A 56,676-nucleotide genomic window follows, 5' to 3' on the forward strand; every position below is an offset into this window, starting at 1 on the left:
TCACGGCATAAGCCGTAAAGCCATTGCGCAGGGAAGGCCGGGTGTTCTCCGCTGCCCTGTATGCTCGTGTGCAGCCTTTTTAGTGCAAACCGCACACGGGACCGCGGGTGCAGCGCGCACCCGGTCTTCCCTGCGCCCTCTGTATTTAGGGCGGGAAGTTTCTAGCAAAGCTCGGGCGCAATGCGTCGCGAGATCGCGAAGCTGTATCCACGTCGTCCCGGCGAAGGCCGGGACCCATAGCCACCGAAGTCAGCGATTGAAAGAAAGTCGTCGAACATCGTTTTTCAAAACAAGCGCCGCGGCGTATGGGTCCCGGCCTTCGCCGGGACGACGAACCAGTTAGCGATCCGATGTGCGCAGCGCGGGCGGTGACCGTAAATCCACGTGGTGGCGCCGTCGTTTCCCTGTCGCATCGCGCTGCTATCCGCAAGGGCAGGGGCGCGTCATCGATTCGCGTGGGGCTATCAGTCGCGTCGGTTGTCATCGCCCTGTCACAGGGATCTGTTAGGTGCACGGCATGGGTAGTGACTCCTCGAGTGAAGAGAGCCCGGAGCGGCGCTTTCGCACTTTGTTTATCTCCGACGTCCATCTCGGAGCCCGCGGCTCGCAAGCCGACCGGTTGCTGGACTTCCTCAAAAGCCACGACGCCGACACCATCTATCTGGTCGGCGATATCGTCGACGGCTGGGCCCTGAAGTCCAACTGGTACTGGCCGCAATCGCATAACGACTTCGTGCAGAAAATGCTGCGCAAGGCGCGCAAGGGCGCCAAGGTCGTTTACGTGCCCGGCAATCACGACGAGTTCCTGCGCAACTATTACGGCACCCATTTCGGCGGCATCGACGTGGTGGAAAACACCATTCATGAGGGCGTCGACGGCAAGCGCTATCTCGTCATCCACGGCGACATCTTCGATCTCGTGGTGCAGAACGCGCGCTGGCTCGCCCATCTCGGCGACAAGGCCTATGATTTCGCCATTCAGATGAATCGCCTGGTCAACTTCTTCCGGCGCATGTTCGGCGTTCCCTATTGGTCGCTGTCGCAATGGGCGAAGCTGAAGGTCAAGAACGCGGTGAATTATATCGGCGCGTTCGAAAAGACCTTGGCCGGCGAAGCGCGGCGTCATGGCGCCGATGGCGTGATCTGCGGCCATATCCACTACGCCACGATCCGCGACGAGCACGGCATCCGCTACATGAACTGCGGCGACTGGGTCGAAAGCTGCACCGCGCTGGTCGAGCACGAGGACGGCCGGTTCGAAATCATCACCTGGGCCGATCCGCAGCGCCGGCTGGCGCCGGTTCCCCGCGTCGCGGCGCGCGCGGCATGACACATATCCTGGTCGCGACCGATGCGTGGCATCCCCAGGTCAACGGGGTGGTACGGACGCTGGCCATGATGGCGGAAGGCGCCAAAGGCTTCGGCGTCGACGTCAGCTTCCTGACGCCGCAATCGTTTCGCACCTTTGCGATGCCGAGCTATCCGGATTTGCAACTCGCGCTGCCTTACCCGGCGAAGATCGCGGCGTTGATCGAAGCGACCAAGCCCGACAGCATACACATCGCGACCGAAGGCCCGATCGGCCTTCTGGTTCGCCGCTATTGCCGCAAGCACGGACTGCCGTTCACCACCAGCTTCCACACGCGCTTTCCGGAATACGTCTCGGCGCGCTCGCCGATCCCGGAAAAATGGGTCTGGCGCGCGCTGCGCTGGTTTCACCGGCCGAGCCAGGCGGTGATGGCGGCGACGCCGGCGCTTGCAGCTGAATTGCGCCAGCGCGGATTTCGCAATGTGGTGCTGTGGTCGCGCGGCGTCGACACGTCGCTGTTTCATCCGCGCACCGCCGACCTCTGTCTGCCGCAGCCGGTGTTCCTCAGTGTCGGCCGCGTCGCGGTCGAAAAGAATCTCGAGGCGTTCCTCGATCTCGATCTGCCCGGCACCAAGCTTATTGTCGGCGATGGCCCGGCCCGTGTGGCGCTGGAGCGGAAATATCCGGACGCGGTGTTCCTGGGCGCCCGGCACGGCGAGGAACTGGCGGAGATTTATGCGGCCGCCGACATCTTCGTGTTCCCCAGCAAGACCGACACCTTCGGCCTGGTGCTGCTGGAAGCGCTCGCCAGCGGCGTGCCGGTTGCCGCTTTTCCGGTCACCGGTCCCCGCGACGTGATCGGTGCGGCGCCGGTCGGCGTCCTCTCCGACGATTTGCGCGCCGCCTGCCTCGACGCGCTGCAGATATCGCCGCAGGCCTGTGTGGAGTTCGCCGCCGCCCACACCTGGCAGGCCTCGGCGCGGGTTTTTGTCGACCATGCGCTCAATGTCCGGGCCCCAGGCTCCGAAGGCGAGGTGGTCGAGTTTGTGGAAGACCCGCATTTCGCCGCCTGACTTCACCGGATTGCGTCTTGCCGGCCTGTCCACGGACGCGATACAAAGTCGTCATGACGGATCAAGCCTCGATGGCACCGATTGGTGCCGCAGATATCGATGCGGCGGCGCGGGTGGTTGCGCCCTTTGCGGTGCGAACGCCGCTGTTGTCGTTCCCGGTTCTCAACGAGCGCGTCGGAACCAAGGTCTTTCTCAAGCCGGAAATGCTGCAGCGGACCGGTTCTTTCAAGTTCCGCGGCGCCTTCAACAAGCTCGCCTCGATCCCGCAGGCCGAACGCGGCGGCGGTGTGGTCGCGTTCTCGTCCGGCAATCACGCCCAGGGCGTGGCGGCGGCGGCGCAGATCCTCAACATGCAGGCAACCATCGTGATGCCCAAGGACTCGCCGCTGACCAAGCGCGAGCGCACCAAGGGCTATGGCGCCGAAGTCGTGCTCTATGACCGCGACAAGGAAGATCGCGAGGCGATCTCTCAAGATATCGCGCGCAAGCGCGGCGCCACGCTGGTGCGCCCCTATGACGATCCTTTCGTGATCGCCGGGCAGGGTACTGCGGGCCGCGAGATATCAGAGGATATGGCCGCGCTCGGCCTGACGCCCGATATCGTGGTGGCGCCGGCTTCCGGCGGCGGACTGATTGCGGGCGTTGCGACGGCCATCAAGGCGCGCTTTCCGCAATCGACGCTCATCGTCGCCGAACCCGAGGGCTATGACGATCACGGTCTCTCGCTGCGCGCCGGCCATCGCGAAGCCCATCATGCGGCCGATCGCACCATCTGCGACGCGCTGATGGCCGCGATCCCCGGCGTGATGACGTTCTCGATCAACAGCAAGCTGCTGGCCCAGGGCGTGGTTGCCTCCGACGCGGAAGTCGGGGCGGCGGTGGCCTATGCCTACCGGGAACTGAAGCTGGTGGTCGAACCCGGCGGCGCCGTCGGCCTCGCCGCGTTGCTGGCCGGCCGGATCGATGTGCGCGGCAAGAACGTCGTCATCGTTCTCTCCGGCGGCAATGTTGACGCCGACCTGTTCGCCAAGCTGGTCGCCTGAATGGGTGCGACCGGACGCCGCAGGCCGCGAGGGCTCAGCCCGACCTGATAGCGAGAACTAGCCTAATCCCGTGATTCCCGAGCGCTTGCGCCTTAGTCCAACTGGTGGCCGGCCGGAGTCCAACCATTGCTGTGGTAGTGTTGCACCGCAGGTACATGCGAGTTCCCCAAATGTAGGTACGTTGTTCCCGCTAAGGAACAGCTGAACGAACGTTGTGGAGCTTGGAATGAATATCCGGAAGTGCGGTCTGTGGATCTCGGCGACGGCGCTCGGCGCGATGATCCCGTTTGCAACCGCCCTGGCGGCCGACATGCCGGTGAAGGCCGCGCCGATCGTGGCTGCGGCTTATGACTGGTCCGGCGTCTATCTCGGTGTGCACGCCGGTTACGGCGGCGGCATGAAGGATTGGGATGCGCGCAACGCCGATTTCGTCGCCCGCGGTTTCCTCGCCGGCGGTCAGGTCGGCATCAACCAGCAGATTTCAAGCTTCGTGTTCGGCCTCGAACTCGACGGTTCGTGGGCTGATATCAGTGGTTCGCAGTTTGTCAGCGTCGGCAGCGCCGCGCTTGGCATCGTCAGTTCACAAACCGCCAGATCGAAGATCGACGGTCTCGTGACCATTGCAGGCCGAGCCGGCCTTGCGGCCGATCGCTGGTTCGTTTTTGCCAAGGGTGGCATCACCGTGGCACACGAGCGTCATTCGATCGATGCCTCCGCGACTGGTTTTGGCGCCACCGGATCGGGTGCGGCCAGCGGCAACGAGCTTCGTTATGCGCCGATGGTCGGCTTCGGCGCCGAGTATGCGCTGGGCGGCAATTGGTCGGTCAAGGGCGAGTACAACTACATCCATCTGGACACGACGACGACCACGTTGAGGGGCACCGCGACACAGGCCGGGATCACCGCGCCGTTCAGAGCCGACGCTCAGATCGAAGAAGCGATCCATGTCGTCAAGGTCGGCGTCAATTATCGCTTCGGCGGCATTGCGAAAGACCCGTCCTATGCGCCGGTGCCTGCCGCGCCGGGCACCAACTGGTCGGGCGCCTATATCGGTGCGCAGGCGGGCTATGGTTTCGGCCGCAAGCAATGGCCGGACCTCGGGCAGGCCGTCGCTGTGACCAACCTGCCGCAGTATGATATGACGGGTTGGCTGGCCGGCGGCACCGTCGGCGTCAATGCCCAGGCCGGGCGCTTCGTGTTCGGCGTCGAAGGCGAGATCCTGGGAACAGACATCAAGGGAAGCCAGGCGATTGCGCTTGCCGCTCCTGGTGTCACCCAGACCCTCAACTATGACAGCAAGATCGACTGGCTCGCGTTCGCAACCGCCCGTGCCGGCTTCGTCGTCGGCGATCGCCTGATGTTCTACGGCAAGGGCGGCCTTGCGATCGGGCAGGAGAAGCACAATTTCAGCTTCGCCACGGTTGCCGTCCCGGGTCCGGGCGGTATCGGGGCTAATGTATCCGCGAAGTCCGTGCATACCGGCGTGGTGGTGGGCGCCGGTGGTGAATACGCGCTCGGCAACAACTGGTCGATCAAGGCGGAATACGACTACATCAAGATGTTCGCGCAACAGGTCACGGCCACGGGCACCGTGAATTTCAACATCCCGGGCGTGCTTGTCGGTACCGGCGGCGCGGCCTTCCAGGGCAGCAAGCTGACCCAGGATCTGCACCTCGTCAAAATCGGCGTGAACTATCACTTCAGCCCGATGCCGACCGTGGTCGCCGCGCGCTACTGATCGGCGCCGCGGAAAAACTCATACGAAAAGGCCCCGGCATCGACCGGGGCCTTGTTGCATCATTGCCCTATCAGCGCCTGAATCCGCCGCCGCCAAACGAGCGGCCACCGCCAAACGAACCGCCGCCACCGAATGAGCGGCCACCACCGAACGAATGCCGCGAGTGAGCAAACGAGCTACGCGAATGGTTCGCGGCGAAGCGATGGCTGGAGTGGCTGTGGCTGTGCATGCCGCCGCCCATCCTGCGCGGTCCGCGATCGTGGAATCGGCTTTTGCCCTGCATGTGATTGGCATGGGCGTGGGCGTTCATCCCTGAGGAAGTGTTCGTGAACTTGCCCGGCCTGTGGCCGTTCATCGAGGCGGATGCATTCATGCCCTTTGCCGATGAGGCCAGGGATGGCGCCCGATGGCCGTGCGAAAAGCCATGTCCATGGTGGCCGGCATGCTTCGACAGGCGGTTGAACTGCATCAGCGGAACGTGTCTCGGCTGCGCTTGCAGCCTCAATGCTGTGCGCGCATACGGACTATCGGGGAAGCGGTCGCGGAACGACCTGTAGCCGCCAGATGTGTTCGCGAGCACCGCCTTGTGCCACGCATATGACTGCCGCCAGTTGCCGAGTAGCACGCGGACGCGATCGGACAGCGGGTCGGACGGATACAGCTGAATGAATTCCTCATAATGTTCGGGCGAACCTTCCGACAGGACGTAATCATAGGCCTGACGCACCGAACGCGAAGGCAGGTTCGACGCCATCTGAACCACCGGGCCGCGATCGGGCGCGCGGGTTGCAGCAACCGCCGTGTCGCCGAAGAAATAGAAGTCGTTGGTCAGCGACGAGCTTTCCCACGGCGTCTGCCGGCCGCCGGTGGCGTTGTTCACTTCGAGACGAACGCGCTTGAATAATTGCTCGATCGGCAGATTGGGCTGGCGCGCGATGTTCAGGAAGGCGGACGTATAGGGGCTGTGATTGCCATCGCCATCATGGGCTACCATGCCCGGCGCCGTCGAATATCCGACGATCGAGCCGGCCGGCGCATCGACCATCGCAAGGCCGCGCCCGGAATCGTCGACGTCGGGAAAGGGATTGTTGCGGCAGGCGTCGAGCACGACGATCCGCATCCGGCTCGATATGGTTTCCAGCGTTCCCATCAGATCGACCAGACGCAGTGAATTGCTGTCGAGATCCGACAGCTTGGAAATTCTCGCGTCGATCGGCAGCAGGTAATTTTCGCCCTCGAGCTGCACGCCGTGCCCGGCATAATAGACCATGGCGACGGCATTGGGTCCGCGATTGGAAACCCGGTCAACAAAATCCTCCACCGCCTTGATCATGTCGCTGCGCGTCAGATCGGTCGCCGTCGTGACTTCAAAGCCCGCCGTGTTGAGGAGCTGCGCTACCGATCGCGCATCGTTGCTCGGATTGGCGAGCCGCGGCGCGATCTGGTAGTTCGCGTTGCCGATCACGAGGGCGACCCGCTGCTCGGCGGGCAGCGATCGAACGCCGTCGCTGATGGCAGCGTTCACCGCCTCTGCAAAAGCGGTGCTGGTGTGCGCCAAGCTCAGCAGGCTGCCCAACAGACCGGCGCAAAGCGCCAATGATTTGAACCCTGGCATGGGTGTCCTCCATCCAATCTCAAGGCGAGATGTCCGGCGGAAAGGCTAGATTGAGGTGGGGGTGCTGTACGTGACCTTGGTCACTTAGTTCCGTTACGCAACGTGAACCAGATTTCAGGGGAAGCTGCGAACAACCTCGATCGTACCGACGATCGCGGCGTTGAAGTCGTTCAGATACTCAGCCGGAATCCAGTATTCCAGGTGAGCTTGTCCACCAGCGTCCTTAATATCGTAGCGATCGATGAAGCTTCGCCTCACCTTGAAGCGCGTCACAAATCCGGAACCGCTCGCTGGAACATTCCAGTCGCGCGCAATTTTCACAGCGTATTCCTCAGTGAGGACAGGATAGAAAATTGGCTGTTCGGGTAGCCGCGGAGGGAAGGCCCGCATGCCGGTCTGCCGGACCAGTTCGAGCTCTCGCGGGCCGACTGGTCGCCAAAGGGTCAGTGTCTCATCGTTGCCGGACATGTGACCTACGAAAAGAACGCGATCTTCTCGGCCTGGCTCATGCGCCGGATCGGGGCCAGCGGATCGTTGGCCGCGACAGGTCTGCGTACGATGCCGCTTGCGATGATCGACGAGCCGAGCGAGACTTCCAGCGCCGGTTCCGGCATGGCTGCGGCGGGCTGAGGCGGTGGTTGAACCGGTGGCGCGACCGGTGCGGACATCATTGGCTCGGGCAATGCAGCGACGATTTCGGGCGGGGCCGGAAGCGGCTCGACAATCTGAGCCTCCTCAACAATCGGGTCAGCAAGCCGGGTTTCCTCAACCATCGGCATTGCGACGTGGGCTTGTTCGATCTCCGGTTCGACGAACTCATCGTCGTCGATGGGATCGGGCGCGCCCATCTCCATCGCGATCATGTCGAGGACCGCCTCGTCATGAGCGTCGGCAGCTTCGGCGGTGAGTTCAATCCCGGCCGTCTCGGCGGTTTCGACTTCCTCCAGCGCGGCCTCGGCCTGGGAGACCACGGCTTCGGCGACCACAGCTTCGGCGACCATAACTTCAGCGACGACGGCTTCGGCGGCCGGAGCTACGGCGAGGGTCGAAACGGAACTGGTTGCAGCCTGGGCTTCCGATGCGGGCGCCTCCTCGATGACCTCGGCGACAGGCGGGGACTCATCCTGCGCTACCGGGGCGGGTGCGGCGACATACGCCTCGGCAATTGGTGTCTCAGCAGTCGGCGCCTCGGCAACCGGGGCGGGCGTCTCTTCATCGCTGAATTCTGCGATCCGTCCGGCAAGCGAAGCGAACGCGGCCTCTAATGCGGCCTTGGCCTCGTCGGAGGAGATTTGCTCGGCGCCCTTCTCGATGACCTGAACCTGCGAATCGATCAGGTCGCAGATTCGGCTGTCATTGCCGATTTCCCGCAAGCGCCAGGCGATCTCCCGAATCACCCGCGCGCCCTTGCGCACCGGCGCCAGCTTCTCGTTCAGCGCCAGTCCGTCGATCGCCCCCATCGCCGAGGTCTGCGCCGCCTCCAACGCCCCGCGAATCGCAATCAAAGCCTCAACTAATTTGGCCTCGGCGAGGCTATTGTCTGCGACGGCGTCCGCCGCCGCTCGCTGTGCGTTGGCAGCTTCGCGCTGTGCGTTCGCAGCCTCCCGCTGGATCGCAAGGCTCTCTTCCTTCTGCGCGGCAAGGCTTTGCTCGATCCGCGCCACCGCATCGAGCACCATGCTGGTGTCGGCGTTGCGGTTGCGTTTGGCATATTCGCCGAGAAACCAGCGGCCGCGCGAAGTCTCCATGAAAGCTTCGCTGATCGCAGCATAGTCTTCCTCGCCCGGCAGCGCGGCGCGTGCTGAGATCGGCGAAAGGGCGAATGCTTCGTCGGCCATGCTAAACTCTTCGCGCAAATCACCGCGCGTTGCGATAACGAAACAACACGATATCGGGCGAATCGCAATTGAATTGATGCCAAGCGAATCACAAATCCCCATCGCATCTCAAGGCGCATCGAAGCGATTCGCGGCGCGGCTGGCGCTGTTCTACGGCGCGACGTTCGGGACGATGGGCACCCATCTGCCGTTTTTCACGCTGTGGCTGAAGTCGGTTGGCATCGATGCCTCCTGGATCGGAATCATTTCCGCGGTTCCTGCGGTGACGCGCTTTACCGTGCTGCCGTTCGTGACGGGTGCCGCCGGGAGGCGCTATTCGCTGCGCGCGGTCCTGATCGTCACCGCGACCGCCACCGCGCTCGGCTTTGCGGTGATCGGCACGCAATATCTGCCGCTCGCAGTGTTGCTCGCTTATGCCGTGACCTGCTGCCTGTGGACGCCGATGGTGCCGCTGACGGACGCCTACGCGCTGGGTGGGGTGGCGCGCTATGGCCTGAATTACGGACCGCTAAGGCTGTGGGGCTCGGCGGCCTTCGTGGTGGGCGCGTTGATCTGCGGTCTGCTGGTCGACTTCATTGCGGCTAGCCAGCTGATCTGGGTCATTGCGGCGATGGCGGCGCTCGGCGCGGTCGCGAGCCTGGGGCTGCAGCCGCTGGACCGGCCAAAACCTCCAGCGACCGCGGTGCTTGGCGCGAGCGCCTTGCTGCGAGATCCCGGTTTCCTCGCCATCATTGTCGCGGCCGCCCTTATCCAGGGCAGCCACGCCGCCTATTACGCCTTTGCTTCCATCACCTGGCAGGCGTCCGGCCTGGACGGGCTGACCATCGCCGGCCTGTGGGTGCTGGGCGTGCTCGCCGAGATCGTGGTGTTCGCGCTCTCGCCGCGTTTCACGCTGGCACCTGCGCTGCTGGTGGTGATCGGCGCGCTCAGCGCGGTGGCGCGCTGGCTGATCACCGCGCAGGAGCCCTCGGTCGTGGTGTTGTCCCTGGTGCAGCTCGCGCATGGCCTGACCTATGGACTGACGCAGGTCGGCATCATGGGTCTGCTGGTGCGTCACGTGCCCGGCCATGTGATGGCGCGCGGGCAGGGCTATCTTGCGGCCTGCGGCGGCATCGTCAGCGGCACGGCGTCGGTGGTGTCTGGATTGGTCTATGCGGGCTATGGGCAGCGGGTCTATTACGTGATGGCGGCGATGGCGCTGCTGGCTGCGATCGTGATGTGGCTGGCGCGGCACCGCCTCGCGCGTCAGCCCCAGAGCGCGGCTTCCGGCGGATAGACCAGACTGCCTTCGTAGCGCAGCCCGTCCTCGCGGTCGTGCGCCAGCAACAGCGGGCCGTCGAGGTCGACGAAGCGCGCGTGCTGCGCCAGCAGCATTGCGGGGGCCATCGCGAGCGAGGTGGCAACCATGCAGCCGATCAAGATTTCGAAGCCGAGTGCGTGCGCGGCATCCGCCATATCAAGCGCTTCTGTCAGTCCGCCTGTCTTGTCGAGCTTGATGTTGACGGCGTCATAGCGTTCGCGAAGGCCGCTGAGCGAGGCGCGGTCATGCACGCTTTCGTCGGCGCACACCACGATCGGCCGCTTGATGCGCGCCAGCGCGGCGTCATTGGCGGCGGCAAGCGGTTGCTCGACCAGCGTCACGCCGAGTTCCGCGCAGGCGTGAAGGTTCCGTTCGAGATTGTCCGAGGTCCAGGCTTCGTTGGCGTCCACGATCAACTCGGATTCGGGGGCGGCCTTGCGGACGGCAGCGATCCGCCTTTCGTCACCGTCGCCGCCGAGCTTGATCTTGAGCAGCGGGCGGCGCGCGGCTTTGGCGGTCGCTGCCGCCATCGCCTGCGGCGTTCCCAGCGAAATCGTGAAGGCGGTGGTGCAGGCTCGCGGCGCCGGCCGGCCGAGCAGGGTCCAGACCCGCTGACCCCTGCTTTTGGCCTCGAGGTCCAACAGCGCGCAATCCAGCGCGTTACGGGCGGCGCCTGCTGGCATCGCGGCCTGCAGGGCCGTTCGGTCCAATCCCCTGGACAGCGGTTCCTGCATCGCCTGAAGGGCAGCCAGGGTCGCTTCCGCCGTTTCGCCATAGCGGGGATAGGGAACGCACTCGCCGCGCCCGGTATGGCCGCCATGGCTGACTTCGGCCACGACGGTAACCGCTTCCGTCTTGGCTCCTCGGCTGATGGTGAACGAGCCGGCGATCGGCCAGCGTTCAATGCGGGCAACAAGCTGTCGGGCAAATTCTTGGGATCGGCTGGAAGTCATTTTAAAATCTGGCAATTTCTGAACCGCGCGCTTGCTCGCCGCAACCAACTATGGCTGGTTAGGGACAGATTCTACAAGGCAATGCGGCGTGCCGGACCATACCTTTTGCATCATTAGCGGGCGGGCCAGGGGGCGGGCATCGTGAGCGCAGACCCGACACTGGAGCGGATAGCCCAGGGCAACGGGCTTGCGCTGTGCGCTGCCGGTTCGTGGACGGCCCGCTTTGCCCCGGTGCTCGAGAAAATGGTGGCCGACGCCGAGAAGCTTCGCGGCAGCCGCCCGAACATCTTCATCGACGTCTCGCAGGTGTCGAAACTCGATACGTTCGGCGCCTGGCTGATCGAACGGCTGCGCCGTAGCCTGACCGAGGGTGGCATCGAGGCCAAGATCGCGGGCCTGTCGGCGAATTATTCGAGTCTCGTCGACGAGGTGCGCCGGGTCAAAGCCGAGCCTGTCGTCCAGGCCCGTTCGGTGACGATCACGGGCATGCTGGAGCAGATCGGGCGCAGCGTGGCCGGCGTCGGCGGCACCTTGGTTGGATTGATCGAGATGCTCGGCGCGGTGCTGGCAGCGGCCGGCCGTGTCCTGATTCGTCCCCGCGGTTTCCGCCTGACCTCCACCGTGCATCATCTGGAGCAGGTGTGCTGGCGCGCGGTGCCGATCGTGGTGCTGATCACGTTCCTGATCGGTTGCATCATCGCGCAACAGGGCATTTTCCACTTCCGTCAGTTCGGTGCCGATATTTTCGTGGTCGACATGCTCGGCGTGCTGGTGCTGCGCGAGATCGGCGTGCTGCTGGTGGCGATCATGGTGGCAGGCCGTTCGGGCTCGGCCTACACCGCCGAACTCGGCTCGATGAAAATGCGCGAGGAGATCGACGCGCTGCGCACCATGGGTTTCGATCCGATCGAGGTCCTGATCCTGCCGCGCATGCTGGCGCTGGTAATGGCGTTGCCGATTTTGGCTTTCCTCGGCGCGATGGCAGCACTCTATGGCGGCGGCCTCGTGGCGTATCTCTATGGCGGCGTCGAACCAGAAGCCTTCCTGCTGCGGCTGCGCGACGCCATCTCGATCAATCATTTCATCGTCGGGCTCATCAAGGCGCCGGTCATGGCCGCGGTGATCGGCATCGTGGCCTGTGTCGAGGGGCTTGCGGTGCAGGGCAGCGCCGAATCGCTCGGACAACACACCACGTCGTCGGTGGTGAAGGGAATTTTCCTGGTCATCGTCATGGATGGCGTGTTCGCCATCTTCTTCGCATCGATCGGAATGTGACCATGGTGGGCGAGATTTCCGACGCCATCATCCGGGTCCGCGACATCACCGTCCAGTTCGGCAAGACGCGGATTCTCGACGGGCTCAATCTCGACGTGAAGCGCGGCGAGATCCTGGGCTTTGTCGGCCCGTCGGGCGCGGGCAAATCCGTGCTGACGCGCACCATCATCGGCCTCGTGCCCAAGGTCGCCGGCCGCATCGAAGTGTTCGGCGTCGATCTCGACAAGGCCTCTACGGCCGAGCGGCGCGGCGTGGAACGGCGCTGGGGCGTGCTGTTCCAGCAAGGAGCGCTGTTTTCCTCGCTTACCGTGCGGCAGAACATCCAGTTCCCGGTGCGCGAATATCTCAACCTCTCGCAGCGCCTGCTCGACGAGGTCATGGTGGCCAAGCTCGGCATGGTGGGCCTCAAGCCCGAAGTCGCGGACAGGTTTCCGTCCGAGCTTTCCGGCGGCATGATCAAGCGCGTGGCGCTGGCGCGCGCGCTCGCGCTCGATCCGGAACTGGTGTTCCTGGACGAGCCGACCTCGGGCCTCGACCCGATCGGCGCCGGCGATTTCGACGAGCTGGTCCGCACCCTGCAGCGTACTTTGGGGCTGACCGTTTTCATGGTAACCCACGACCTCGACAGCCTTTACACGGCTTGCGACCGTATCGCCGTTTTAGGGAACGGTAAGATCATTGCAGCAGGATCAATTGCCGACATGCAGGCCTCGCAGCATCCATGGCTGCAGCAATATTTTCACGGCAAGCGCGCCCGCGCTGTGATGGGCTAGAGCGTTTTCGAGCGAAGCGGGTACCGGTTCGCGTGAAGAAAACGCGTCAAAAGGATAAAGTCGGGCGCCTGGTTCTGATCAGAACCGAGCGTCTAGTACCGGAGTAATTCGAGTTATGGAAACGCGGGCGAATTACGTCCTGATCGGTGCCTTCACCCTGGCGGTGATCGCGGCGGCGTTCGGCTTTGTGCTCTGGTTCCAGAGTCTGCACACCACCAAGGCGCGCAGCCCACTGCGGGTGATTTTCGAAGGCCCGGCGACCGGCTTGCGTAATGGCGGCAGCGTCAATTTTAACGGTATTCGGGTAGGCGAGGTTGTCCGCGTGAAGCTGGACAACCCGCGTCGCGTCGTCGCACTGGCGATGGTCGAGAACAACGCGCCGATCCGCAAAGACACCCTGGTCGGCCTCGAATTCCAGGGACTGACCGGCGTGGCTGCGATCTCGCTCAAGGGCGGCGAGGAGGGGGCGCCTCCCGTGCCGCTGGACGAGGACGGCGTTCCGGTTTTGACCGCCGATCCGGCCGCGTTGCAGGACGTCACGGAGTCGATCCGCGCCACGTTGCAAAACGTCAACCGGATCGTCGCCGACAACCAGGAGTCAGTGAAGAACTCGCTGCGGAACCTCGAGACCTTTACGGGAGCGCTCGCGCGCAACTCCGAGAAGATCGACAACGTCATGCTCAAGGTCGACGGCGTCATGCTCAAGGCCGACAATCTCATGCTCGGCCTCAACACCATCGCGGGCGGTGCCAACGGCGGCGAGTTGAACCTGATGGTGAAGTCGATCCGCGAACTGGCTGACGATCTCGACAAGCGCACGGGCGCGCTGATTTCCGACGGCCGCCGTACGCTCGCCGATATCAGCCGTGCGGTGAACAATTTCGACCGCAATCCGAGCCGGGTGATCTTCGGCGGTGGCAACAACGCCGCGCCGGCAGAGCCCGCGGCAGCACCGCCGCCGGCCAGGCCCGCCGCGCCCAGACCGCCTGCCGCGGCGGCAGCACCGAGTGGACAGAAGCGACAGTAATTGGCGAATGGGAAATGGCGAGTAGCGAGTAGATCGCTACGAGAGCCGTCATTGCGAGCGAAGCGAAGCAATCCATGTCGCCCAGCGTGCACAGTTGGATTGCTTCGTCGTAGGCACCGTGTGTCAATTGGTGCCCTGGACTGTAAGCCCATGGCGGCGACCGGCGGATTACGCGTCGCCCCACGTCCGGATTTTTTCCAGGAAGGCTTCGAAGGTCGGTGCCACTTCGTAAGGTTTTACAGGTTCGGCTCCCGTCAGGTCACAGTAAACAATGCCCCCCGAAAACTGTCCGGGGATACCCAAGCAAAAAATGTTGCCACCGGAATCGCAAGCGATAGGCAAGAGACGATGGTCCGGAAGGCGTTCGCGCGCAAATTTGATGTTCCAGGACAGGTTGCTCGTTTCAACACCTCGCCCGATTCCAAAAAATATCTGAATGTCCGTCGGGCTACCCGGTAGACGGTCGATATCTATCGTGTCCGGCACGGGTCGACCGCCGTTATTTTTCAACAAGAAGTCCTTGTAAGAAGCAGGCAGCTTGCCACCGATTGCAGCCTCTACTTCGGCGATACGGCTGGTGTCGATTTGAGGGCCCGGATTGTCAATCGTGATCATAGCTCATGGCCCAAGTTTGAAGCCGCCAGCGTGCCTCTTGCCGACCGAAAGATAAATTACGAACCAAAAAATGAAAACGGAGGCCACGAGGCCTCCGTTTCTTATTCTCGCGTCTGAGCCCGAACCCTATCCCAGCCGTCCCGCCGCATGCGCGAGCAGGGTGTAGACGAGGCCGGTCTCCGAGGTCAGGTGGCCGCGCAGCGCCTGCGGACCGCGATCCTCCCGCGCAACTTCGTCGAGCAAGCGTTCGAACTCGGCGATGTAGCGGTCGACCGTCTGCTTGAAGGCACGGTCGGCGCGGTACTTGCGGGCGACCTCATCGAACGCCTTCTGGCCGGCGGGCGTATAGAGCCGCTTGGTGAAGGCCTTGCTCTCGCCGCGCTGATAGCGATCCCACATCTCGGCCGCGAGATTGCGATCCATCAGCCGGCCGATGTCGAGCGACAGCGATTCCAGCGGATTGGCCGGGCCGCCTTGCGGCGCGCGCGGGCGGGGAGCCTCGCGTCCGCTCGGACCACCGGCGTCGGTGCGGCTGAGCAGGTCGGACAGCCATCCGTCGCGTCCACCGTCCTGGCTGCTCGCCGGGCTGACCGGCGGGGCTTCGGTGCGGCGCGTCGCCGGCATGCCGAGATCCGGCGGCGGCAGGTTCGATGCGCTGCCGGTGTCGCGCATGCGCACGTCGTTGCGGCCGCCGCTAGCGGCTGCTGCAATCACCGGTTCTTCCTGGCGTTGCACGCTGGCGCGGCTCGTCGTCATGACGTCGAGGCCGCGGCCGTGATGGGCGACGATCCGGTTGAGTTCGGCCAGCGCCTCGATCTGGTCGACGATCACCTTGCGCATCTGCGCGGTGTTGTCGGCGGCCTCCTGCGGCATTTCGAGCACGCCGCGGCGCAGTTCGTTGCGGGTCGCCTCGAGCTCGTGATGCATCTCGGATGCCATCTGCTTCATGGCCACCACCATGGCGCCGAACTTCTCGGTCGACTGCTTGAACATCGCGTCCGTTTCGGCGTTGCTCTGCTGGTACAGTTCGTTCATGGCGTCGATGGTCTGGTGCCGCTCGTTTTCGGCTGCGACACGAACCGCTTCGAACTGCCGGCTGATCGCGGCAGAACCGGCGCCGGCGGTTTCCGCCACCACGCGGGCAATGTCGCGGGCGCGTTCCTCGGCGGCGGCAAGCGATTCATCCAGCAAGCCGGTGAAGCGCGACAGCCGCTGATCGAGGTCGGTGGTGCGCAAATCGATGGTGGTCACCAGCGATTCAAGTTGCGATTTGCGTTCGGCGACAGACGTCGTGGTGGTGCGGTTGGCCTGTTCGACCGCCGTGGCGGCATCGACCAGCGCCTTGCCGTGGGTTTCGAACTCGCTCGACAGCGAGCCGAGATCCTCCAGCGCCTTCGAGGTCTTGGTGTTGAAGGTGGTGAGCTGGTCTTCCAGCGTCTGGGTCGCAACGCCGTTGCGCGAGGTGACGTCGTTCATGGCGGACACGAAGTCGGCCACGCGGGTCACCAAAGCGCGCTCCAGCGAGTTGAGGTTGTCGTGGGCGCCGGTCAGCACTTCCTGCAGCAGGATGTTGCCTTCACGCAGCCGCTCGAACAGCGCGACGGTGTCGGTGCGCAGGATCTTGCTGGTCTCCTGCATTTCGGTGACGGCCGCGATCGAAACCTGACGCGACTGGTCGATGGCCGAACGCGACGACTGCTCGAGATCCTTCAGCGACTTGGCCACCGCGCCGGTTGCCATATCGCCGGCGGAGGTGATCGTGCGGGCGACTTCCGAGCCATGGGTCGCCATCGATTGCGAGAACGCCTGGCCCCTGGTCTCGATCGACTTCAGCGAGTCGGCGGTGACGCGGTCGAGCTCGGTCGTGAGCTGGGTGGTCTTGGCGCTGAGCGCTTCGACCAGCGAGCCACGGCGGCTGTCCACGATCTGCGCCAGACGATCGGTCTGCTGCTGGACATAGGTGACGATTTCGTCGGTCTTGCCGGTCATCGTCGAGCCGAAATTGCTGCTGGCTGACAGCACCGAGCGTTCGATATCGGCCGAGGTCGTCTTGACCTTGGAGCTGACTTCGTTCGAGGCGGCGACGAGCGCACTCTGTGCATTCTGCGCGCTGGCCTGGATCGCGTTCTGCGCAGTCTGCGCCGTGGTCTGGATGTTGTCGGTGGTGGCGGCGGTGACCGCAGCGAGCGAACGCTCGATGTCGCTGGCGATCGCCTTGATCTGGCTTGCGGCGTCGGCCGAGGTCGCGGCGAACGAGCTCTGCGCTTCGCGCGCGGTGCCGAGGATCGAGGCGGCGGTGCCGGCGCCGACCGCGCTCAGCGTACGTTCGACATCGATGGCCAGCGACTTGACGTGGTCGGCGGCTTCCGTCGACGCGGTGGAAAGCGCGCTCTGCGCTTCACGGGCGCCTGATGTGATCGACTCGGCGGTGGCATTGCCAGCCATCGAGAGCGAACGTTGCATGTCGGCGGCCAGCGACGCGACCTTGGTCGCGACATCAGTCGATGCCGTGAGCAGGGTGTTCTGGGCTTCGCGCGCACCCGACGTGATGGCTTCGGCAGTGGCCGTACCCGCGGCAGACAGCGAACGCTCGACATCGGCCGTGAGCGACTTGACCTGGCTGGTTGCATCCGTGGAAACGGTGACGAGGGTGTTCTGGGCTTCGCGTGCACCTGACGTGATGGCCTCGGCTGTGGCGGTACCGGCGGCCGAGAGCGAGCGTTCGACGTCGGCAGCGAGCGACTTGACGTGGCTGGCTGCATCAGCGGACGCGTTGATGAGGGTGTTCTGGGCGTCGCGGGCACCGGCGGTAATCGATTCGGCGGTGGCGGTGCCGGCGATCGACAGCGAGCGCTGGACGTCGGCGGCGAGCGACTTGACCTGGTTCGCCGCATCCGTGGACGCGTTGACCAGCGTGCTCTGCGCCTCGCGGGCGCCGGCGGTAATCGATTCGGCGGTGGCGGTGCCGGCGATCGACAGTGAGCGCTGGACGTCGGCGGCCAGCGACTTGACCTGGTTGGTGGCCTCCGTGGAGGCCGCGATCAAGGTGCTCTGGGCTTCGCGGGCGCCGGTCGTGACGGCTTCGGCCGTGGCGGATCCGGCGGCCGACAGGGCACGTTCGACGTCTGCGGCGAGCGACTTGACCTGGCTTGCCGCGTCCGCGGACGCCGTAACCAGCGTGGTCTGGGCCTCGCGGGCGCCGGACAGCACCGACGCAGCGGTGGCGTTGCCGGCGGCCGAGAGCGTGCGCTCGACGTCGTCGGCCAGCAATTTGATCTGGGACGCAGCTTCGCTGGAAGCCGAGACCAGCGAGGTCTGGGCCTCGCGGGCGCTGGTGAGGATCGAGTTCGCGGCACCGGTGCCGACGGCGGTGAGGGAGTTTTCGACCTCGGCCGATGTCAGCCTCAGCTGGGCGCCGACATCGGACGAAACCGTGAGCAGCGCCTGCTGCGCGGTGCGCGCGCCGGTCTGGATGGTTTCAGAGGTGTTGACCACGAGGTTGGTGAGCGAGCGCTCGGCGTCCTCGACGTGCGACCTGATGCCCGAGGACAGCAGTTCGGCGCGGGCCATGAGGTCGTCGCTGGCCTGACGGCCGCTGCTTTCGATACGGCCGGCCACGGCTTCGACGCGCGAGCCGAGCAAATCCTCGAACTGGGCGACGCGCATGTCGATGTCGGTGGCGATGGCGCCGACCCGGGTTTCGATACCCTGGTGGATATCCTGGAACCGCGCCGCGATGGTGTCGGTCAGATAGGCGCTGCGGCCGTCGATGGTCTGGGTCACGCTGGTGATGCGCTGGTCGACGGCTTCGACTGCCTGGGCGGTGCCAACGGTCAGCGACGTGGTGACGTTGGAGAGGCGCTGGTCGATGGCTTCGACCGCTTGGGCGGTGCCAACCGTCAGCGACGTGGTGACGTTGGAGAGGCGCTGGTCGATGGCTTCGACCGCTTGCGCAGCGCCAACGGTCAGCGACGTGGTGACGTTGGTGAGGCGCTGGTCGATAGCTTCGACGGCTTGCGCGGCGCCAACCGTCAGCGATGTCGTCAGGTTGGTGAGGCGGGAGTCGATCGACTGGATGGCCTGCGTGGTGCCTCCGGTCAGCGACGAGGTGAGTTCGGTGAGACGCGAGTCGATCGAGTGGATCGCCTGCGCGGCACCGTCGGTCAGCGAACTCGCCAGTGTGCCGAGGCGATCATCGATCGTCTCCGTGACGGACCTGGCGCGGGTGTCGAAGGTCTGCTCCAGCGCTTTCAGGCGGCCGTCGACGGTCTCGTCGAACGACCTGATCTTGGTGTCGAGCGAGTTGTCGAGATGGTTGACGCGCGTGCTCAGCGTGGTTTCGAACTGCAGCAGGCGCTGATCGAGCGAGGCGGTAATCTCGCCGCTGTTGGAGATCAGGCGGGTGTCGAAGGTATCGACATAGGTCTTCAGGCTGTCGGCGATGTCCTGCGTCCGCTGGCCCATTCGTTCGACGATCTCGCCGCCGAAGGTTTTGACGGTGCGGTCGAATTCGGAGATGTGACGGGTGATCAGGGCGCCGAGCGTGCCTGAGTCGCGGGCGAATTTCTCGACCAGTTCGCTGCCCTGGTTCTGCACCAGTTCGTCGAACGCGCTCATCTGCAGCGAGAGGCTGTCATGCGCGGTCTCGGTCTGGCTGACGACCTTGGCGACCAGCGAGTTCACGGTCACGTCGAGCGCGTCGCTGGCCTTGTCGCCGGAGGTCATGATGCGGGTCGCCAGGCGGTTGCCGGCCTCGTCGATCTTGCTGACGAGATCGCCGCTGCGCAGTTCGAGTTCGAGCAGCAGCGAGTCGCTGGAATTCTTCAAGGAGTCGTGGACCTGTTCGGTGCGGTCGGAAATGCCGTCGACGATGGTCGAGGAACGCTGCTCGAACTCGCCGGTGATGCGGTCGATGCGCTCGTTCAGCATCTCGTGGACGCGATCGGCCAGATCGACGAACTCGTCATGGACGTGGCCGGTCTTGAAGTTGAGGCTGGTGGTCAGCCGTTCCGAGGCGTCGAGCACGGCGCGCGTGGTCTCGGCGCTGGCTTCCTCGAGGCGGTCGAGCAGGTCGCCGCCGCGCTCGCCGAGCGCGAGGATCATGTTGTCGCCGGCATGGCTCAAGGCGGTGGTGATGTGGGCGCCGCGTTCTTCCAGCGCGCCGGTGATGCTTTTCGCGACTTCGTCGACGCGCGAGGCGATCGCGTCCGAGATCAGCGCGATGTCGTGGCGCAGGTCGATCTGCACGCCGGAAATGGCGCTGCGAACCTGCTCGGCCTGGCCGACCAGGTTGTCGCGCTGATGGGCGATGTCCTGCAGCAGCGCGCGGATGCGCACTTCGTTGTCGGAATAGGCACGCTCCAGCGCCGCGACTTCGTTGGCCACCAGCGTTTCCAGTTCGCCGGCGCGCGCGATCGCGCGTTCGACGCCGTCGCCCATGGCAGCTACTTCGCGGCGGATCGCCTGGCCGACCGTCACCATCGAGTCGGAGGCGGCACCTTCGGGCTCGGAGAAGCGGATCGCGACCTGCGCCATCGATTGCGCGATCATCCGCATTTCCTGGCCGCGCCAGGCAAGGCTCGCGAGGAAATAGAACAGCAGCACCGGCGCAAAGAACAGCGCGGCGAGGCCGCCCAGCACCAGCACGCCGCCGCTCTGTCCCATTGCGGCCTGCAGCGAAGGCAGGAACGCGGCGGTCAGCAGCGCGCAGCCGACGATCCAGACGCCGGCGAACACGGTGGCAAGCGTATAGACGCCGCGGGCAGGGCGGCCCTTCTGGATTGCCTGCAGAATCTGTCCGATGGTTTCGCGGTCATCGTTGGCGGCGCGGCGCGGGGCGCGCGGCTCTTCGATCGGATCGAAGACCTGGCGGTCGCCGCCAGAACGCGTATCAACGCGCGTATCGAACGGGGTTTCGGAGTAGGGCGGGGGCGCGGACGAAATGCTTGATGGCGAAAGGTCGTTGTTGCCGATCGAATTGCGATTGGGATCGACAGTGGTGTCACTGATGTTCAGCGCTTCCTGAATGGCGGAAAGCGCGACTTCGGTGGGATCTTTGACCTTCTTGGGATTGTTCGCCATGTTCAGTCGAGCCCTCTTACTTTTTACGCGTCCAGCTGGTCTTGCAAACGCCCCCGCAAGCCCAAACCGGATCTTTGCCCCCACACGGACCGCAGCCGCGCCCCGTCGGCGGCTTGTCCGCTACATCCGCAAACATCCTATTGGTTGAGTGATGCGAATGAAATGGCCGCGATTAAGACATTCTTAATCATCGTTAACAGCTTTGTGGCTTAAGGCCTTACGGATACTCGAAATTCCCGTGGGAGACTGTCCTTTACGGCAACTCCTCGGCGAAAAGTAGGCGAAGTTGCGGCAATTCCGGTGAACGTTCCATTAACCAGTTTCGTGATTGGGTGGCCAAAACGGCCCTGCCTGGATCGGTCCGGCGGGGAGATGTGGGTCAGGCCATGCCGCTGCACCTTGAACGGATACAATGGATGCCATCGCCGCCGCTCGCTCCCGATGACGGTCCGATCGATTTCGAACACCTTAAGCGGATGACGCTTGACGACGCCGGCCTCGAACAGGAGGTGCTGGCGATGTTCGCGGCCCAGTCGGCCAAGCTGATGGCCATGCTTGCCACCGTGCCGGCAGATGCCGATGCGCTGGCCCATACGCTGAAGGGCTCGGCCCGCGCGATCGGCGCCTTCGGTGTGGCGGAAACCGCCGCCCGGCTGGAGGCGGTTCTTGCTGATGGCGCCGATCCGTCCCGGCTTGTTGCCGAACTCGGCGAGGCCATTGCGCGGGCGCGGGCGGCGATCGAGGCGACTCTGCGCCGGTCCTGACGCGGACCTGCGGTCTGACACCCGACAAACCCCCGCCAAATTAGCCCCTTAGGTTTTCGTCCCGACCGCTAGCGCTGTGCGGATCGACCCGTTATAGGACTGCCGGGGACCCTCCTACCGTATACCGGCAGCACGAGCGATCATGGCCAAAATCCACTTTGTCGACCATTCCGGCGAAACTCGAACCATTGAAGTCGAAAACGGCGCGACCGTGATGGAAGCCGCGATCCGCAACGCCATTCCGGGCATCGAAGCCGAATGCGGCGGGGCCTGCGCCTGCGCGACCTGCCACGTCTATGTCGACGACGCCTGGCGCGAGAAGGTCGGCTCGCCCACGCCGATGGAAGAGGACATGCTGGATTTCGGCTTCGACGTACGGCCGAATTCGCGCCTGTCGTGCCAGATCAAGGTCTCCGACGAACTCGACGGCCTCGTGGTCTCGACGCCGGAACGGCAGGCATAGAGCCTGGTCCAGCTCTGCCGGATGGTTCAGCGCGCTCCGGCGCGCTCCTTTTCGACCAGTTCCTCATCGACCGCATAAGTCGCGCAGTCGGCGGCAGCCTTTGCGCATGCGGCAAGGGCCGCCTCCCGCGCCACGACGGCCGACCGCTGCCCGGCGCGGTAGCCAAAGCTGCCGGTCGGGGACACCGCAAATGCCTTGTGAGGGCTCGCGGACAAATAATCTGCAAAGGCTGAACGGCCTTTTTCACCCAACCGGGGCGGCGGCGAAAGCGCTGCCGGAAGCGGTGCTGCGGCCAGTTCCCGCGTTCCCAGATTCTGCTGGTGCAGGAAGCGATCGACCATCGGGGTCCATAGCGCAATGCCCCTTGAGAAGAGCGTGTGCCCGTCGTCGCGGAACGCAGGGGCGTCGATCAATTCGGCGCGGCCGCCGGCGCCGGTGAATGCCGCGTGCATCCGGTGGGCGAGGTCGGGGCGAAAGAACTTGTCGTTCTCCGCATAGATCCACAGCATCGGAATTCGCGACGTCCGGCCCAGAGCCGCAAATGCCCGGACCAGTGCCGCCTCGTCGCAGACATCGTCATCGGCACGTGAACCGCGACCGCCGGCGAAGCTGATTGCGGCGACGAGGCCGGGCGGCGCAGTGGCGGCGAGCGCGATGCTGGCAAAGCCGCCCGCCGAGGAGCCGACCGCGATCATGCCGCTGGTGGACACGTCGGTGCGGTCCTGCATGGCCCGGATCGCGGCGGCCAAATCTTCGGCAGACGCCCGGGCCGATCGCAAATAATCACGATTGGCGCAGCGACCGTTGCTCTCGGCATATCGGCCGCCGGAGTCGCCATAGCCTCGCCGCATCACGACCAGCGCTGCGAAACCGCGCCGCGCGAATTCGATCGCCTGCCGGTACATTCCATATGGCGACATGGTGGCTCGCGCGGTGTGATCGCGCGGTGCGCCGTGGCTGATCAGCGCCAGCGGAAAGCGTCCGCTGCCCGATGGCCGCACCAGCATTGCCTCAAGGCCCGCCGTTTCCGCAGCCGCCATCGGAATGCGCAAATCCTCGCGATAGAATACATCGGCCGCGGCGGGCTGCATCGTCGCGGAGACGATCAACACCGCCAGCAGCGCGACGCGCATTACCGTCCGTCCATTCCGCGCCGCAGCCAGCGCTGGAAGTTTCCGATGATCTCCTCGGTCAGCGGTGTCGGCTTGCGGGTGGCCTCATCGAGCAGCACCGATACCGATTGTGCCGAGGCGATGCATTTGCCTTCGGAAAACACCACCTGATCGAAGGTGACGGAGGTGCGGCCGAATTTCACCACGCCGAGCCCCAACTCGATGGTGCCCGGCCAGCGCAGCTCGGCGCGAAAATGGATATCGAGCCGGACCATGATCCAGCTGACGCCGTCCGGCATCAGCCCGTAACTACGATCCTTCATCAGCGTGACGCGGCCGGTTTCGAAATAGGTCGCATAAACCGCGTTGTTGACGTGCTGGTTGGGGTCGAGGTCGGCGAAACGCACATTGTCGGTCAACCGGTAGGGGAAATCCTCCAGGCGCGGCGTTGAATCGAGGCGGGCAGGGGCGTTCACGGGGCGGTCTCCGAACGTTTCACGTTGTTACAGCCCAGTTACCCTGCTCCGGCAAGGGGTTGAGGCGAAGGCCACCTGCCATATTATGGCTTTCCTGTTCCACCGGCGTTGGCTAGACAGACGCTGCCCCAGAAGCGCCGCCCAGGCCATCGGCGCGGTCCAACCGAAAAGAAGCTGAGATGAGCGAAGCGATCAAAACCGATGTGCTGATTATTGGTGCAGGTCCTTGCGGACTGTTCGCCGTGTTCGAACTGGGCCTCCTTGATATGAAGACGCATCTGGTCGACATCCTCGACAAGATCGGCGGCCAGTGCGCCGAGCTCTATCCGGAAAAGCCGATCTACGACATTCCCGGCATTCCTTTTGTCACCGGCCAGGGCCTCACCGACGCGCTGCTGGAGCAGATCAAGCCGTTCAATCCGACCTTTCACCTCAACGAAATGGTGGAGACGATCGAGAAGATCGGCGATCCGCTCTTTCGCGTCACCACCGACGCCGGCCAGGTGTTCGAATGCAAGGTGGTCGTGATCTCCGCGGGCGGCGGCTCGTTCCAGCCCAAGCGCCCGCCGGTGCCGGGCATCGAGGCCTATGAGGGCACCTCGGTGTTCTACGCGGTGCGCAAGATGGAGCAGTTCCGCGACAAGAATATCCTGATTGTCGGCGGCGGCGATTCCGCACTCGACTGGACGCTCAATCTCCACCCCATTGCCAAGCGCGTGACGCTGTTGCACCGGCGCGATGATTTCCGCGCCGCTCCGCACAGCGTCGAGCAGATGCGCGCACTGGTGGCTTCCGGAAAAATGGACCTGAGGATCGGTCAGGTCACCTCGCTTGAAGGCGAGGGCGGCAAGCTCTCGGGCGCCATGATGAAAGGCAACGACAACGCGGTCTCGAAAGTCGAGTGCGATACGATGCTGCCGTTCTTCGGGCTGACCATGAAGCTCGGACCGGTTGCGAACTGGGGCGTTGCGCTCGAGAACAACCTGGTGCCGGTCGAAACCGCCGCCTTCGAGACCAATGTATCGGGCATTTTTGCGATCGGCGACATCAACACCTATCCGGGCAAGCTGAAGCTGATCCTGAGCGGATTCCACGAGGGCGCGCTGATGGCGCAGAAGGCGCACCGTTACGTCTACCCGGACAAGCGCCTCGTCTTCCAGTACACGACCTCGTCATCGAGCCTGCAGAAGAAGCTCGGCGTCAACTGACAGCCGGCGCATCCGACGAAAGTGTTTGACTAAGAGTTCGACTGACGTTCATTTACAGCAGCGCCCCTGAGCTGTCCCATTCGGAGAGCACCGTGAAACGTTGGTCGAACCGAGTGAGGCGGTGCGCGGTCGCCTTGTTGTTGTGCGTCCTGCTGCCGGCGGCGGGTAGCGCCGTTGATGGCGAGAGTTCGGACGACACCATCAAGGTCGGCGTGCTGCATTCGCTTTCCGGCACCATGGCCATCAGCGAAACCACGCTGAAGGACACCGTCCTGTTCCTGATCGACGAGCAGAACAAGAAGGGCGGCGTGCTCGGCAGGAAGCTCGAGGCGGTCGTGGTCGATCCGGCGTCGAACTGGCCGCTGTTTGCGGAAAAGGCCCGCGAGCTGATCACCAAGGACAAGGTCGCCGTCGTATTCGGCTGCTGGACCTCGGTGTCGCGCAAATCCGTGCTCCCGGTGTTCAAGGAGCTGAACTCGATCCTGTTCTACCCCGTGCAATACGAGGGTGAAGAGAGCGAGCGCAACGTGTTCTACACCGGGGCGGCGCCGAATCAGCAGGCGATCCCCGCGGTCGACTACCTGATGAAGCACGAGAAGGTGAAGCGCTGGGTGCTGGCCGGCACCGACTACGTCTATCCGCGCACCACCAACAGGATCCTCGAAGCCTATCTGAAGTCGAAAGGCGTCGCGCAGGAAGACATCATGATCAACTACACGCCGTTCGGTCATTCGAATTGGCGGATGATCGTGGCCGATATCAAGAAATTCGGCTCGGCCGGCAAGAAGACGGCTGTTGTCTCCACCATCAACGGCGACGCCAATGTTCCCTTCTACAAGGAACTCGGCAACCAGGGCATCAAGGCGACCGACATTCCGGTTGTCGCGTTCTCGGTCGGTGAAGGCGAACTCGCCGGCATCGACACCAGGCCGCTGCTCGGCTATCTGGCCGCCTGGAACTACTTCCAGTCGATCAAGGATCCGGCCAACGAGAAGTTCATCAAGGCCTGGCAGGCCTACACCAGGAATCCGAAACGCGTGACCAACGATCCGATGGAAGCGCACGTCATCGGTTTCGAAATGTGGATCAAGGCGGTCGAGAAGGTGAAGTCGACCGACGCCGACAAGGTGATCGACGCGCTGCCGGGCATCGAAACTCCAAATCTGACCGGTGGTATCGCGAAGATGCTTCCGAACCATCACATCACCAAGCCGGTGTTCATTGGTGAAGTCAAAATCAATGGTCAGTTCGACGTGGTGTGGAAGGCACCGGGCCTGGTGGCCGGCGATGCATGGTCGAACGAACTCGAGGGCTCCAGGGACCTGATCGGCGACTGGGTTGGCAAGAAGTGCGGCAACTACAATACCAAGACCAACAAATGCGGAGGCAGCCATTGAAGCCGGTTTGCGTATCGAGCCGGTTCCTGGCTCTTGCCGGTGATGATTCCAACGAAAATATGACCGAATGGCCGCGGCGCGTTCGCCGCGGTCTCGCGTTCGTCCGTCCAGGCACTGGAACCGTCCGCGAAATGGCCTTAGTCTGCGGCCATTCATTTTGTGAATTAGTCAGGTGATGACGATGCGAAGTACGCTTTCTGTGGTTCGACTGATATTGCCGATCGTGATGGGGCTTGCGTTCGTTTGCGACCTTGCGGCGCAAACGGCGGAGCCGTCAGCCGCCGGGCTGTGGCAAAAGGTCGAGAAGGGCAAGCCGGTCGGATGGTTTTTGGTGGTCGATCGCGACGGCATCTATGAAGGCGCGTTTGCCAAGCTTTTTCCTGAGCCAGGCGATGCTCCCAATCCGGTCTGCTCAAAATGCACCGACGATCGAAAAGATCAGCCGTGGCTCGGGCTCTCCTTCATCCGCGACATGAAGCGAGACGGACTGAAATACGAGAATGGCAATGTGCTCGATCCGCGCGATGGCAAGATCTACAAAGCCAAGATGACGGTCAGCCCCGACGGACAGACTTTGACCATGCGTGGCTATCTCGGCTTCTCATTATTGGGCAAGGATGAGATCTGGACCCGGCTGCCGGACTCCTCGATCGCTTCGCTCGATCCGGCCATCATCGCGAAATATCTGCCGGCACAGGCGGCGGCGATGAAGCAGCCAGCTCCGAAAGCGCCTGTCGCAAAGAAGACGACGGCGCCCGCGCCTGCACCTGGAGCACCTGCCCCCGCGCGTTGAGCAAAACTGCTGGAGGAGATGATCCGGCAAAGCATGCCCTCGGGCCACGACCCGATGGGCGGCACCGGTTGTCCCTTGCGGCAAACGCGAAACGTTTGCGCGGAGATCACGCTCAACCAAAATAGAGCGGGATGACGATCCGAAGAAAAGTCATCGAACGCTAACGCGTCCCCGGCAATGCCGGGATCGGCGATACCGGCTGCGAAATCACTTCAGGCACGGCGGCATCCAGTTGCAGCACGGCGGCTGCGGCCGGCAGCGCCGCGTCCGCCATCGCGGCGTGGCCTTCGGCGGTGGGATGCACGGCGCCGCCATACACCGCCGACAGAACCCCCCAGGTCGCGTCGTGGATGTCGGCAGGCTGCTGCGACGACGGCAAGCCCAGCGGATAGGTCATTGCCGCGAAGTAGCTGTCATTGGCGTCGCGGATCCAGCGCGCGCGCGGCAGATAGGCGCGATATTCGCCGGCGCTGCGGCCGCACAGCATTGGCTGGCTGGCGGCGGTGACGATGTCAGGATCGAAGCTCTCGCCGCGGGCCGAGAAACATTGGCGATCGAATTCGGGATCGCTCTCCGCCCGCGCGCAGAAACCGTGGTTCGCAAACGTCGCCTGATGCGCATCGACAAAGGTCATGCGGTCGGCGCGCGGGTTGCGGCACAGGATGCCGGATTGGCACAGCGCGAGCGCCTTCAGCTGCGGCAGGAATTCGCCCTCGACGAAGTTCGAGACGGCGGCGAGCCGCTGCGGCTCGGCGTTGAACGAGGGGTGAATATCGAAGCCCGCCCGTCCGCCGGGGCACGGCGTGCCGTTATTGGCCAGCGTCGGGTTGGCGTAGGAGGTGTAGACGACGCGCGACATGTCGCCGACCAGCGGCTTCAGCGCCTCGCGCAGCTTGGCGAATCCTTGCGGGAGGTCCCGCATCAGCGCGCCGCGTGCCTCCTCGACCGATGCCAGCACGCCGCTGCGCCGGAACAGGGCGCGCTCCGTCGCCGTGTCGACGATCACGTCGGCGACGAGCCCCGAAAAATAAATGTCGTTGGCGCCGACCGACAGCAGCACCAGATCGAGCTTGCGATCGGGCTGGCGGCCTTTGGCCGCCGTGACGGCTTCGCGCAGTTCAGCGAGCTGGGCGTTGACCGTGCCCCGGCAACTGCCCGATTTCGACGGCGGGCAGTCACGGGCGCGCTGCGAGCCGAACAGGCCGTCGGCGATGGTGGCGCCGGTGCAGGCCAGCGGCAGATACGTCACCGCTATATGCGGAAACTGTACGGCGAGCGCCAATGCGGTCCGCGTCTGATAGCTGTAGAGCGAGCGGTGGCAGGCTGCATTGAGCCAGAGCGCGCTCTGCCGCTGCCAGACGGCCATCGTATCCGGGGCTTCACAGGCCCGTCCGCCCTTATAGCCGGCGCGGCTTGGACGGTAATATTGTGAGGCGGCCGATCCCAGATAGGAGCGGAAGCAAAAGCCATCATCGGACAGCGCGATAGGCCGGTCCGGATTTCCCTCGCCGGAGGCGACGCTGTCGCCGAGGCCGGCGATGAAGATGTCGCGCACCGAGATCTCGGTGGCGACGCGCTGGCCGCCGTCCGAGCCGGCGGAGACATCGACGCTGGCCACGGTGGTACGTCCATAGCGGACCCTGAAATTGACCGGCTCGGCGCAGTCGAACGTGGATCCTTGCGGTCCGTCGCCGTCGTCGAACGACCAGGCGCAGGTGGCGCCGACCGGAACCGGTCCGGTCAGACGGACGGTGATGGGATGATCGATTGGCGTCAGATAGCTTTCCTTGACGTTGTCGCGGGTGCAGGGCTCGCTGACACGGCCGGCAAGATCGATGCAAAGCCGGTTCACGGTGTTTCGTGCCCAGCCGCGGCCGTCGCTTTGCAATCCCAGCGCCTGTTCGGCGGCCAGAACGCTGCGGCCGCGGCTAGCCTCGGCGTGCAGTTGGAAATCCCGTTCTTCACGGAACAGCCGGAAACGGTTGCGGACCTCCCAGGAAATCTGCATGGCGCCTTGGGGCGCGGTCTGCGCTTCCGCAGGGGGAGGCGATAGCGCCGCCAGCGCGCCGGCGAGCAGCGCGACTGATACTATCGATCGAGGTAAAATACCGGCCATGGCGCGTTTGACGTTAGCGGTAAGGCAGAAATAAGAGAACCCGACCCTCGTAACCCAAAAGACTGAAGCAGGCAGATAACGTCGCTGTTACCGTTTGGCTCGCTTGAGCGGCTGCCTGACCGGGACCTCCGCCGTGCGGGGCTGTTCGTTCATCTGGCGGCTGGCCTCCGCGAGCCTGCGGCGTTCCTGCCAGGGCTGCACCACGCTGAGCCAAAGTTCGCGCGCGCCCATGATCCAGATCGAGATGCCGAAGGGAATCAGGAAATACAGGATCCGGAACACCACCAGGGTTGCCAGCAATTGTTCCTTGCCGAACTGGGGCAGCGCCACCAGCATCGCGGCGTCGAACACGCCGATGCTGCCCGGGGCATGGCTGGCGAAGCCAAGCAGTGTTGCCAGGATGAAGACCACCGCCAGCGAAACGAAATCGATATGGGGTTGCGTCGGCATCAAGAGATACATCGCCAGCGCGCAGAACCCGAGATCGACGACGCCGATCATGACCTGCAGCAGCGTCAGCCGCGCCGAGGGCAGCACCACCTTCCAGCCATTCTGGCCGAGTTCGCGGCGGTTCTCGCCCATCACCAGCCAGAGGAAATAGGCCGCGATGCCGGCGAGGCAGCCGAGCGCGATCAGACGGTTCACCGAAGGCGGCAGCAGATCCATGGCCGTCGCCGCTTCCGGATGCCAGGCCATGCCCATGCCGAGCACGAACAGATTGCCGAGCCAGAAGGTCAGACCCGAGAGGAAGCAGATCTTGGCGACATCGATCGCGGTCAGGCCGTAGTCGGAATAGATCCGGAAACGGATCGCGCCGCCGGTAAAAACGGTGGCGCCGATGTTGTGGCCGATGGTGTAGCTGGTGAAACTCGACAGCGCGGCGATGCGATAGGGGACGTGCGTCTTGCCGATGGTTCGCAGCGCAAAGAAATCATAGAAGGTCAGCGTGCAAAACGCGCCTACCACGCACAGCGCAGCCAGCGCGATGCGATGCGGCGCGATTTCCGTCAGTGCGGTCAGAATAATCGCGGTGTCGACGCCCTTCAGGGTGTGAACCAGATGGGTGACGGCAAGGATGATGATGAGGAGACTCGCAGCGATCCCTAGCCGTTTCCAGCCGATCTTCTCCTTGAAGCCACGCCCAAGCGTGGTCAGCAGCCGATGCATTCATCCTCCCGGCGGGATGGCAAAAGAAAACCTGTCAAACGAGGCGACAGGGACGGTCAGACGCACCGTGCGCGAAGACACATAAGCCAAAATCGAACCGTTGTGCAGCCCTTGACAAGCCTAGCTTCTGCGTTCGTTCGGCAACCCTGTCATACGTCCTACATATGCGGCCGCGTTAACGATTGTGAGTCGCGGCCAGGCGTATTCCCAACGCTCTCTCGTAAGCGCCGTTCCGCTGTTACCGGGGCCCGCCCCGCGTAGATCGGCTTGAGGAGGGGGCCGCGGTTTCGCATTCCCAAGCCGAGGGACGGTTATTGGGAGGCATCACGACCATGAACGGCTTGTTCATCCCGAATTGCGGACATCTAGTATTACGCTGAGAGACAACTCGTGAAAGCGTCGCCGCCGAGAACGCGGCCGAAAAGCAGCTTAAACGGGGCTTTTTGTGTCATCTCGACGAAACAGGCGCATGCCCGGAAAGGTGCTTCCGCTGCGGGGGGCCGATGGGCACGGCGGTCAATTGCCCGTCGATCGACGGCATCATTCAGAAGGCCGAGGAAGTCGTAAGGCGAGGTCGCGGCCGTGCTGGATGCAACGCTGAGCAATGTCGCCCTACGCCGCTGCGCCTGACGAGATCTCGCTATGGCTGCCTGATCGCCCGGGTGTGGAAGCTGCCGCGCGACCACGGTGCTGGCCGAGCCCACGGTTGGTCTGCAGCTGATTTGTCCGGTCCATTGAGGCAAAACGCCGCGCGTGAAAATCGCGCGCGTTCTTGCGTCAGGGGCTGCGATTCTGGCCGGCGTGCCACTGCCGGTGCGGGTACTCACTGCTTGGGAATCACTTCACGGGTGGCCGTTTGAGGCCGCGCTCGGTCGATAATGGGAATCACCGGGTACCGGCGGGAACCCGCAACCGGCACGCGAGGACGCCAAGCATTTATTCACCATCGAACCAGACGAAACCGCGTCGGTTACCCCAAATGCACCATTAGCGTCGTCATTACAGACCGGTAGCAGGGGTCTGTGATGTATCAAGTTCTGAATTGCCTGGTCACCGAGCATGATTTGCGGCTGGTTGTTCTCGCCGGCATCATTTGCTGGCTCGCCAGCGCGGTAGCGATCAGCCTGTTTCATCGCGCCCGGGCCTCACAGGGCCGCACCCGCGCGATCTGGGTCGGCCTTGATGCTGCGGTCGGCGGCTGCGGAATCTGGGCCACCCATTTCGTGGCGATGCTGGCCTACGACCCCGGGTCCGGGGCCGGATACAATATTCCGGTCACCCTGCTGTCGCTGATCTTTGCCGTCTCGATCGCCGCGGTCGGCCTCAGCGTTGCCCTGCTCAACGACCGCCGGTCGACGCTCGCGATGGGCGGCGCGATTGTCGGCGCTGGCGTCGCAGCGATGCACTACACCGGCATGATGGCGCTCGAGCTTCCGGCGCGCATCGTCTGGTCGCCCGGCATCGTGCTGGCATCCGTTATGCTCGGGAGCATGTTCGCAGGCCTGGCGCTCGTTGTCGCCGCGCACCGGGATGACCGCAAACACACCTTGGCCGCCACGGGCCTGCTGACGGTCGCGATCGTTTCCCACCATTTCACTGCGATGGGCGCCGTGACGCTCGTTGCCGATCCGACCCTCGTCACCGACGAATTGACGATCTCGCCGGGCGCGCTTTCCTTTCTGACCGCCGTGGCCGCGTTCGCCATTCTCGGCATATCGTTCGTAGCGGCGTTGCTCGATCGCCGCTCAAGCAGCGAACTGCACCAGCAGAAGGTCCTGCTCGACTCGGCCATCACAAACATGTCGCAGGGACTTTGTATGTTCGATGCGGACGGCCGCATCATGCTGTTCAACCAGCGCTACAGCGAGATGATGGATCGGACCAACATGCCGCTGCAGGGCCGTTTGCTGGTCGACGTTCTGCGGGATCAGAAATCGATCGGAAAATGGGACGGCGATCCCGAAGAATTCTTCAACATTGTGGTGACCGCGGCGAAAGCCGGCGAGAGCCTGAACCGGGTCGTCAGCCGAAACGGACGTTCAATCCGCGTCGTCGATCAGCCCAAAGAGGGCGGTGGTTGGGTTGCGACCTTCGAGGACATCACCGAATGGCAGGCGGCCCAGGAGCAGATCACGCATATGGCGCGCCACGACGCGCTCACCAATCTGCCGAACCGGACGCTGTTCCGCGAGCAGCTCGAGAAGGCGCTGCGCCTCGCCAAGCGCAGCGATCAGCTCGCGGTGTTCTGCCTCGATCTCGATCATTTCAAGGAAATCAACGACTCGCTCGGCCATCCGGTCGGCGACGCCCTGCTGAAGGAAGTTGCCCGCCGGCTCGGCGAATGCGTCACCGAGCACGACACGGTGGCAAGACTTGGCGGCGACGAATTCGCGGTCGTGCAGTTCTGCAGCGACTGCGATCCGTCGGCGGTGGCCTTGCTTGCCAGCCACATCGTCGAGAAGATCGGGGAGCCCTACGATATCGGGGGCCACCAGCTCGTCGTCGGCGTCAGCATCGGCATCTCGCTGGCGCCCGAGGACGGCAAGCAGCCCGATGAGCTGCTGAAGAAGGCCGATCTCGCGCTCTATCGCGCCAAAGCCGACGGCCGCGGCACCTATCGCTTCTTCGAGAGCGGAATGGATGCCCGCGCCCAGGCGCGGCGCATTCTGGAACTGGATCTGCGGGCGGCGCTGCAACGCGACGAGTTCGAGGTCTATTATCAACCGATCCGCGACGTCGCCAGCGACAGCGTCGTCGCGTTCGAGGCCCTTGTACGCTGGAATCATTCGCTCCGCGGGATGATCGCGCCGGCTAATTTCATTCCGCTGGCGGAGGAAACCGGCCTGATCATTCCGCTCGGCGATTGGGTGCTTCGGCAGGCCTGCGTGGACGCCGCAGGCTGGTCCGAGGATATCACCGTCGCCGTCAATCTTTCGCCGGTCCAGTTCAAGAATCCGAACCTGATCTTGTCCGTGAAGTCAGCGTTGCAGGCCGCCGGTCTTCCGGCACATCGCCTCGAACTGGAGATCACGGAATCGGTGCTGTTGCAGAACAGCGAGGCGACGCTGGCGGTTCTGCATGAGCTTCGCGGCTTTGGCGTCAGGATCTCGCTCGACGACTTCGGAACGGGTTATTCGTCGCTGAGCTATCTGCGCAGTTTCCCGTTCGACAAGATCAAGATCGACCGTTCGTTCGTCACTGAACTGGCCACGCGCGACGATTCCATGGCCATCGTCCGCGCCGTGACCGGATTGGGCAAGAGTCTCGGGATCGTCACTACCGCGGAGGGCGTCGAGACGGAGGCCCAGTTCGATCTGCTGCGCCGCGAAGGATGCACGCAGGCCCAGGGCTATCTGTTCAGCAAGCCGCGTCCCGCCGCCGAGGTGGCCGCGATGCTGTCGAAGCCGCGCGCACGCATCGTCGCGTAATCGCAGAGCGTTTTCGAGCGAAGTGGATACCGGTTCGCGTAAAGAAAACGCGTCAAAAAAGGAATCGGGTTTGAAGTTACGCCTTACGCAGCGCGAAATGCGCGCCGCAGAATGCCATCACGGCGCCGAGGCATAACGCCGCAAGACCCGAAAGCACGCCCGAAATCGTCGGGATCGGGCTTGGCGCGGAGGCTGCCTGGCCGGCGCCGGCCAGGATCAGCACGCCGACCGCGATCAGGAACTGGCGCATCCGCTGCGGGATTTGGCCGGACACCGCACTGTGCATCAGATTGGCGGTGAAATAGCCGCCGCAAAACCCGACGCTCGCAATCAGCCACCACGCAATGGCCGCGCCCGCGGGCATGAACTCACGGGTATCGGATCGCCACAGGCCGCCGAGGTCGAGGCCGTAGCGCGCGCCCAGCATGTGAACGGCAAGCGCCAGCAGCACCCCGGATATCATCGCGCCGGCCAGAATCAGGCGTCGCGGAAAATAGGTCGTCTCGGCCATGGCCTGCTTGTAAGGTAAAGCCGGCTGGCCGCGCAAGCTGCGCGCTCGGCCGCTACCGGGATTTTTGAATTGCCAACCTCACTACCGGACAGGACGGAGACATCGGGCGATAGCGCGCCCGAAACCCGCTATGTCTACAAGGCGTCGCTGATCGGATCGGCGCATGAATTCAAGCTGACCGATGCCGGCTTGTCCTGGCATATCTCGGGCAAGTCCGGTGTCTGGGGTTACGCCGACATCGCGGCGATCCGCCTCAGTTACAAGCCGTCGTCGATGCAATCCCGCCGTTTCCGCGCCGACCTCCAGGGCAGGGATGGTGGACGCATCACCATTCTCTCGACCACCTGGCAAACCGTCTCGCTGATGGTGCCGCAGGATCACGACTATCGTGCCTTCATCACCGAGTTGCATCGGCGTATGGCGAAGGCGGGCAGCAAGGCCACGTTGATCGCCGGTATCGGACGGATCACCTACGCCGCGGCCCTTGCGATGGTGACGTTGCTCGGCATCGCGATGGCCGGGCTTCTGGTGCGCGCGTTCGCGACCGGTGAATGGTACGGCGCGTTGTTTCTGGTTGGCTTCGTCGCGCTGTTCAGCTGGCAGATCGGCGGCTTCATCAAGCGTAACCGGCCGCGCGCTTACGACTTCGATCATTTGCCGCAAGCATTGCTGCCGTAGCAAGGCCGTGATGTCGTCGATGTCCGATTGGAACCGATGCAATACTGAGTCATGTCGATGAAAATGATCGCGCTCGCTGGAGCCTTATGCCTTCTATTCTCCAGCTCGACGTTATGCAAAGCGAACTCTGGCCCTTGGTGTGCGCCGGATGTTGCGATTTTGACTTTCAAAGATCAACAAGGTCGGGATCTTGCGAGGATCGAACTTCGCTCCCTCAAGGCAGTTTGCAGCCGAAACCCGGAAAAGAAAGGGTTTGGAGTAAGCTTGGAACGATCGATGCGCATTGAACACAATGGGCAATGGACTGAAGTGCCGAAAGAGTGCGTATCCGGTTTCTCTTTTGGAGTAGATGGGCTGTCGCTGTCTGGGGATGATACCGGTCTAGGTATGAGCCTTATTGGAAAATCGACGGACAGAGACGACAATACAAAAGTCACGATATATAAACTGCGTGATCAAGTCTTATGCTTTCGGGTCGAACCGTGCTCGACTATCGAAAATCACAACCAAGAGTGCAATAGGCAGTTGTCGCCGTAATGGTCGTTCCGTCTCAACTTGTTAAAAGAGAGCGAGCGGACCCCAGCGAGTTATGATGGAAGATCACCCTCTTCTGAACGTGGTCGCACAATGGCCAGGCCGTGTTTCGACACAGCTTGCCTTTGAGGCGCGCGGCTTCTTGGTCCACAGGGCATGGCAGAATCGAATGATTGAGTTCTGCGGTGAACACCAGGAGGACTTGCTCAATCGATATTGGGATGAGGTCTCGTTGGAGACAATGCGGTGCGCAGGAAAGGTAATTTGCGAGATGCGGTATTTTGGCATTGAACCAAAATACCGTTCTGCATTTTTGGACGAGCTCTTCGCGGCCAGAGATTTTCTTGAGCCTCCTTTTCAAGCTCCTCCGCTCATCAGATGCTTGTTTGAGCATCTCAAGAAAACCTGGTTTGATGCAGAGTTTAGACATAGCGAAGCAGCCGTCATAGGGATGCAGAAGAAGCAGGAGAGCGAGCGTTTAGAAATTCAGACGGCGGGTTGGACAGGAAAGAAGCGGGACGTCCTTCCCTTCATTGATAAGTTTTGCTCAGCGCATGCATTCAAGCGCCGTCGTAACCTCTGGCATAAAAATCTGAGCTGCGGCCTCGTCTTCGAGGTCAGCACTGATCTCGGGGGGAGTGCTTATTGTACCCAAATGCCATTGATGTTTCGGATATTCCATGCGGACGATCCCAAATTTGCGTTCGAGTTGGGAGGGAATGAGCCGTTTGATCAGCTTGTCTATGGAAGTCGATTATACGGGGGAGGAGGAGATACCAGCAATTTTGTTTTGGGAGTTCGGGCTAACATTGAACTGTTCGATGTAATTGCTGCGTCTTTTGGGACCTCTCAGCCAGCTTAAGATCTAAAGCAGTCTTGGCTTCTTGCGAATTGTTGCGAAGCTTGCTGCCGTAGTTTCCGCAATCAAGCGCAATCAAATGTGACTTTGCGAAGCGCGCCGCATGCGGCAACGTGCCAATGCGTTCCCCGCGGTTGGATGAGCATTGCTGCGAGCACGAAGTGACGGATCGAAGCACGCGATTGCCGACCGAGGCCGAGATTGCCGCCATCAATGCGCAGCATTTGATCCGCACGCCGCTGAAGCCGGCCGATCTGCTGTTCGTGTTCGGCACCCGCGTCGATGTCAGGGAGCGCGTCGATGAGGCGGTGAGGCTCTGGCGCGAGGGTTACTTTCGCTGCTCGGTCGTCAGCGGCGGGATCACGCCGGGAGCGGAGCGCTCGGAATGCGAAATCATTGCGGATGCGATGATCGCACGCGGCATCCCGCCCGGGCGGATCCTGCGGGAAGATCGCGCGATGAACACCGGCGAGAATGTGATCTTCTCGCTCCCGGTCATCGACGCCGCGCTGGGGCTGGCGCATGTTCGCAGCGTGATTTGCCTCGGCAATACCTGGACCGCGCGCCGCTATCCGATGACGCTGCACCGGCACTGGCCGGAAGTGGAGAAAATGCTGGTCACGGTCGACAGCTTTGCGACACCGCGGTCGCTCTGGCACACCGATCCCGAATTCAGGCGGCGCATGCTCTGTGAATGGGACAAGATCGAGCCGTACAGGGCGAATGGCTTTATCGCCGAGTGGCCGTGAAGTGCGGGTGACCGGTCTATTCGGTTGATTCGAAATCTTCTTCGCTCGCGCGCAGCATTCCCGCCAGTGTCCGCAGCGCCGCATCGAGCTGGTCGACGGGCGGCGCGGCCAGCGCCAGCCTTATTGCGTTCGGCGCATGTCCGGGGCTCACCGCAAAGGTCGACGAGGGCGTCAACGCGATGTCCCGGCGGGCTGCGGCGGCGACGAAGGTCTGCGACCGCCAGTGGTGCGGCAGCGTCAGCCACAGATGGTAGGATTTCGGGTTGGCCTGCAGCTCGAAGCCGGCCAGCCGTTCGGCGGCAATGTGCTGACGCCGCTGCGCATCGATGCGCTTTAGCCTGACGAGTTCGGACGCGGTGCCGTCGGCCATCATGCGTTGCCCGGCCGCGAAGGCGTATCCCGAGGCTGTCCATCCGCCGGAACGAACCGATGCCATGATGCTCTCGCGCAAACGTGGCGGCGGCACGATGAAGCCGAGCGCCAGACCCGGCGCGACTTTCTTGGAAAGGCTGTCGAGCACGACGCAGCGATCGGGTGCCAGCGCTGCCAGCGGTGCCTCGTCGTCGAGGAATCCATAGACCACATCTTCGATGATGGTGAGATCGAGTTTCTCGACGACGCGCAGCAACTCGGTGCGGCGCGAGGCCGGCATGGTCATGCCCAATGGATTCTGAACCGTCGGCTGGATGTACAGCGCCGACAGATGCGCCTCACGGTGGGCCTTTTGCACGGCGTCGGGACGCACGCCGTTTTCGTCCATCGTCAGCGGCACCAGTGTCACGCCGATCCGGGCGGCGATGCCCTTGATGAAAGGATAGGTCAGGGCCTCCACGCCGCAACGGCCGCCGGCCGGTACGATCGCGGCCAATGCGGCGGCGATGCATTGCCTGCCGTTGGCGGTGAAGACGATCTGCTCCGCGCGCGCCGACCAGCCGTTTTGGGAGAGGAAGTCCGCCGCGATGTTTCTTGCCGCTTGCGTGCCGGCGCTGGTGCCTTGCCGCAACGCGATTTCGAGGGCTTCCGGCCGCTCCAGTCCCTCAAGGCTGTTCGCGATCAGGGCCGATTGTGTCGGCAGCAGCGGATAATTGACTTCCAGATCGATGCGGGCGCCGCGTGGTTCGGTCAGCGTGGTGATCGCACGGGGCGCCTGTCCGGAAATGAACGTGCCGCGTCCGACTTCGCCGACCACGAGGCCTCGCCGTAACAATTCCGTGTAGACGCGGCTCGCGGTGGAGACCGCGATCTTGCGCTCATAGGCGAAACTGCGCTGCGGCGGCAGGCGATCGCCCGGTTTGAGCCCGCCATTGGCGATCTCGGAGGCAACGGCATCGGCAAGCCTGAGATATTCGAACTTTGACATAATTGCACCGAGAGCAATGTTTTACTTGCACCGAGGAATGTACCGGATCATTTTGAACCTATCAAGCCTGAGATTGCACTGAGGAGAGTGCAAACAATCAGACCTAAAGGCGCTGCCGCTGATTCCCAGCGATTGCGTCGGCGGCATCGCCTTGCCGCGTGAAAGCCAACTGGAGAAGACCAATGACCATGATGTCCCAAGCTGCAGCCCAGCCTGCCATTCCCTTCGCATCGAGCGGATTTCTCCGCCGATTCGGGATCTGGGCGCATGTAATCGCCGCGTATCTGGATCGCCGGGCGGCGGTCAAAGCGCTGCGCCAGCTGGACGATCGTGAACTCCGCGATATCGGAATAACCCGCAGCCACATCGAGCAGGCGGTTTGGGGTCTCGCAGACCCGGATCTCGGGCGGCTCCGGTAAAGGCTGCGTGCCTTGATCTGGACCAACACAGAATTGCGGCCCGGTCGATCGGCCGGGCTGCATTGTGACTGCGTATCGCTATCGCTGCATCAATGCCGGACCACCAGCACCGAGCATTTGGCGTAGCGCACCACATGGCCGGCATTGGAGCCGAGAAAATAGGTCCGCATCGCCGGCCGGTGCGACGTCATCACGATCAAATCGGCCTTGATCGCCGCAGCCTCTTCCAGGATCTCGTGATAGATACCGCCTTGCCGCACCACGGCGGAAATGCGCGACGCCTCGATACCGGATTCCTGCGCCACGATCGCGAGCGCCTCTTCCGAGGTCTGGCGCTGCTGGGCGTCGAAATCGGCCGGCACATATTCCGCCAGCATCACCGGCGTCATCGGCATGACGTTGAGCAGCCGCACCGTGCCGCTCCAGGTCTGTGACAGCGTTGCCGCTGTTGCGATCGCGGGCTTCGCCAGATCGGTGTCGGCGAGATCGAGCGGCACCAGAATGGATTTGAACATCCGCGCCTCCTGTCGGAAACGAGCCTAGCATGAGGGCGACCGGATGTCCGCCCGGCCTACTTTGCACGGGGTTGTTTTCGCGATTTTATCTCTGGGCTAGTCGTCCGACGTCTGCCTCAGCAGTTTCGGGCTGGTGAAGCGCACGAGGTTGCCGCGGCGAAACGCCACCTCGTTCCAGTCCTCGATCGCAAAATCGAGGATCGCAAGGCCGCTGGTCGGCAGATTGTCATTGAGGGCTTTTTTCGCGGCCGCATCGCCGCTGCCGGACAGCGCCAGCGCCAGTTCATGCATGCCGGGATTGTGGCCGATCACCATCAACCGCTTCGGATCGGTGGCTTCGGCCATGCGGATGATCTGCAGGAGATGCGTTGGGTCGGCGCCGTAGAGTTCGGCCAGGAACTCGGCCTGCGGCGGGGCGAAATCCTTCGCCGCATCCTGCATCGCCTCCCGGACGATCTCCCAGGTCTGTTGTGTCCGCACCGCGGTCGAGATCAGAACCATGTCGGGGAGAGGCAGGTGCCGGCCGATCCAGCCACCGATCGCGGCGGCGTCCAGCCGGCCGCGGTCGTCGAGCCGGCGGTCCTGGTCCTGCCCCGAGGGTGCGTCGTGTTCGGTCTTGGCGTGACGCAGCAGCATCAAACGGCGCATGGACGCAATCTCGATTCGTTTTGGCCTGAATTAATCTACAGGCTCATGCCCAGGACAAGGTGACAAGCGCCGCAGCGGTCCGTAAGAAAACGCCATGGCAGAGACTTTCACAAGTGCGACCAACGGTCCGGACGACGACGCGTCGTTTCGCTCGCGCCTGTCTTTCGATCTCGACGTCGATATCTGCGTGGTCGGAGCAGGCCTCGCCGGCCTGACGGTGGCACTGGAGGCCGCGCGTCTTGGCGCCAGCGTTGCCGTGCTCGAGGGCCGGCACGTCGGCTGGAACGCGTCCGGCAACCAGCTCGGCACCGTCATGCCGGGCTATAGCCTTCCGATCGGCGAGTTGATCGAGCGCGTCGGCCTTGAGGATGCCCGCGAGCTCTGGGCGCTGTCGAAGGAGGGCGCTGGTTACATTCGCGCCGTGGCGAGCGAAGAGGCGATGCCGGGCATTGCGCTGACCGAAGGGGCGCTGGAAGTCTCCAATGTCGATGCCGGTGAAACCTTGATCAGCCGGCTGCAGACGCTGAGCGAGGATTTCGAGACCGAAGTCGAGGGCTGGCAGGTCGATCGGGTGCGCGATCAGCTCAAGACCGGGCACTATTTCCACGGCATCTATTACCCCAGGGCGTTTCAAGTCGACGGCCGTAAATATGTCCATGGCCTGGCGGCGCTCGCAAGGCGGGCAGGGGCGCGGATCTTCGAGGACACGCCGGTGGTCAGCATCGATCCTTCGGGTATTCGAAAGCGCATCGTGACGCCGTCGGCGCGGCTTCGCGCATCGCACATCGTGCTGGCCGGCAACATCCATCTCGGGGCGCCGTTGCGGCGGCTGTCGGAAACGCTGCTGCCGGTCTGGCGCTATGCCGCCGTGACCGAACCGCTCGGCGCGCGCCTCACTGACGCCATCACCTTTCAGGGGTCTGTGAGCGACAGCGACGGCATCGATCATTTCCGGATCGTGGAGGGCGACCGCCTGATGTGGGCCAGTCCGGAAACGACCTGGGACGCGCGGCCGCGCCGCTTCGGCGCGACCATCCAGCAGCGAATCTCCACCATTTTTCCACAGCTCGGCAAGGTCGGAATATCCGATGTCTTCGGCGGCGCCGTCGGTGTGACCGTCCACGGCATGCCGCAGATCGGCCAGTTGCGGAAAGGATTGTGGGTCGCCTCCGGCTTCGGCCGCCAGGGGATGAACACCGCGGCGATGGCGGGGCAATTGGTGGCGCGCAGCATTCTGTGGGGCGACGAGCGCTGGCGGCTTTTTTCGCCGTTCGAACTGGTCTGGGCAGGCGGCACGACCGGGCGGGTCGCCGGTCACCTGATCGGCATGTGGGGGCGGGGAAGTTCAGCGGCCGCGGGCGCGCTGGCCCGTTATCGGGAAGGCATGCGCGCCAAGGAGCGGATTCGCGAGGCGCGGGTGGCCGAGGCCAGCCGGCAGGCCGGAGCCAGGCCGCCGCTCCGTCGCCGTCCGCCGCCGGGTCCGTCGCGGCCGGTCCGCCCGCAGCCGCCGTCGGAAGCCGCGGACGCTGCAATACCGCCGGTCGTGACCTCGCAGGAAAGTGAGCGAATTCGGGACGGATCCGTGTAACTTCCGCACGCGCGCGCCGTATTTGATGGCGAACCACCTTGTTCCGCCTCGCACGGAGACCCCGATGATGGACCGCCGTATCCTGCTTGCATCTGTGGCCGGCCTGTTCGGCCTTGTGGCCTTCCGCTGGCTCCGCACATCGCCCGCGCAGGCCGCCGAGAAGTTCGAGGTCGAAAAGACCGACGCCGAGTGGCGCGCGCAGCTGACGCCGCAGCAATATGAAATCCTGCGCAAGCACGGCACCGAGCGTCCGGGCTCGAGCCCGCTTCTGAAAGAGCACCGCAAGGGCATCTTTGCCTGTGCCGGTTGCGACCTGCCGCTGTTCGCCTCGGAGACGAAATTCGAGAGCGGCACCGGCTGGCCGAGTTTCTACCAGCCGCTCGACAACGCGCTCGGCAAGACCGAGGACCGCACCTACGGCATGCTGCGCACCGAGGTGCATTGCAGGCGCTGCGGCGGCCATCTCGGTCACGTCTTCAACGATGGACCGAAACCGACGGGGTTGCGCTACTGCATCGACGGATTTGGGATGGTGTTTCACCCGGCCATGGCGTCGGCGACCTGACCGATTCCACCTCTGCTGCCCGGCAATTGTTGCCCGCCCGGCAATTGTGCCCCGGTCCTTGGACCGGGGTTTTTCATTTAAGATATTGATATAAATATATTTTCTATGTTGGCATAACGCTTGCGACGTCTTCCTTCGATTGCGGCCCTGAATTTTGGCAAACACCGGCACGCCGCCCGGATCGAAGTTGGAGACGATGTAATGGGTATCTTCGGCGCTCTCACCACGTCCGTCGCGGGCCTGCGGGCGAATTCCTACGCCCTAGAAAACATTTCCGGCAACATCGCGAACTCGCAAACGACCGCCTTCAAGCGGATCGACACCAGTTTCATGGATATCATTCCCGACACCGGTAGCACCGCGCAACTCGCGGGCAGCGTCACCGCCGGCTCGCGCAGCACCAACACCATCGCAGGGTCGGTGCAGTCGGCGGCGGTATCGACTTACATGGCGATCAACGGCGACGGCTTCTTTGCGGTGCAGAAGCCCGGCAGCATCTCCGACAACAACCCGGTGTTCGACGGCATCAATCGTTACACGCGGCGCGGTGACTTCTCGCTCGACAAGAACGGCTACCTCGTCAATGGCGCCGGCTACTATCTGGAAGGCGTGCCGATCGATCCGACCACGGGCAATCCGAGCGGCAGCGTGCCGCAGGTTCTGCGCTTCCAGAATGACTTTCTGCCGTCGCAGGCAACAACCAAGATCGACTACCGCGCCAACCTTGCGAGCTACCCGCTGACCAACAAGCACGACACCTCGGTGCCGGGATCGGAGTTGCTGCGGCCGGCCGACTTCATTTCAAATCCGAGAATCCTCGGGACCCCTGCGACCCCGTATTCCAATACGGCCGTGCTGGGTAACGCGCGGAACAACTATGAGACGATACCGCAGCCGATATCGGCAGGCACGTTGCTCACAAGCACGTCCGGCACCAACTCACTTCCTGCTGGATTTGCAAACGGCGATACGCTCGTGCTCAAGACCACCACCGGTGGCGTCACGACGACCAACACACTGTCCTTCTACACCGGTGCTGCGCCTGCTCCGGTAGCCGGCACCACTTTCATCGACCTTGCCACCGCGACAGTTGGAGGCCTGCTGACCACGATCGATGGCCTCACGGGCGGTGCGCCTGCTTCGAGCGTCTCCGCTGCAGGGGCCATCACGCTGAATACCGGTACCACGAACGACTTTACCCTTGCGGCCGGTGCGTCGGCATCGGCTGTATCGGCATTCCAGGCGCTCGGCTTCACGGGCACCGTCACGGGGCTTCGCGGTGGCGGCGGCACGGCTGGTACCGGCATCGTGATCGGCAGCGACAATAAGGCGTTTCTCGACGAGTCTATCAGCGGCGGCACCAGCACCGCCTACGACGGCAACGGCGCTCCAGTCGCCTTGCAATTCAGATGGGCCAAAGTGGAATCGGCCACACAGGGCGCAACGGACACCTGGAACTTGTTCTATCAGGTCAATCCCGGCGCCACCGGCAACACCGTCTCCTGGCAAAACGTCGGCACCGATTTCAAGTTCGGCACCAACGGCCAGATGCAGCCGGTTGTCGGCCAGATTACATTGACCGGTTTGACGGTCGCCGGCACCAGCCTCGGCAATGTCACAATGGCCTTCGGCACCGGTGGTCTCACGCAATTCGCTGATACCAACGGTAATGCTCAGGTGAACCAGTTGCAGCAGGACGGCTACGCGGCCGGTCAACTGCAGAGCGTATCGGTCAGCAACGAAGGCCGCGTCGTCGGCAGCTACTCCAATGGCCGCAACATCGATCTGGCGGAGGTCAGCGTGGCGACCTTCAACGGCGCCGACTTCCTGAAGCGTATCGATGGCGGTGCGTTCGAGGTCACCAACGAATCCGGTGAAGCCCTCTACGGCAAGGGTGGCAACATTTCCGGCTCGTCGCTGGAATCGTCCAACACCGACATCGCCGACGAGTTCACCAAGCTGATCGTGACGCAGCAGGCCTACTCGGCCAACACCAAGGTGATCACGACGGCGAACACGATGGTCCAGGATCTTCTGAACGTGATGCGATAGTCCACGCAGTATTCCGTGGCGGTTTCCGAGAGCGGTAGTTTGTCATGAGTCTCAGCGACGCACTCTCCATTGCGATGTCCGGCCTGCGCACCAATCAGGCCGCGATGTCACTGGTGTCGTCGAATGTCGCCAACGCGGAAACGCCCGGCTACGTTCGCAAGACACTGAATCAGGTCGCGACCGATGCCGGGGCCTTTGGCAGCAACGTCCGGAGCGTTGGCGTCAACCGCGAGCTGGATCAGTATATCCAGGCACAGCTACGCACGGAAACCTCCGGCGCCGGCTATGCCTCGCTGCGATCCAACTTTCTGCAGCAACTGCAGAGCCTCTACGGCAACCCGGGTTCGGTCGGCACGCTCGAAGATGCGTTCAACAAGCTGACCACGGCGGTACAGGCGCTGTCGACCAGCGCCGACAGCCAGTCGGCGCGGATCGGCGTCGTCAACGCGGCGAACGTGCTGGCGAGCCAGCTCAATTCGATGACGCAGGGCATTCAGACGCTGCGCGGCGCAGCCGAAAACGGCATCAGCGATTCCGTCAACACCGCCAACAACCTGATGTCGCAGATCGCGACCATCAACAACCAACTATCGGCCAATCCGCTCGGCGGCACTTCGACCGACGCATCGACGGCGGCACTGCTCGACCAGCGCGATCAGTACATCACGCAATTGTCCGAACTGATGGACATTCGCGTCACCACCAACGGCGCCAACCAGATTACGGTCTTCACCACCTCCGGCGTGGAGCTCGTGGGCAACCAGGCCGCCAGGCTTTCATTCAATGCGCAGGGCACGGTCACCCCCAACACGCAGTGGAACACCGACCCGTCGAAAAGCAACCTCGGCTCGGTCGTCATCTCCTATACCAATGGCGGATCGATTGATCTAACTGCCTCGGGCGGCATCAGGTCGGGTAAGATCGCCGCCTATACGGAGTTGCGCGACAAGTCGCTGGTCGAGGCGCAGAACCAGCTCGACCAGTTCGCGGCATCGCTGTCCAGTGCGCTGTCGGACAAGACCACCGCGGGCACCGCGGTGACGTCAGGCCCGCAGTCGGGATTTGATTTGAATGTTGCCGACCTGAAGGCCGGCAACGTCATCCATGTCACCTACACCGACACCGCGTCCAATACGCAGCGCCAGATATCGATTATGCGCGTCGACAACGCCAGCGTGCTGCCGCTGCCGAACAGTGCGACCGTCGATCCCAACGACCGGGTGGTCGGTATCGATTTTTCGGGAGGCATGGCCTCCGTCGTTGCTCAACTGAACACGGCGCTGGGCGGATCGGACCTGCAGTTCTCCGGCTCGGGCTCCACGCTGACGGTGCTGAACAGCGCCGGCAACTCCACGGTCAACGCAGCTTCGGTCACCACGACGCAAATCAACCTGACCAACGGCAGCGCCGAGCTCTCGCTGTTCACTGACAGCGGCTCGCCCTACACCGGCGCGATCGGTGCGACGGGTTCGCAGATCACGGGCTTCGCGGGACGTCTCACCGTCAACAACGGGTTGGTCGCGGATCCCTCCAAGCTCGTGCTCTACAGCGCCTCGACGGCCGCGGGCGACACCACGCGTTCCGATTTCATTCTGTCGCAACTGACCACGGCAAAGTTTCAATATTCGCCGGCATCGGGCGTCGGCAGCGCCAGCGCGCCGTTCAAGGGCACGCTGCTGAGCTACATGCAACAGTTCACCAGCTCGCAGGGCGCGGCCGCCGACGCGGCGGCGCAACTCGCCGGCGGACAGGATGTGGTGCTCAACACGCTGCAGGAAAAGATGTCGTCGACCTCGGGCGTCAACATCGACGAGGAGATGGCGCATCTGCTGTCGCTGCAAAACTCCTATTCGGCCAATGCGCGTGTGATGTCGACTGTGAACGAAATGTACAAGACCCTGATGCAGGCGATTTGAGGTAGTCATGACCATTAGCGGCGTCAGCGGACGGACATCCTACATCGGCTCAGGCATCCTTGATCTGCGCAGCCAGCTCGACGCGCTGACTCAGCAGTTGGCGAGCGGCAAGATCTCCAACACCTATGCGGGGCAGGGCAGTGGCCGCAGCCTCGCTATCGGCTTGCGCTCGCAGCTCAGCGGCCTGGCCGGCTATGCCGATACCGCGGTAAACCTGAACACGCGCATCAGCGTCGCCAACCTGTCGCTGCAGCGGCTTGTCGACGTCGGCTCGTCGGTAAAGGGCGCCGCGGTCAGTGCGGTCAGCGAGATCGACAACACCGGCCAGACCGCGGGACAGAAAACCGCATCGCTCGGGTTCCTTGATTCCGTCGATATGCTCAATGCCAAGTCCGGCGATCGCTACCTGTTCTCCGGCCGTGCCACCGACACGCCGCCGGTGACTCCCGCCGACGTAATCATGAACGGCAACGGCGCCCAGGCCGGGCTCAAGCAATTGATCCTGGAGCGCAAGCAGGCTGACGTCGGCACTAGCGGCCTTGGCCGCGTCGTGTTGACGGCGCCGTCGGTGACATCAGTGCAGATCGCCGAGGACGCTTCGCCGTCCGAGTTCGGCCTCAAGCTCAATGCGATCACCTCGACGCTGACGGGCGCGACGATCACCCAGCCGACCGGCACGCCGGCGGCGATGTCGGTTGATCTGGGTGCCACCAACCCGGCTGAAGGCGAATCGGTCAAGTTCACCTTCAATCTGCCGGATGGCACCACCGAGGACATCACTTTGACGGCCTCGACGGCGACGCCGCTGCCGGCCAACACCTTCGCCATCGGTGCCAACCCGGCCGCGACGGCTGCCAATCTCAACGCCGCCCTCAATACCTCGATCGGCAAGCTCGCCAATGGGCCGCTGGTGGCGGCATCAGCGGTGACGGCTGGCGACAATTTCTTCGACCAACCGCCGATGCGCGTCGGCACTACACCGTTCGGCGCGGCGACCACACTGGTGGCGGGCACGCCGGCGAACACTGTCAGTTGGTACCAGGGCGAAACCGGCACCGATTCCGCGCGCGGTACCGCCGTCGCGCAGATCGATCAATCGATCACGGTGCAATACGGCGCCCGCGCCGACGAACAGGCGTTGCGCTCGCAACTGCAGACCGTCGCGGTTTTTGCCGCGGTGACGACGTCGGTGACCGATCCCAATGCCAACGCGCAGATCGCTGCGCTGAACCAGCGCATTGCCCAGAATCTCGCGGACGTGCCGGGGACGCAGTCGATCCAGGACATCCAGGCCGACTTCGCCGGCGCCGGCGCGTCAATCAAGGCGGCCACCGATCGCCAGGCCCAGACCAAGACGATCACGCAGACGATGCTGGATTCGATCGAGGGCATCAACGACGACGAGGTCGCGACCAAGATTCTCGCACTGCAGACCAGTCTGCAGGCCTCGTACCAAACCACAGCGATGCTCTACCAGACCTCGCTGACCAAATATCTCTGATGATCGCCGGCTGATAGCTCCTCCGACACGCAAAAAAGGCCTCCTTGCGGAGGCCTTTTGTCGTTGTGGTATTGTCCGGTGCCGATCAGGCCGACTTGCGATCGGCTTCGCTGCCGGAGTTAGCCGCCCGCAGGTTTCTCGCGTCGGCGATCAGCTCTTCTTCGTGGCCGATCAGCTTCTTTGATTCCTTCAGGGCGTGGTACAGGTCGCCGTTCAGGATGTTATTGTTGATGCCTTCGATGAAAGGCCACGCGCTCGGCATGGTGCTCAGGATGTCCCGCACCAGGCTGAAATAGGTCGGGTGATGCGCCATCGGATCCGGCGACAGATACATCAGTTGCACCGAGAGATAGATCAGCTTGGCCGGCGTATCGGCGGTCTCGGGCGTCAGGATGTCTTTCTCGCGCAGGATCGGGATCCTGTCGCCGTCGATCAACAGGCGCGCGCGCTGGTCGGTGTTGGTCACCACGCAGGCGCCGATGATGATCCGCTCGTTCGGCTTGAGTTCAACCTTCAAGGCCATGCCTGTTCTCCGTCGCCGTTTTGAAAGCGCAGTCATTGAAGAGGGAAAGCGTGCCGCCAGCTACGCGCTGGCGCTCCTCCAGGCGATTCGAACGCAATCCTTTCCCATTATAGTTAACCATTGGTGAACGAGGCCAACCGGCTGCTTTTTCGTCTGTCGCCCAATGTGCAGCAATATCAATGGTTTTTGGAGGTAAGGCGCGTCAATGAAGGCAATTTGTTCCTTTTTTGGCGCGGGAGGAGTCCAGTTTCGATTCATTTCTCTTTAGGGGGCTTCGCTCCAGTTTGGCCTCACCCGATCGAAAAAGATTGGGACAACGACTGTTCCTCGATTTTCACACCAGAAAGGTCTGAAACATGTCCATCGTTCTCTCTGCCTCGGTTCGTCAGAACCTGCTCTCGCTTCAGTCCACCGCCGACCTGCTGTCGACCACCCAGAATCGCCTTGCGACTGGCAATAAGGTCAACTCGGCGCTCGACAACCCGACCAACTTTTTCACCGCGCAGGGCCTCAACAACCGCGCCAGCGACATCAACAACCTGCTCGACAGCATTGGCAACGGCGTGCAGGTTCTGCAGGCTGCCAACACCGGCATCACCTCGCTGCAGAAGCTGGTCGATACCGCGAAGTCGATCGCCAACCAGGTGCTGCAGGCCCCGGCCGGTTATTCGACCAAATCCAGCGTCACCAGCGGCGCGAACGCCGGGGGAACGGCAGCCAACCTGCTAGGCGCAACGCTTGTGCAGGGCGACGTCCTGACGATCGCAGCGACCGGCGGCGGCACGGCGTCGAGCATCACGTTCGGTACCGGTGGGGCCGAAGTTGACACGCTGACCGAACTCAACGCGGCTCTCGCACCCAACAACCTGCAGGCTTCGGTTAACGACACCACCGGCGCGATCACGATCACGACGACCAACGATAAGGCTTCGGCCACCGTCGGCGCGCTCGGTGGCACCGCGATTGGTGCGGGCAAGGCATTCCTGCCCGCTTCGACGACCGTGGTCGCGGCGGTTGCCGACACGGCTTCGCAGACCATTCGCTCGAGCCTGGTGAAGCAGTACAACGACATCATCACGCAGGTCACGACGACTTCTCAGGATGCCTCGTTCAACGGCATCAATCTGCTGAACGGTGACGATCTCAAGCTGACCTTCAACGAGACCGGCAAGTCCACCCTGAACATCAAGGGTGTGACCTTCAACGCGGCGGGCCTCGGCCTTGCTTCGCTGACCTCGGGCACGGACTTCCTGGACAATTCGTCCGCGAACGCCGCACTGGTCAAGCTCAGCGCCGCCAGCACCACGCTTCGCACCCAGGCGTCGTCACTCGGTTCGAACCTGTCGGTCGTGCAGATCCGCCAGGACTTCAACAAGAACCTGATCAACGTGCTGCAGACCGGCTCGTCCAACCTGACGCTGGCCGATACCAACGAGGAAGCGGCCAACAGCCAGGCGCTGTCGACCCGCCAGTCGATCGCGGTGTCCGCGCTGGCGCTCGCCAACCAGTCGCAGCAAAGCGTGCTCCAGCTCCTGCGCTGATTTCGACGACATCTTGAGCGGCGGGGGAAACCCCGCCGCTTCGGACCACTGACAAACCCCTTGATTAACCCCGATCGAAAAAGATTGGGACAACGACCGTCCTCCCATTTCACACCAGAAAGGTATGAAACATGTCCATCGTTCTCTCGGCTTCGGTTCGCCAGAACCTGCTCTCGCTCCAGTCCACCGCCGACCTGCTGTCGACCACCCAGAATCGCCTTGCGACTGGCAACAAGGTCAACTCGGCGCTCGACAACCCGACCAACTTTTTCACCGCGCAGGGCCTCAACAACCGCGCCAGCGACATCAACAACCTGCTCGACAGCATTGGCAACGGCGTGCAGGTTCTGCAGGCTGCCAACACCGGCATCACCTCGCTGCAGAAGCTGGTCGATACCGCGAAGTCGATCGCCAACCAGGTGCTGCAGGCTCCCGCCGGTTATACGACCAAGTCGACAGTGAGCTCGACTGCGCTCGCCGGCACCGCGGACGACCTCGTTGACGGCACCGTCCTCGACGCCACCGACCAGCTGCAAATCGCGGCTACCGCTGGCCATGCGGCAGTCAACTTCACCTTCACTGCCACCACGTCGCTCGCTGACTTGAATGCGGCGCTGGCGACCAGCAATCTGTCGGCCAGCCTCGACAGCACCAACCAGCTCGTCATCAGCACAACCAATGATACGGCGTCGTCCACGATCGGTGCGGTTACGTTCACCAACACCGGCGGTGGCACCGTGACCTTTGGGGCCGCCGGCAGTGCGCCGGTTGCCGACGCGGCTTCGCAGACCATTCGCGCGAGCCTGGTAAAGCAGTACAATGACATCATCACCCAGGTCACGACGACTTCTCAGGATGCGTCGTTCAACGGCATCAACCTGCTGAACGGTGACGATCTCAAGCTGACCTTCAACGAAACCGGCAAGTCCACCCTGAACATCAAGGGCGTGACCTTCAACGCAGCGGGCCTCGGCCTTGCTTCGCTGACCTCGGGCACGGACTTCCTGGACAATTCGTCCGCGAACGCCGCACTCACCAAGCTCAGCGCCGCCAGCACCGTGCTTCGTACTCAGGCGTCGTCACTCGGTTCGAACCTGTCGGTCGTGCAGATCCGCCAGGACTTCAACAAGAACCTGATCAACGTGCTGCAGACCGGCTCGTCCAACCTGACGCTGGCCGATACCAACGAGGAAGCGGCCAACAGCCAGGCGCTGTCGACCCGCCAGTCGATCGCGGTGTCCGCGCTGGCGCTCGCCAACCAGTCGCAGCAGAGCGTGCTCCAGCTCCTGCGCTGATTTCGACGACATCTCAAGATCAAGCGGCGGGGGAAACCCCGCCGCTTTTTTGTTTTCCAGGGCCGAAACGGGGCGAAAAAGCGCTGCGCGCCCTCCGGTAAGGAAGCATTAATCACATCGCTTAAGCCGGCGTTTACCTTAATTTAAAGGAAGCTGACTAGAACTGAGGACATAAACTAGGAAAGTTTGACACATGTCCGTTGTTCTTTCGGCCTCGGTTCGCCAGAACCTGCTCTCGCTTCAGTCGACCGCGGACCTGCTCGCCACCACGCAGAACCGCCTCTCGTCCGGCAAGAAGGTCAATACGGCGCTCGACAATCCTACCAACTATTTCACTGCCGCGGGGCTCGATAACCGCGCCAGCGACATCAACAACCTGCTCGATGGCATTGGCAATGGCGTACAGGTGCTGCAGGCCGCCAACACTGGCCTCACCTCGTTGCAGAAGCTGGTCGATACCGCGAAGTCGATCGCCAACCAGGTGCTGCAGACGACCGCCGGCTATTCTCCCAAATCCAGCGTCACCAGCGGCGCGAACGCCGGGGGAACCTCAGCCAACCTGCTGGGCGCCACGCTTGCGCAGGGCGACGTCCTGACGATCGCAGCGACCGGCGGCGGCACGGCGTCGAGCATCACGTTCGGTACCGGCGCGGCGGAAGTTGATACGCTGAACGAACTCAACGTGGCTCTGGCACCCAACAATCTGCAGGCTTCGGTTGACGACACCACCGGCAAGATCACGATCACAACGATCAACGACGCGGCTTCGGCCACCGTCGGCGCGCTCGCCGGCACCGCGACCGGTGCGGGCAAGGCATTCCTGCCGGCTTCGGTGGTCACGGTCGCACCGGCCGCCGATGCGGCTTCGCAGACCATTCGCTCCAACCTGGTGGCCCAGTACAACAACATCATCGCCCAGATCACGACGACAGCGCAGGATGCCTCGTTCAATGGCATCAACCTGCTGAACGGCGACGATCTCAAGCTGACCTTCAACGAGACCGGCAAGTCCATATTGAACATCAAGGGCGTGACGTTTGGCGCGGCGGGCCTTGGCCTTGCTTCGCTGGTCGCGGGCACCGACTTCCTGGACAATGCCTCGGCCAAGGCGACGATTGCCAAGATAAGCAATGCGTCGGACATGTTGCGGACGCAGGCCTCTTCACTCGGTTCCAACCTGTCGGTCGTGCAGATCCGGCAGGACTTCAACAAGAACCTGATTAACGTATTGCAAAACGGCTCGGCCAACCTGACGCTGGCCGATACCAACGAGGAAGCGGCCAACAGCCAGGCGCTGTCGACCCGCCAGTCGATCGCGGTGTCCGCGCTGGCGCTCGCCAACCAGTCGCAGCAGAGCGTGCTCCAGCTCCTGCGGACCTAGCGGCGACCAGAGAAAAGTCGAGGGCGGCGGGGGAGACCCCGCCGCTTTCTTTTGAGTCGGCGGCGTAGCGGTTACCGCCGATTTATGGACACATTTGGCAACCGCAGCTAACCATATTTAAAGACGCGACCTGTATGAAAGTTGGGCAGTTTTCAAGCCCCGCGGTTCTGCGAATCGCTCCCATCGAGGTCAGTTAATGTCCAATGCAGCCCAAGCCTACGCTCGCACGTCACAAACGACAGCCTCTCCCCGTGAAATCGAAGCGCAAGCGCTGCTGAAGGCCGCACGACAACTCCAGGACGTTCAGGCCAACTGGGCTGGTCCCGACAAGAACATGCACAACGCACTGCTGTTCAACAGCCGGCTTTGGTCGATCTTCATGAGCGCCGTGGAGACCAACGACAACCCGCAGCCGATGGAAGTTCGTCAGAACATCGCCAATATCGGCGTCTTTGTGATGAAGCAGACCATCGAGATGCAGATGAATCCGGATCCGGCCAAATTGAACTCGCTGATCGACATCAACTGCAACCTGGCCGCGGGGCTATCGGGCCGCGGCTGACCGCGGAGTAACGGAGCGCGATCATGGCTGACGTTTTCAGTATCCTGTCGGCCAACTACAAGACCGTGGGAATGGCGGTTCCGTCCAAGACGCCGTATGCGCCGGTCGATCCCACGCTCTATCAGGGCGACTGGACCGGAAAATACGCCAACAACAAGTCGTTCAAGATCACGGTCTCGAACGTCACGGGATTTCGCGCCAAGGTCCACTACCAGAGCGGCAGCACCAACAAGTTCGCGGACGTTCTGATCAGGGACAATGCATTCCGGATCGGTGACTTGAAGTTCATGGTGACCAAGGAAGGAACGGCGGTCATCAAGAACGTCGTCACCGACCCGGCAACCGGCGGAACGTCGCTCGATACCGCTTATGCGAAGCAGAGCAGGTGAGCGGAATTCTCAAAGCTTTTTGAATCAAGCCCGCCGGTCGGTGGCGCGAAGACGCTGCGGCGCGTCCTTGCTGAGGTCGAGCGCGTGGAAATAGGCGCGGCGGCGCAGCACCGCTTCCTCGGGGAATTGCTTCACCACCTGGCTCGTCCTGTTATCGACGACCTGATAGACGACCGCTCGCGCGTCGCGATCGAACACCACCTGGTTCGAGACGGACGCATTCGAAATCGAAACGCGGACGGCAGCGGAATCGCTGGCGCGCGCGCCCGCATCCGACGCGACCACGCTCTGGCTCGCCGGCAATTGGGTCGCGACCGCATTATGCGCCGCTTCGCTGATCGGTTGAACGATCGGCGCGGCAACCGGTGCCCCCACCGGTTTGATGTTGAAATCTGTACTCATGGCAGCCTCCAGGCTTCCTTCGAGTCAAATCCCAACCCCTCTCAAACCGCAATATAGCTTCCCACCCCTCAACGCGGTGTTAGGGAACGCGCTGAATCCCGTGCTTATACGGGGGCGCGAATTTGTCGAAAATTTTAGATGTCTAGAGCGAGCGGCTGACCGCGAGCGGCGTCATGTTGCGCGGCCCGGGCGTCGCGCGCCGGCCGCTTGCCGTATAGGTGTTGGGAATGTTGCGGCGCTGGATCTCGACGTTGACGCCGCGCACGATGCCTTCGGACACCGCATGCGCGGTCGCAAGCACCGTGAGATTGATCTGCAGCATGGCGCGGAACGTGTCGTGATGGCGCCGCAGCGTGGTCAGCAGTTCAGGTGATACCTGCGCCAGATATTTTTGCGAGTTCTTCAGATGTTCGACCGCGACCATGTAGCGGCGCGACAGCTCGCCCTTCTGGCCTTCAAGCTCCATCGCTTCGCGGATCTTGCCGGCGCGAACCAGTTCGGTTTCGCGCTCGATGATGCCGAGCAGGCCGCTCATCACGTCCATCAGGTCTTCCGCGAGCTTGCGGGCCTCGACGGGCGAGGAGATCGCGCGTGCCGGAACTGCGGCGGGCTGTGCTTGCGGGCGCTGGTTCATGTCGGGTTTCCCTATCTCAGCCGGCGCGGTTGGCTTGCTGCAGGATCAAGGTGCGGAAGACGTCGTTGGAGATTCCGATGCCGCCGGATTTGGCGAACGACTTCGAATATTCATCCGTCAGCATCGAGCGCCAGGCGCCGGTGCCCGTCGTATCGCCGAACGGGCCTTCGCCTTTGACGCCGGTGGTCATCTGCGAGAACATCGAGTTCAGGAACATCGCCTCGAAGTCCTGCGCCTTGGCGCGGGTCTTCTTCTGCGCCTCGGGCGAAATCTTGGTCAGGGCCTCGGCCAGCTGCGGATCGTTGCGACCGTTGATCAGCGTGGATTTCGGGTACGAATTGCCGATGCCGTTCAAGCTGCTTTGCATCACATCACCTCGATGTCGGCCTGGATCGCGCCGGCGGCCTTGATCGCCTGCAGGATGCCGATAAGGTCGCGCGGGCCGATGCCGAGACCGTTGAGGCCGTCGACGAGTTGCTGCAGCGAGACGCCGTCTTTCACGACCGCGAATTTCTTGCCGTCTTCGGAAACGGACACGCTCGAGCGCGGCGTCACCACGGTCCGGCCGCGTGACAGCGGGTTGGGTTGGCTCACTTGCGGACTCTCGGAAATCGAGACCGTAAGGTTGCCCTGCGCCACCGCCACGGTGGCGACGCGCACATCGCGGCCCATCACGATGATGCCGGAGCGTTCGTCGATCACGATCTTGGCGGTGAGGTCGGGTTCGACCTGCAATTGCTCGATCTCGGTCAGGAAGGCGACGACGTTGCCCTTGAACTCGGCGGGAATCGCCAGCTGCACCGTGGAGGGATCGATCGGCTCGGCGGTCTTGACGCCGAGGAAATCATTGACGGCCGCGGCGATGCGCTTGGCGGTGGTGAAATCGGCATTGCGCAGCGCCAGCCGCACATTGGGCAGGCGATTGAGCGCGAATTCGATCTCGCGCTCGATGATGGCGCCGTTGGGGATGCGGCCGTTGGTCGGTACGCCGCGGGTGATGCTGGCGGCGGCGCCTTCCGCCGCGAAGCCCGAGATTGCGAGCGAGCCTTGTGCGACCGCATAGACATTGCCGTCAGCGCCGAGCAGGGGGGTGACGAGCAGGGTGCCGCCGGTCAGGTTCTTGGCGTCGCCGAGCGCGGAAACGGTGACGTCCATCCGCGTGCCCTGGGTGCCGAACGCCGGCAGATTGCCGGTGACCATCACGGCAGCGACGTTGCCGGTGCGGATGGTTGCGCCGCGGATGTTGACGCCCATGCGTTCCAGCATTGCCTGCAGCGACTGCTTGGTGAAGGGGATGTTGTTCAGCGTGTCGCCGGTGCCGTTGAGGCCGACGACGAGGCCGTAGCCGATCAACTGGTTCTGACGCACGCCTTCGATATTGGCGAGGTCCTTGATCCGCGAGGTCGCGCCTGCGGACATGGCCGACAACGCCAGCGCCAGCAGCGCTGCGCAGCCCACCCACAACACTCTCGCCGTATGGATGCCGGGCATCCCAATGCTCCCCTGGAAGTCGTTCCCGGACAACGCGCCACTCCCATGACGGTAGCCCGTGATTAACTATGCGAGATCGGTGCCACGCGGTTTCATTGGCCTAGTCCGTTGAAAGTGCTATGCTTTGTTCGGTGGTGCGCGATCCGGCCGATCTCGCGGCACCGGCGAAACTGCCGTGCGGCGGCAGATTTTGCCGGGTCGTTTACGCGGCATTAACCATAAAGCGGCGAAGCTCCCTGCAATCGACCGGCGAGATTCACGACGATGCGCATCTACGGACCGAACGGCACCACGCTTGGATCGCCCGCGAGCAGCACGCGGCGAACCAGTTCGACCGGCTTTTCGCTGCCGGATGCGCCGGCGACGCCGGACGAGACCCGCTCCGCGGCCCCGCCGAAGGCCGCCGGCAGCATCGACGCGCTGCTGGCGATGCAGGGCGTCGAGGATCCGACCGAGCGCCGCAAGCGGTCGGTGGCGCGCGGGCGCGGCGCGCTCGACGTGCTCGACGAACTCAAGCTCGGGCTGCTGTCCGGCAATCTCGACACCGCCACCATGAACCGGCTGCGCGATGCCGCGGCCAACCTGAAATCCTCCTCCGGCGATCCCGGCCTCGATGCCGTCCTGGCCGAGATCGAGCTTCGGGTCGAAGTCGAACTGGCCAAGGCCGGGAAGTTCTAGGCTTCGCGCTTCCTCACATCCCGTCTGTCACGCCGCCATCGCATTGCGCTGCGCATCGTAGCGGCGCTGCGCGTTCAGCACTTCCTTCAGATTGCTTTCGGCCCAATCGCGCAAGGCATCGACGGCCGTTGACAGCGTCGCCCCCAGCGGCGTGATCGAATACTCCACCGTCACCGGCACGGTTGCGATGACGCGGCGCTTGATCAGCCCGTCGCGCTCCAGGCTCTTCAGCACCTGCGACAGCATCTTCTGCGAGATGCCTTCGATGGCGCGGCGCAGCGCGTTGAAGCGCATCGGCTCGTCGCGCACCAGGATCAGAAT

The 56,676-nt window shown here is 63.2% G+C and carries 49 protein-coding genes (1 of these 49 only partly in view); 29 read left to right on the forward strand and 20 right to left on the reverse strand.

Features of this window, described 5'->3' with window-relative positions:
• Window positions 1-517 precede the first annotated feature (517 nt).
• From JQ597_RS11175 to JQ597_RS11190, 4 genes are all read left to right on the forward strand, one after another.
• Window positions 518-1,330: a UDP-2,3-diacylglucosamine diphosphatase gene (locus JQ597_RS11175; protein ID WP_212038858.1), complete on the forward strand. Its 813-nt coding sequence runs from the start codon at window positions 518-520 to the stop codon at window positions 1,328-1,330.
• Complete coding sequence (locus JQ597_RS11180) at window positions 1,327-2,382, forward strand: glycosyltransferase family 4 protein (RefSeq protein WP_212264233.1); 1,056 nt, start codon at window positions 1,327-1,329, stop codon at window positions 2,380-2,382. Before JQ597_RS11175 ends, JQ597_RS11180 begins: the two co-directional genes overlap by 4 nt.
• 71 nt (window positions 2,383-2,453) lie before the next feature.
• Window positions 2,454-3,425 carry a threonine ammonia-lyase gene (locus tag JQ597_RS11185; RefSeq protein ID WP_502752972.1) on the forward strand — a complete coding sequence of 324 codons (972 nt, stop codon included), beginning with the start codon at window positions 2,454-2,456 and terminating at the stop codon, window positions 3,423-3,425.
• A gap of 226 nt (window positions 3,426-3,651) precedes the next feature.
• Window positions 3,652-5,163 (forward strand): outer membrane protein, encoded by a 1,512-nt coding sequence (locus JQ597_RS11190; RefSeq protein ID WP_212264235.1) that lies wholly within the window; start codon window positions 3,652-3,654, stop codon window positions 5,161-5,163.
• 70 nt (window positions 5,164-5,233) lie between these two features.
• On the opposite strand, the gene JQ597_RS11195 is transcribed toward JQ597_RS11190, so the two are convergent.
• The 3 genes from JQ597_RS11195 to JQ597_RS11205 form a co-directional block, all read right to left on the reverse strand.
• Window positions 5,234-6,778, reverse strand: coding sequence for a caspase family protein (locus tag JQ597_RS11195; RefSeq protein WP_212264236.1), 1,545 nt, complete (start codon window positions 6,776-6,778; stop codon window positions 5,234-5,236).
• Window positions 6,779-6,892: 114 nt separating this feature from the next.
• Window positions 6,893-7,246: an ADP-ribosylation/crystallin J1 gene (locus tag JQ597_RS11200; protein ID WP_212264237.1), complete on the reverse strand. Its 354-nt coding sequence runs from the start codon at window positions 7,244-7,246 to the stop codon at window positions 6,893-6,895.
• A gap of 5 nt (window positions 7,247-7,251) precedes the next feature.
• A complete protein-coding gene (locus JQ597_RS11205; protein ID WP_212264238.1) occupies window positions 7,252-8,616 on the reverse strand; it encodes a hypothetical protein in 1,365 nt (454 codons plus the stop codon).
• 76 nt (window positions 8,617-8,692) lie between these two features.
• On the opposite strand from JQ597_RS11205, the gene JQ597_RS11210 reads away from it, so the two are divergent.
• Window positions 8,693-9,892, forward strand: coding sequence for an MFS transporter (locus JQ597_RS11210; RefSeq protein ID WP_212264239.1), 1,200 nt, complete (start codon window positions 8,693-8,695; stop codon window positions 9,890-9,892).
• On the opposite strand, the gene dgcA is transcribed toward JQ597_RS11210, so the two are convergent.
• A complete protein-coding gene (gene dgcA, locus JQ597_RS11215) occupies window positions 9,862-10,869 on the reverse strand; it encodes an N-acetyl-D-Glu racemase DgcA (RefSeq protein ID WP_212264240.1) in 1,008 nt (335 codons plus the stop codon). The two genes, JQ597_RS11210 and dgcA, sit on opposite strands and share 31 nt — an antisense overlap.
• Window positions 10,870-11,010: 141 nt before the next feature.
• Between dgcA and JQ597_RS11220 the strand changes: the two genes are divergently transcribed.
• The 3 genes from JQ597_RS11220 (at window position 11,011) to JQ597_RS11230 (ending at window position 13,944) form a co-directional block, all read left to right on the forward strand.
• Window positions 11,011-12,144 (forward strand): MlaE family ABC transporter permease, encoded by a 1,134-nt coding sequence (locus JQ597_RS11220; RefSeq protein WP_212264241.1) that lies wholly within the window; start codon window positions 11,011-11,013, stop codon window positions 12,142-12,144.
• A 2-nt stretch (window positions 12,145-12,146) separates the two neighbouring features.
• Window positions 12,147-12,917 carry an ABC transporter ATP-binding protein gene (locus JQ597_RS11225; RefSeq protein WP_212264242.1) on the forward strand — a complete coding sequence of 257 codons (771 nt, stop codon included), beginning with the start codon at window positions 12,147-12,149 and terminating at the stop codon, window positions 12,915-12,917.
• A 115-nt stretch (window positions 12,918-13,032) separates the two neighbouring features.
• Window positions 13,033-13,944 (forward strand): MlaD family protein, encoded by a 912-nt coding sequence (locus tag JQ597_RS11230; protein WP_192737742.1) that lies wholly within the window; start codon window positions 13,033-13,035, stop codon window positions 13,942-13,944.
• Between the two features lie 168 nt (window positions 13,945-14,112).
• Here JQ597_RS11230 and JQ597_RS11235 read toward each other — a convergent pair whose 3' ends face one another.
• Both JQ597_RS11235 and JQ597_RS11240 read right to left on the reverse strand, forming a co-directional pair.
• Window positions 14,113-14,559, reverse strand: coding sequence for an SMI1/KNR4 family protein (locus JQ597_RS11235; protein ID WP_212264243.1), 447 nt, complete (start codon window positions 14,557-14,559; stop codon window positions 14,113-14,115).
• A 126-nt stretch (window positions 14,560-14,685) separates the two neighbouring features.
• Complete coding sequence (locus JQ597_RS11240) at window positions 14,686-20,640, reverse strand: apolipoprotein A-IV repeat region-like domain-containing protein (RefSeq protein WP_212264244.1); 5,955 nt, start codon at window positions 20,638-20,640, stop codon at window positions 14,686-14,688.
• Window positions 20,641-21,026: 386 nt separating this feature from the next.
• Here JQ597_RS11240 and JQ597_RS11245 point away from each other — a divergent pair, with 386 nt between their 5' ends.
• Window positions 21,027-21,404 (forward strand): Hpt domain-containing protein, encoded by a 378-nt coding sequence (locus JQ597_RS11245; protein ID WP_212264245.1) that lies wholly within the window; start codon window positions 21,027-21,029, stop codon window positions 21,402-21,404.
• A gap of 142 nt (window positions 21,405-21,546) precedes the next feature.
• Complete coding sequence (locus tag JQ597_RS11250; RefSeq protein WP_212264246.1) at window positions 21,547-21,867, forward strand: 2Fe-2S iron-sulfur cluster-binding protein; 321 nt, start codon at window positions 21,547-21,549, stop codon at window positions 21,865-21,867.
• A gap of 26 nt (window positions 21,868-21,893) precedes the next feature.
• Here JQ597_RS11250 and JQ597_RS11255 read toward each other — a convergent pair whose 3' ends face one another.
• Both JQ597_RS11255 and JQ597_RS11260 read right to left on the reverse strand, forming a co-directional pair.
• Window positions 21,894-23,000 (reverse strand): alpha/beta hydrolase family protein, encoded by a 1,107-nt coding sequence (locus JQ597_RS11255; protein ID WP_212264247.1) that lies wholly within the window; start codon window positions 22,998-23,000, stop codon window positions 21,894-21,896.
• Window positions 23,000-23,455, reverse strand: a complete 456-nt coding sequence (locus tag JQ597_RS11260; protein ID WP_212264248.1) for an acyl-CoA thioesterase — start codon at window positions 23,453-23,455, stop codon at window positions 23,000-23,002. Before JQ597_RS11260 ends, JQ597_RS11255 begins: the two co-directional genes overlap by 1 nt.
• Window positions 23,456-23,634: 179 nt before the next feature.
• Between JQ597_RS11260 and JQ597_RS11265 the strand changes: the two genes are divergently transcribed.
• The 3 genes from JQ597_RS11265 to JQ597_RS11275 all read left to right on the forward strand — a co-directional run bounded on the left by JQ597_RS11265 (window position 23,635) and on the right by JQ597_RS11275 (window position 26,853).
• The gene (locus JQ597_RS11265; RefSeq protein WP_212264249.1) at window positions 23,635-24,663 is read left to right on the forward strand and encodes an NAD(P)/FAD-dependent oxidoreductase; all 1,029 of its coding nucleotides are present in this window, start codon (window positions 23,635-23,637) and stop codon (window positions 24,661-24,663) included.
• A gap of 134 nt (window positions 24,664-24,797) precedes the next feature.
• Window positions 24,798-26,060: an urea ABC transporter substrate-binding protein gene (gene urtA / locus JQ597_RS11270; RefSeq protein WP_249147733.1), complete on the forward strand. Its 1,263-nt coding sequence runs from the start codon at window positions 24,798-24,800 to the stop codon at window positions 26,058-26,060.
• A 181-nt stretch (window positions 26,061-26,241) separates the two neighbouring features.
• A complete protein-coding gene (locus tag JQ597_RS11275) occupies window positions 26,242-26,853 on the forward strand; it encodes a DUF2147 domain-containing protein (RefSeq protein WP_212264250.1) in 612 nt (203 codons plus the stop codon).
• A 160-nt stretch (window positions 26,854-27,013) separates the two neighbouring features.
• On the opposite strand, the gene JQ597_RS11280 is transcribed toward JQ597_RS11275, so the two are convergent.
• On the reverse strand, window positions 27,014-28,969 hold the full coding sequence (locus JQ597_RS11280) for an SGNH/GDSL hydrolase family protein (RefSeq protein ID WP_212264251.1): 1,956 nt from the start codon (window positions 28,967-28,969) through the stop codon (window positions 27,014-27,016).
• Between the two features lie 87 nt (window positions 28,970-29,056).
• Window positions 29,057-30,136, reverse strand: coding sequence for a lysylphosphatidylglycerol synthase transmembrane domain-containing protein (locus JQ597_RS11285; RefSeq protein ID WP_212264252.1), 1,080 nt, complete (start codon window positions 30,134-30,136; stop codon window positions 29,057-29,059).
• Between the two features lie 1,025 nt (window positions 30,137-31,161).
• Here JQ597_RS11285 and JQ597_RS11290 point away from each other — a divergent pair.
• Window positions 31,162-33,564, forward strand: coding sequence for a bifunctional diguanylate cyclase/phosphodiesterase (locus JQ597_RS11290; protein ID WP_212264253.1), 2,403 nt, complete (start codon window positions 31,162-31,164; stop codon window positions 33,562-33,564).
• Between the two features lie 76 nt (window positions 33,565-33,640).
• On the opposite strand, the gene JQ597_RS11295 is transcribed toward JQ597_RS11290, so the two are convergent.
• A complete protein-coding gene (locus tag JQ597_RS11295; RefSeq protein WP_192737728.1) occupies window positions 33,641-34,075 on the reverse strand; it encodes a hypothetical protein in 435 nt (144 codons plus the stop codon).
• 69 nt (window positions 34,076-34,144) lie between these two features.
• Between JQ597_RS11295 and JQ597_RS11300 the strand changes: the two genes are divergently transcribed.
• The 3 genes from JQ597_RS11300 to JQ597_RS11310 all read left to right on the forward strand — a co-directional run bounded on the left by JQ597_RS11300 (window position 34,145) and on the right by JQ597_RS11310 (window position 36,895).
• Window positions 34,145-34,753, forward strand: a complete 609-nt coding sequence (locus JQ597_RS11300; protein WP_212264254.1) for a hypothetical protein — start codon at window positions 34,145-34,147, stop codon at window positions 34,751-34,753.
• A 592-nt stretch (window positions 34,754-35,345) separates the two neighbouring features.
• On the forward strand, window positions 35,346-36,149 hold the full coding sequence (locus JQ597_RS11305; RefSeq protein WP_212264255.1) for a hypothetical protein: 804 nt from the start codon (window positions 35,346-35,348) through the stop codon (window positions 36,147-36,149).
• A gap of 158 nt (window positions 36,150-36,307) precedes the next feature.
• A complete protein-coding gene (locus JQ597_RS11310) occupies window positions 36,308-36,895 on the forward strand; it encodes a YdcF family protein (protein WP_212264256.1) in 588 nt (195 codons plus the stop codon).
• Window positions 36,896-36,911: 16 nt separating this feature from the next.
• Here JQ597_RS11310 and JQ597_RS11315 read toward each other — a convergent pair whose 3' ends face one another.
• On the reverse strand, window positions 36,912-38,255 hold the full coding sequence (locus JQ597_RS11315; protein WP_212264257.1) for an aminotransferase-like domain-containing protein: 1,344 nt from the start codon (window positions 38,253-38,255) through the stop codon (window positions 36,912-36,914).
• 182 nt (window positions 38,256-38,437) lie between these two features.
• Here JQ597_RS11315 and JQ597_RS11320 point away from each other — a divergent pair, with 182 nt between their 5' ends.
• Window positions 38,438-38,674, forward strand: a complete 237-nt coding sequence (locus JQ597_RS11320) for a DUF1127 domain-containing protein (protein ID WP_212264258.1) — start codon at window positions 38,438-38,440, stop codon at window positions 38,672-38,674.
• An 89-nt stretch (window positions 38,675-38,763) separates the two neighbouring features.
• Here JQ597_RS11320 and JQ597_RS11325 read toward each other — a convergent pair whose 3' ends face one another.
• Window positions 38,764-39,189: a universal stress protein gene (locus JQ597_RS11325; RefSeq protein WP_211998895.1), complete on the reverse strand. Its 426-nt coding sequence runs from the start codon at window positions 39,187-39,189 to the stop codon at window positions 38,764-38,766.
• A 96-nt stretch (window positions 39,190-39,285) separates the two neighbouring features.
• Complete coding sequence (locus JQ597_RS11330; protein ID WP_212264259.1) at window positions 39,286-39,837, reverse strand: SixA phosphatase family protein; 552 nt, start codon at window positions 39,835-39,837, stop codon at window positions 39,286-39,288.
• Between the two features lie 94 nt (window positions 39,838-39,931).
• Here JQ597_RS11330 and JQ597_RS11335 point away from each other — a divergent pair, with 94 nt between their 5' ends.
• From JQ597_RS11335 to JQ597_RS11355, 5 genes are all read left to right on the forward strand, one after another.
• On the forward strand, window positions 39,932-41,425 hold the full coding sequence (locus JQ597_RS11335; RefSeq protein WP_212264260.1) for an NAD(P)/FAD-dependent oxidoreductase: 1,494 nt from the start codon (window positions 39,932-39,934) through the stop codon (window positions 41,423-41,425).
• Window positions 41,426-41,489: 64 nt separating this feature from the next.
• A complete protein-coding gene (gene msrB, locus JQ597_RS11340; RefSeq protein ID WP_212264261.1) occupies window positions 41,490-41,990 on the forward strand; it encodes a peptide-methionine (R)-S-oxide reductase MsrB in 501 nt (166 codons plus the stop codon).
• A 201-nt stretch (window positions 41,991-42,191) separates the two neighbouring features.
• Complete coding sequence (locus JQ597_RS11345; protein ID WP_212038767.1) at window positions 42,192-44,042, forward strand: flagellar hook protein FlgE; 1,851 nt, start codon at window positions 42,192-42,194, stop codon at window positions 44,040-44,042.
• Window positions 44,043-44,086: 44 nt separating this feature from the next.
• The gene (gene flgK, locus JQ597_RS11350; protein WP_212264262.1) at window positions 44,087-45,958 is read left to right on the forward strand and encodes a flagellar hook-associated protein FlgK; all 1,872 of its coding nucleotides are present in this window, start codon (window positions 44,087-44,089) and stop codon (window positions 45,956-45,958) included.
• Between the two features lie 7 nt (window positions 45,959-45,965).
• Entirely contained in the window at window positions 45,966-47,459 is a 1,494-nt protein-coding gene (locus tag JQ597_RS11355; RefSeq protein ID WP_212264263.1) for a flagellar biosynthesis protein FlgL, read from the forward strand.
• Window positions 47,460-47,544: 85 nt separating this feature from the next.
• Here the strand turns inward: JQ597_RS11355 and flbT are convergent, their stop codons facing one another.
• Window positions 47,545-47,982, reverse strand: a complete 438-nt coding sequence (gene flbT, locus JQ597_RS11360; RefSeq protein ID WP_212264264.1) for a flagellar biosynthesis repressor FlbT — start codon at window positions 47,980-47,982, stop codon at window positions 47,545-47,547.
• 356 nt (window positions 47,983-48,338) lie between these two features.
• On the opposite strand from flbT, the gene JQ597_RS11365 reads away from it, so the two are divergent.
• The 5 genes from JQ597_RS11365 (at window position 48,339) to JQ597_RS11385 (ending at window position 53,150) form a co-directional block, all read left to right on the forward strand.
• Window positions 48,339-49,523 (forward strand): flagellin N-terminal helical domain-containing protein, encoded by a 1,185-nt coding sequence (locus JQ597_RS11365; RefSeq protein WP_212264265.1) that lies wholly within the window; start codon window positions 48,339-48,341, stop codon window positions 49,521-49,523.
• Between the two features lie 131 nt (window positions 49,524-49,654).
• Window positions 49,655-50,818: a flagellin N-terminal helical domain-containing protein gene (locus JQ597_RS11370; protein ID WP_212264266.1), complete on the forward strand. Its 1,164-nt coding sequence runs from the start codon at window positions 49,655-49,657 to the stop codon at window positions 50,816-50,818.
• Between the two features lie 193 nt (window positions 50,819-51,011).
• Entirely contained in the window at window positions 51,012-52,199 is a 1,188-nt protein-coding gene (locus JQ597_RS11375; RefSeq protein WP_212264267.1) for a flagellin N-terminal helical domain-containing protein, read from the forward strand.
• Between the two features lie 196 nt (window positions 52,200-52,395).
• Window positions 52,396-52,761 carry a flagellar biosynthesis regulator FlaF gene (flaF, locus tag JQ597_RS11380; RefSeq protein WP_212039225.1) on the forward strand — a complete coding sequence of 122 codons (366 nt, stop codon included), beginning with the start codon at window positions 52,396-52,398 and terminating at the stop codon, window positions 52,759-52,761.
• Window positions 52,762-52,784: 23 nt separating this feature from the next.
• Window positions 52,785-53,150: a hypothetical protein gene (locus tag JQ597_RS11385; protein ID WP_212264268.1), complete on the forward strand. Its 366-nt coding sequence runs from the start codon at window positions 52,785-52,787 to the stop codon at window positions 53,148-53,150.
• A gap of 24 nt (window positions 53,151-53,174) precedes the next feature.
• Here the strand turns inward: JQ597_RS11385 and JQ597_RS11390 are convergent, their stop codons facing one another.
• The 4 genes from JQ597_RS11390 to JQ597_RS11405 all read right to left on the reverse strand — a co-directional run bounded on the left by JQ597_RS11390 (window position 53,175) and on the right by JQ597_RS11405 (window position 55,677).
• On the reverse strand, window positions 53,175-53,552 hold the full coding sequence (locus JQ597_RS11390) for a hypothetical protein (RefSeq protein ID WP_212264269.1): 378 nt from the start codon (window positions 53,550-53,552) through the stop codon (window positions 53,175-53,177).
• A gap of 142 nt (window positions 53,553-53,694) precedes the next feature.
• Entirely contained in the window at window positions 53,695-54,186 is a 492-nt protein-coding gene (locus tag JQ597_RS11395; protein WP_212264270.1) for a hypothetical protein, read from the reverse strand.
• 16 nt (window positions 54,187-54,202) lie between these two features.
• Window positions 54,203-54,553 carry a flagellar assembly peptidoglycan hydrolase FlgJ gene (gene flgJ / locus JQ597_RS11400; RefSeq protein ID WP_212264271.1) on the reverse strand — a complete coding sequence of 117 codons (351 nt, stop codon included), beginning with the start codon at window positions 54,551-54,553 and terminating at the stop codon, window positions 54,203-54,205.
• Complete coding sequence (locus tag JQ597_RS11405) at window positions 54,553-55,677, reverse strand: flagellar basal body P-ring protein FlgI (protein ID WP_212264272.1); 1,125 nt, start codon at window positions 55,675-55,677, stop codon at window positions 54,553-54,555. Before JQ597_RS11405 ends, flgJ begins: the two co-directional genes overlap by 1 nt.
• A 264-nt stretch (window positions 55,678-55,941) precedes the next feature.
• Here JQ597_RS11405 and JQ597_RS11410 point away from each other — a divergent pair, with 264 nt between their 5' ends.
• On the forward strand, window positions 55,942-56,355 hold the full coding sequence (locus JQ597_RS11410) for a flagellar assembly protein FliX (protein WP_192740236.1): 414 nt from the start codon (window positions 55,942-55,944) through the stop codon (window positions 56,353-56,355).
• A gap of 27 nt (window positions 56,356-56,382) precedes the next feature.
• Here the strand turns inward: JQ597_RS11410 and JQ597_RS11415 are convergent, their stop codons facing one another.
• Window positions 56,383-56,676, reverse strand: the 3' portion of a protein-coding gene (locus JQ597_RS11415; RefSeq protein ID WP_212264429.1) for a winged helix-turn-helix transcriptional regulator. It continues 78 nt past the right edge of the window; only the last 294 of its 372 coding nucleotides appear in the window; its start codon lies off the right edge, out of view — the gene reads right to left on this strand; its stop codon occupies window positions 56,383-56,385.

This window comes from Bradyrhizobium sp. AUGA SZCCT0177 (assembly GCF_018130125.1).
Taxonomy (GTDB): domain Bacteria; phylum Pseudomonadota; class Alphaproteobacteria; order Rhizobiales; family Xanthobacteraceae; genus Bradyrhizobium.

What these genes read in the sequence shown, in the direction of transcription:
- JQ597_RS11175 (WP_212038858.1), top strand. Translation starts at nt 518, where the DNA reads ATGGGTAGTGACTCCTCGAGTGAAGAGAGCCCGGAGCGGCGCTTTCGC.
- JQ597_RS11365 (WP_212264265.1), top strand. Translation starts at nt 48,339, where the DNA reads ATGTCCATCGTTCTCTCTGCCTCGGTTCGTCAGAACCTGCTCTCGCTT.
- flgJ (WP_212264271.1), bottom strand. Translation starts at nt 54,553, where the DNA reads ATGCAAAGCAGCTTGAACGGCATCGGCAATTCGTACCCGAAATCCACG.
- JQ597_RS11250 (WP_212264246.1), top strand. Translation starts at nt 21,547, where the DNA reads ATGGCCAAAATCCACTTTGTCGACCATTCCGGCGAAACTCGAACCATT.
- JQ597_RS11230 (WP_192737742.1), top strand. Translation starts at nt 13,033, where the DNA reads ATGGAAACGCGGGCGAATTACGTCCTGATCGGTGCCTTCACCCTGGCG.
- JQ597_RS11325 (WP_211998895.1), bottom strand. Translation starts at nt 39,189, where the DNA reads ATGTTCAAATCCATTCTGGTGCCGCTCGATCTCGCCGACACCGATCTG.
- JQ597_RS11395 (WP_212264270.1), bottom strand. Translation starts at nt 54,186, where the DNA reads ATGAACCAGCGCCCGCAAGCACAGCCCGCCGCAGTTCCGGCACGCGCG.
- JQ597_RS11255 (WP_212264247.1), bottom strand. Translation starts at nt 23,000, where the DNA reads ATGCGCGTCGCGCTGCTGGCGGTGTTGATCGTCTCCGCGACGATGCAG.
- JQ597_RS11265 (WP_212264249.1), top strand. Translation starts at nt 23,635, where the DNA reads ATGAGCGAAGCGATCAAAACCGATGTGCTGATTATTGGTGCAGGTCCT.
- JQ597_RS11195 (WP_212264236.1), bottom strand. Translation starts at nt 6,778, where the DNA reads ATGCCAGGGTTCAAATCATTGGCGCTTTGCGCCGGTCTGTTGGGCAGC.
- JQ597_RS11235 (WP_212264243.1), bottom strand. Translation starts at nt 14,559, where the DNA reads ATGATCACGATTGACAATCCGGGCCCTCAAATCGACACCAGCCGTATC.
- JQ597_RS11205 (WP_212264238.1), bottom strand. Translation starts at nt 8,616, where the DNA reads ATGGCCGACGAAGCATTCGCCCTTTCGCCGATCTCAGCACGCGCCGCG.
- JQ597_RS11240 (WP_212264244.1), bottom strand. Translation starts at nt 20,640, where the DNA reads ATGGCGAACAATCCCAAGAAGGTCAAAGATCCCACCGAAGTCGCGCTT.
- JQ597_RS11305 (WP_212264255.1), top strand. Translation starts at nt 35,346, where the DNA reads ATGGAAGATCACCCTCTTCTGAACGTGGTCGCACAATGGCCAGGCCGT.
- JQ597_RS11320 (WP_212264258.1), top strand. Translation starts at nt 38,438, where the DNA reads ATGACCATGATGTCCCAAGCTGCAGCCCAGCCTGCCATTCCCTTCGCA.
- JQ597_RS11285 (WP_212264252.1), bottom strand. Translation starts at nt 30,136, where the DNA reads ATGCATCGGCTGCTGACCACGCTTGGGCGTGGCTTCAAGGAGAAGATC.
- JQ597_RS11290 (WP_212264253.1), top strand. Translation starts at nt 31,162, where the DNA reads ATGTATCAAGTTCTGAATTGCCTGGTCACCGAGCATGATTTGCGGCTG.
- JQ597_RS11355 (WP_212264263.1), top strand. Translation starts at nt 45,966, where the DNA reads ATGACCATTAGCGGCGTCAGCGGACGGACATCCTACATCGGCTCAGGC.
- JQ597_RS11275 (WP_212264250.1), top strand. Translation starts at nt 26,242, where the DNA reads ATGCGAAGTACGCTTTCTGTGGTTCGACTGATATTGCCGATCGTGATG.
- JQ597_RS11375 (WP_212264267.1), top strand. Translation starts at nt 51,012, where the DNA reads ATGTCCGTTGTTCTTTCGGCCTCGGTTCGCCAGAACCTGCTCTCGCTT.
- msrB (WP_212264261.1), top strand. Translation starts at nt 41,490, where the DNA reads ATGATGGACCGCCGTATCCTGCTTGCATCTGTGGCCGGCCTGTTCGGC.
- JQ597_RS11410 (WP_192740236.1), top strand. Translation starts at nt 55,942, where the DNA reads ATGCGCATCTACGGACCGAACGGCACCACGCTTGGATCGCCCGCGAGC.
- JQ597_RS11385 (WP_212264268.1), top strand. Translation starts at nt 52,785, where the DNA reads ATGGCTGACGTTTTCAGTATCCTGTCGGCCAACTACAAGACCGTGGGA.
- JQ597_RS11390 (WP_212264269.1), bottom strand. Translation starts at nt 53,552, where the DNA reads ATGAGTACAGATTTCAACATCAAACCGGTGGGGGCACCGGTTGCCGCG.
- JQ597_RS11330 (WP_212264259.1), bottom strand. Translation starts at nt 39,837, where the DNA reads ATGCGCCGTTTGATGCTGCTGCGTCACGCCAAGACCGAACACGACGCA.
- JQ597_RS11245 (WP_212264245.1), top strand. Translation starts at nt 21,027, where the DNA reads ATGCCGCTGCACCTTGAACGGATACAATGGATGCCATCGCCGCCGCTC.
- JQ597_RS11345 (WP_212038767.1), top strand. Translation starts at nt 42,192, where the DNA reads ATGGGTATCTTCGGCGCTCTCACCACGTCCGTCGCGGGCCTGCGGGCG.
- JQ597_RS11280 (WP_212264251.1), bottom strand. Translation starts at nt 28,969, where the DNA reads ATGGCCGGTATTTTACCTCGATCGATAGTATCAGTCGCGCTGCTCGCC.
- flbT (WP_212264264.1), bottom strand. Translation starts at nt 47,982, where the DNA reads ATGGCCTTGAAGGTTGAACTCAAGCCGAACGAGCGGATCATCATCGGC.
- JQ597_RS11315 (WP_212264257.1), bottom strand. Translation starts at nt 38,255, where the DNA reads ATGTCAAAGTTCGAATATCTCAGGCTTGCCGATGCCGTTGCCTCCGAG.
- JQ597_RS11180 (WP_212264233.1), top strand. Translation starts at nt 1,327, where the DNA reads ATGACACATATCCTGGTCGCGACCGATGCGTGGCATCCCCAGGTCAAC.
- JQ597_RS11210 (WP_212264239.1), top strand. Translation starts at nt 8,693, where the DNA reads ATGCCAAGCGAATCACAAATCCCCATCGCATCTCAAGGCGCATCGAAG.
- JQ597_RS11405 (WP_212264272.1), bottom strand. Translation starts at nt 55,677, where the DNA reads ATGCCCGGCATCCATACGGCGAGAGTGTTGTGGGTGGGCTGCGCAGCG.
- JQ597_RS11295 (WP_192737728.1), bottom strand. Translation starts at nt 34,075, where the DNA reads ATGGCCGAGACGACCTATTTTCCGCGACGCCTGATTCTGGCCGGCGCG.
- flaF (WP_212039225.1), top strand. Translation starts at nt 52,396, where the DNA reads ATGTCCAATGCAGCCCAAGCCTACGCTCGCACGTCACAAACGACAGCC.
- JQ597_RS11225 (WP_212264242.1), top strand. Translation starts at nt 12,147, where the DNA reads ATGGTGGGCGAGATTTCCGACGCCATCATCCGGGTCCGCGACATCACC.
- JQ597_RS11200 (WP_212264237.1), bottom strand. Translation starts at nt 7,246, where the DNA reads ATGTCCGGCAACGATGAGACACTGACCCTTTGGCGACCAGTCGGCCCG.
- JQ597_RS11335 (WP_212264260.1), top strand. Translation starts at nt 39,932, where the DNA reads ATGGCAGAGACTTTCACAAGTGCGACCAACGGTCCGGACGACGACGCG.
- flgK (WP_212264262.1), top strand. Translation starts at nt 44,087, where the DNA reads ATGAGTCTCAGCGACGCACTCTCCATTGCGATGTCCGGCCTGCGCACC.
- dgcA (WP_212264240.1), bottom strand. Translation starts at nt 10,869, where the DNA reads ATGACTTCCAGCCGATCCCAAGAATTTGCCCGACAGCTTGTTGCCCGC.
- JQ597_RS11370 (WP_212264266.1), top strand. Translation starts at nt 49,655, where the DNA reads ATGTCCATCGTTCTCTCGGCTTCGGTTCGCCAGAACCTGCTCTCGCTC.
- JQ597_RS11185 (WP_502752972.1), top strand. Translation starts at nt 2,454, where the DNA reads ATGGCACCGATTGGTGCCGCAGATATCGATGCGGCGGCGCGGGTGGTT.
- JQ597_RS11190 (WP_212264235.1), top strand. Translation starts at nt 3,652, where the DNA reads ATGAATATCCGGAAGTGCGGTCTGTGGATCTCGGCGACGGCGCTCGGC.